At 40.5% G+C, this 57,671-nt stretch carries 41 protein-coding genes (1 of these 41 running past the window's edge); 20 read left to right on the top strand and 21 right to left on the bottom strand.

The annotated features are described in order from the left end of the window. From ilvD to AC07UV_RS21770, 12 genes are all read left to right on the top strand, one after another. Positions 1-166, top strand: the final stretch of a protein-coding gene (ilvD, locus tag AC07UV_RS21825) for a dihydroxy-acid dehydratase (RefSeq protein WP_495185278.1). Its footprint begins 1,535 nt before the window's first position; only the last 166 of its 1,701 coding nucleotides appear in the window; its start codon lies beyond the left edge, outside the window; its stop codon occupies positions 164-166. 129 nt (positions 167-295) lie between these two features. Beyond that, positions 296-2,038 (top strand): biosynthetic-type acetolactate synthase large subunit, encoded by a 1,743-nt coding sequence (gene ilvB / locus AC07UV_RS21820; protein ID WP_282252065.1) that lies wholly within the window; start codon positions 296-298, stop codon positions 2,036-2,038. Positions 2,039-2,046: 8 nt separating this feature from the next. Further along, positions 2,047-2,637 (top strand): acetolactate synthase small subunit, encoded by a 591-nt coding sequence (ilvN, locus tag AC07UV_RS21815; RefSeq protein ID WP_282252063.1) that lies wholly within the window; start codon positions 2,047-2,049, stop codon positions 2,635-2,637. 4 nt (positions 2,638-2,641) lie between these two features. Then, positions 2,642-3,103 carry a DinB family protein gene (locus AC07UV_RS21810; RefSeq protein ID WP_282252062.1) on the top strand — a complete coding sequence of 154 codons (462 nt, stop codon included), beginning with the start codon at positions 2,642-2,644 and terminating at the stop codon, positions 3,101-3,103. Positions 3,104-3,219: 116 nt separating this feature from the next. Next, on the top strand, positions 3,220-4,701 hold the full coding sequence (gene ilvC / locus AC07UV_RS21805) for a ketol-acid reductoisomerase (RefSeq protein ID WP_257087125.1): 1,482 nt from the start codon (positions 3,220-3,222) through the stop codon (positions 4,699-4,701). Between the two features lie 179 nt (positions 4,702-4,880). After that, positions 4,881-6,278 (top strand): 3-isopropylmalate dehydratase large subunit, encoded by a 1,398-nt coding sequence (gene leuC / locus AC07UV_RS21800; protein ID WP_282252061.1) that lies wholly within the window; start codon positions 4,881-4,883, stop codon positions 6,276-6,278. A 54-nt stretch (positions 6,279-6,332) separates the two neighbouring features. After that, positions 6,333-6,923 (top strand): 3-isopropylmalate dehydratase small subunit, encoded by a 591-nt coding sequence (leuD, locus tag AC07UV_RS21795; protein WP_223581826.1) that lies wholly within the window; start codon positions 6,333-6,335, stop codon positions 6,921-6,923. Beyond that, positions 6,917-8,395: an ATP-binding cassette domain-containing protein gene (locus AC07UV_RS21790; protein WP_495185277.1), complete on the top strand. Its 1,479-nt coding sequence runs from the start codon at positions 6,917-6,919 to the stop codon at positions 8,393-8,395. Before leuD ends, AC07UV_RS21790 begins: the two co-directional genes overlap by 7 nt. Before the next feature lie 144 nt (positions 8,396-8,539). Next, positions 8,540-9,613, top strand: a complete 1,074-nt coding sequence (gene leuB, locus AC07UV_RS21785; RefSeq protein WP_120260213.1) for a 3-isopropylmalate dehydrogenase — start codon at positions 8,540-8,542, stop codon at positions 9,611-9,613. 66 nt (positions 9,614-9,679) lie between these two features. Next, a complete protein-coding gene (locus tag AC07UV_RS21780) occupies positions 9,680-10,843 on the top strand; it encodes a 2-isopropylmalate synthase (protein ID WP_223581820.1) in 1,164 nt (387 codons plus the stop codon). Between the two features lie 225 nt (positions 10,844-11,068). After that, the gene (ilvA, locus tag AC07UV_RS21775; RefSeq protein WP_495185276.1) at positions 11,069-12,316 is read left to right on the top strand and encodes a threonine ammonia-lyase IlvA; all 1,248 of its coding nucleotides are present in this window, start codon (positions 11,069-11,071) and stop codon (positions 12,314-12,316) included. 316 nt (positions 12,317-12,632) lie between these two features. Beyond that, on the top strand, positions 12,633-13,148 hold the full coding sequence (locus tag AC07UV_RS21770; RefSeq protein ID WP_495185275.1) for a DUF2911 domain-containing protein: 516 nt from the start codon (positions 12,633-12,635) through the stop codon (positions 13,146-13,148). A 110-nt stretch (positions 13,149-13,258) separates the two neighbouring features. Here AC07UV_RS21770 and AC07UV_RS21765 read toward each other — a convergent pair whose 3' ends face one another. The 8 genes from AC07UV_RS21765 to AC07UV_RS21730 all read right to left on the bottom strand — a co-directional run bounded on the left by AC07UV_RS21765 (position 13,259) and on the right by AC07UV_RS21730 (position 27,890). Next, positions 13,259-15,172 (bottom strand): sodium:solute symporter family protein, encoded by a 1,914-nt coding sequence (locus AC07UV_RS21765; protein ID WP_495185274.1) that lies wholly within the window; start codon positions 15,170-15,172, stop codon positions 13,259-13,261. A 42-nt stretch (positions 15,173-15,214) separates the two neighbouring features. Then, a complete protein-coding gene (locus tag AC07UV_RS21760) occupies positions 15,215-16,144 on the bottom strand; it encodes an endonuclease/exonuclease/phosphatase family protein (protein WP_495185273.1) in 930 nt (309 codons plus the stop codon). A gap of 123 nt (positions 16,145-16,267) precedes the next feature. Beyond that, on the bottom strand, positions 16,268-17,479 hold the full coding sequence (locus AC07UV_RS21755) for a glycoside hydrolase family 130 protein (RefSeq protein ID WP_495185286.1): 1,212 nt from the start codon (positions 17,477-17,479) through the stop codon (positions 16,268-16,270). A gap of 28 nt (positions 17,480-17,507) precedes the next feature. Continuing rightward, a complete protein-coding gene (locus tag AC07UV_RS21750) occupies positions 17,508-19,271 on the bottom strand; it encodes an aryl-sulfate sulfotransferase (RefSeq protein ID WP_495185272.1) in 1,764 nt (587 codons plus the stop codon). Positions 19,272-19,416: 145 nt separating this feature from the next. Further along, a complete protein-coding gene (locus AC07UV_RS21745; protein WP_495185271.1) occupies positions 19,417-21,060 on the bottom strand; it encodes a RagB/SusD family nutrient uptake outer membrane protein in 1,644 nt (547 codons plus the stop codon). A gap of 50 nt (positions 21,061-21,110) precedes the next feature. Continuing rightward, positions 21,111-24,134, bottom strand: coding sequence for a SusC/RagA family TonB-linked outer membrane protein (locus AC07UV_RS21740; RefSeq protein WP_495185270.1), 3,024 nt, complete (start codon positions 24,132-24,134; stop codon positions 21,111-21,113). A 481-nt stretch (positions 24,135-24,615) separates the two neighbouring features. After that, positions 24,616-25,485 carry an AraC family transcriptional regulator gene (locus AC07UV_RS21735; RefSeq protein WP_120260223.1) on the bottom strand — a complete coding sequence of 290 codons (870 nt, stop codon included), beginning with the start codon at positions 25,483-25,485 and terminating at the stop codon, positions 24,616-24,618. 2 nt (positions 25,486-25,487) lie between these two features. Beyond that, positions 25,488-27,890 carry a S9 family peptidase gene (locus AC07UV_RS21730; protein ID WP_495185269.1) on the bottom strand — a complete coding sequence of 801 codons (2,403 nt, stop codon included), beginning with the start codon at positions 27,888-27,890 and terminating at the stop codon, positions 25,488-25,490. A gap of 357 nt (positions 27,891-28,247) precedes the next feature. On the opposite strand from AC07UV_RS21730, the gene AC07UV_RS21725 reads away from it, so the two are divergent. From AC07UV_RS21725 to nrdF, 4 genes are all read left to right on the top strand, one after another. Further along, positions 28,248-28,481, top strand: a complete 234-nt coding sequence (locus tag AC07UV_RS21725) for a thioredoxin family protein (RefSeq protein ID WP_077437059.1) — start codon at positions 28,248-28,250, stop codon at positions 28,479-28,481. Between the two features lie 35 nt (positions 28,482-28,516). Next, the gene (gene nrdI, locus AC07UV_RS21720) at positions 28,517-28,924 is read left to right on the top strand and encodes a class Ib ribonucleoside-diphosphate reductase assembly flavoprotein NrdI (RefSeq protein ID WP_282252034.1); all 408 of its coding nucleotides are present in this window, start codon (positions 28,517-28,519) and stop codon (positions 28,922-28,924) included. Further along, entirely contained in the window at positions 28,884-30,989 is a 2,106-nt protein-coding gene (nrdE, locus tag AC07UV_RS21715; protein ID WP_223581799.1) for a class 1b ribonucleoside-diphosphate reductase subunit alpha, read from the top strand. The genes nrdI and nrdE overlap by 41 nt, the downstream gene beginning before the upstream one ends. A 133-nt stretch (positions 30,990-31,122) precedes the next feature. Next, positions 31,123-32,109, top strand: coding sequence for a class 1b ribonucleoside-diphosphate reductase subunit beta (gene nrdF, locus AC07UV_RS21710; protein WP_257087099.1), 987 nt, complete (start codon positions 31,123-31,125; stop codon positions 32,107-32,109). Between the two features lie 213 nt (positions 32,110-32,322). Here nrdF and AC07UV_RS21705 read toward each other — a convergent pair whose 3' ends face one another. The 7 genes from AC07UV_RS21705 to AC07UV_RS21675 form a co-directional block, all read right to left on the bottom strand. Then, entirely contained in the window at positions 32,323-33,216 is an 894-nt protein-coding gene (locus tag AC07UV_RS21705) for an alkaline phosphatase family protein (protein WP_495185268.1), read from the bottom strand. Between the two features lie 371 nt (positions 33,217-33,587). Beyond that, entirely contained in the window at positions 33,588-35,150 is a 1,563-nt protein-coding gene (locus AC07UV_RS21700; RefSeq protein WP_495185267.1) for a RagB/SusD family nutrient uptake outer membrane protein, read from the bottom strand. Between the two features lie 17 nt (positions 35,151-35,167). Then, positions 35,168-38,344, bottom strand: a complete 3,177-nt coding sequence (locus tag AC07UV_RS21695; RefSeq protein WP_495185266.1) for a SusC/RagA family TonB-linked outer membrane protein — start codon at positions 38,342-38,344, stop codon at positions 35,168-35,170. A gap of 395 nt (positions 38,345-38,739) precedes the next feature. Further along, positions 38,740-40,461 (bottom strand): GMC oxidoreductase, encoded by a 1,722-nt coding sequence (locus tag AC07UV_RS21690; protein WP_495185265.1) that lies wholly within the window; start codon positions 40,459-40,461, stop codon positions 38,740-38,742. 7 nt (positions 40,462-40,468) lie between these two features. Beyond that, positions 40,469-40,957 carry a gluconate 2-dehydrogenase subunit 3 family protein gene (locus AC07UV_RS21685; protein WP_495185264.1) on the bottom strand — a complete coding sequence of 163 codons (489 nt, stop codon included), beginning with the start codon at positions 40,955-40,957 and terminating at the stop codon, positions 40,469-40,471. A gap of 87 nt (positions 40,958-41,044) precedes the next feature. After that, on the bottom strand, positions 41,045-41,704 hold the full coding sequence (locus AC07UV_RS21680) for an HAD family hydrolase (RefSeq protein ID WP_495185263.1): 660 nt from the start codon (positions 41,702-41,704) through the stop codon (positions 41,045-41,047). A 33-nt stretch (positions 41,705-41,737) separates the two neighbouring features. Continuing rightward, positions 41,738-42,376 (bottom strand): DUF6266 family protein, encoded by a 639-nt coding sequence (locus tag AC07UV_RS21675; RefSeq protein ID WP_495185262.1) that lies wholly within the window; start codon positions 42,374-42,376, stop codon positions 41,738-41,740. Positions 42,377-42,860: 484 nt separating this feature from the next. Between AC07UV_RS21675 and AC07UV_RS21670 the strand changes: the two genes are divergently transcribed. The 4 genes from AC07UV_RS21670 (at position 42,861) to AC07UV_RS21655 (ending at position 47,401) form a co-directional block, all read left to right on the top strand. Next, positions 42,861-43,472, top strand: coding sequence for a fumarylacetoacetate hydrolase family protein (locus AC07UV_RS21670; RefSeq protein WP_495185261.1), 612 nt, complete (start codon positions 42,861-42,863; stop codon positions 43,470-43,472). Between the two features lie 9 nt (positions 43,473-43,481). Beyond that, a complete protein-coding gene (locus tag AC07UV_RS21665) occupies positions 43,482-45,206 on the top strand; it encodes a M23 family metallopeptidase (protein WP_495185260.1) in 1,725 nt (574 codons plus the stop codon). Positions 45,207-45,335: 129 nt separating this feature from the next. Then, positions 45,336-45,797: a thioredoxin-dependent thiol peroxidase gene (gene bcp / locus AC07UV_RS21660; protein ID WP_495185259.1), complete on the top strand. Its 462-nt coding sequence runs from the start codon at positions 45,336-45,338 to the stop codon at positions 45,795-45,797. 134 nt (positions 45,798-45,931) lie between these two features. Next, a complete protein-coding gene (locus AC07UV_RS21655) occupies positions 45,932-47,401 on the top strand; it encodes a glycine--tRNA ligase (RefSeq protein WP_495185258.1) in 1,470 nt (489 codons plus the stop codon). 145 nt (positions 47,402-47,546) lie between these two features. Here the strand turns inward: AC07UV_RS21655 and AC07UV_RS21650 are convergent, their stop codons facing one another. The 6 genes from AC07UV_RS21650 to AC07UV_RS21625 all read right to left on the bottom strand — a co-directional run bounded on the left by AC07UV_RS21650 (position 47,547) and on the right by AC07UV_RS21625 (position 57,267). Further along, a complete protein-coding gene (locus AC07UV_RS21650; RefSeq protein WP_495185257.1) occupies positions 47,547-48,989 on the bottom strand; it encodes a hypothetical protein in 1,443 nt (480 codons plus the stop codon). Between the two features lie 76 nt (positions 48,990-49,065). Then, positions 49,066-50,784 carry a M64 family metallopeptidase gene (locus tag AC07UV_RS21645; RefSeq protein ID WP_495185256.1) on the bottom strand — a complete coding sequence of 573 codons (1,719 nt, stop codon included), beginning with the start codon at positions 50,782-50,784 and terminating at the stop codon, positions 49,066-49,068. Between the two features lie 158 nt (positions 50,785-50,942). Beyond that, positions 50,943-51,803 (bottom strand): helix-turn-helix domain-containing protein, encoded by an 861-nt coding sequence (locus tag AC07UV_RS21640; RefSeq protein WP_120260239.1) that lies wholly within the window; start codon positions 51,801-51,803, stop codon positions 50,943-50,945. A 65-nt stretch (positions 51,804-51,868) separates the two neighbouring features. Next, on the bottom strand, positions 51,869-52,975 hold the full coding sequence (locus tag AC07UV_RS21635) for a hypothetical protein (RefSeq protein ID WP_495185255.1): 1,107 nt from the start codon (positions 52,973-52,975) through the stop codon (positions 51,869-51,871). Positions 52,976-53,054: 79 nt separating this feature from the next. Beyond that, complete coding sequence (locus AC07UV_RS21630) at positions 53,055-55,394, bottom strand: glycoside hydrolase family 95 protein (RefSeq protein ID WP_495185254.1); 2,340 nt, start codon at positions 55,392-55,394, stop codon at positions 53,055-53,057. Continuing rightward, positions 55,384-57,267 carry an alpha-L-fucosidase gene (locus AC07UV_RS21625; RefSeq protein ID WP_495185253.1) on the bottom strand — a complete coding sequence of 628 codons (1,884 nt, stop codon included), beginning with the start codon at positions 57,265-57,267 and terminating at the stop codon, positions 55,384-55,386. Before AC07UV_RS21625 ends, AC07UV_RS21630 begins: the two co-directional genes overlap by 11 nt. Between the last annotated feature and the right edge of the window lie 404 nt (positions 57,268-57,671).

Here is a 57,671-nt window from a genome sequence, read left to right as displayed (position 1 = left end):
GATTGACGCTGTTAATAATACAATCAATGTGAAACTTTCTGATGAGGAGATTGCAAAACGTCGTGCAGCTTGGGTACAACCTGCACTAAAAGTGAGCAAAGGTGTGTTATACAAATACGCTAAAACCGTTGCTGATGCATCAGAAGGCTGTGTAACAGATTTATAGGAAATCAAAAAATGGAGACTCTTAGCATCTAGAGATTTAAACAAACGAAATCTCAAATCTAATGTCTCCAAATTTAATATCTAAATACTAAAAAGACTGAATAATCAACAAAACTAAAAAATCAACGTAATGAGTACACTGGAAATAACAGAAAATAAGGCTGCTACCAAGCAGGAAACTCCGACACAAATTTCGGGATCGAAAGCTGTTATGGAGGCCTTATTGAGCGAAGGAGTTGATACCGTATTTGGCTATCCAGGTGGTGCAATTATGCCCATTTATGATGCCCTTTATGATTATACGGATCGTTTGAAACATATCTTGGTGCGTCATGAGCAGGGAGGAATCCATGCAGCGCAAGGTTATGCAAGAACTTCTGGTCGTACAGGTGTCGTCTTCGCGACGAGTGGTCCTGGAGCAACAAACCTAGTTACTGGATTGGCAGATGCCATGATTGACAGTAACCCGATCGTCTGTATTACAGGCCAAGTCTTTGCTTCACTATTGGGAACAGATGCATTTCAGGAAACGGATGTCATGAATATTACCGCACCGGTCACCAAGTGGAACTACCAAGTCACTGACGCAACTGAAATTCCAGCCGCACTCGCAAAAGCATTTTATATTGCCAGCACCGGTCGTCCAGGCCCGGTACTGATCGATATCACCAAGAATGCGCAAATACAATTGTTCGATTACTTCGGTTACGAAAAATGTAATCACGTACGCAGTTATAGACCTGCACCACAGGTCCGCAAAGAGTATGTGGAACAAGCTGCTGAATTAATCAACAACGCAAAAAAACCATTTATACTTTTCGGTCAGGGAATTATTTTAGGTAAAGCCGAGGAGGAATTCAAAGCTTTTATCGAAAAGACGGGCATTCCATCGGCAGCAACTGTCATGGGATTGAGTGCCCTCCCAACAGACCACAAACTTCATGTTGGTATGCTAGGGATGCATGGCAATTATGCACCAAATGTCATGACCAATGAGTGTGATGTTTTAATCGCGATCGGCATGCGCTTCGATGACCGTGTTACAGGCCGATTGGACAAATATGCCAAACAGGCGAAAGTGATCCATTTGGATATTGACCCTGCTGAGATCGACAAAAACGTACAAACTACAGTACCGGTATGGGGTGACTGTAAAGAATCACTTCCAATGCTTACCGAATTGGTAAATGCTGTGGATCATTCTGCATGGTTAGCACAATTCCGTCAGCTTGAACAGGAAGAAATCAAAGAAGTCATCCAAAATGAACTTCACCCGCAAACGGATATCATGACCATGGGCGAGGTAATCAATGTGTTGAATGAATTGACTGGTGGTGATGCCATTATCACAACAGACGTAGGTCAGCATCAGATGGTGTCCTGTCGTTATGCTAAATTTAACAACAGTAAATCAAATGTAACATCAGGTGGACTGGGAACCATGGGCTTTGGTCTTCCAGCAGCGATCGGCGCCTGGTACGGCGCGCCAGAGAAAACTGTCGTCGCGATCATCGGTGACGGTGGTATTCAAATGACCATTCAGGAATTGGGAACCATCATGCAGTTTGGCGCTAAGGTGAAAATTATGATCTTAAACAATGAGTTCTTAGGTATGGTACGTCAATGGCAACAACTGTTTCATGATAAACGCTATTCATTCGTGAATATCACTAGTCCTGACTTTGTTGCAGTTGCCAAAGGATATTATATCGATGGACAGAAAATTTCAGAACGCAAAGATCTTCGTAATGCCCTTCAGACCATGCTTGAACACGATGGTGCTTACCTATTGGAAGTTATGGTAGGAAAGGAAAACAATGTATTCCCGATGGTTGCACAAGGAACATCCGTATCAGAGATCCGCTTAAAGTAAAGTTTAAAATGGAAAAACAAGAATATACCATTACCCTATATACAGAGAATTCTATCGGTCTTATCGGCAGGATCTCAACGATTTTTTCAAGAAGAAAAATCAATATCGAAAGCTTGAATACCTCCCCTTCCGAAGTAGAAGGCATACATCGATTTACCATTGTCATTACTGAGGCAGAAGATGTTCTACGTAAGCTTTGTCGTCAGTTGGAAAAACAGATTGACATTCTTAAAGCTTACTATAACACCAATGACGAAGTGATCTGGCAAGAACAGGCTTTATATAAAGTCCCTGCTGACGTTGTCAATGAGAAGGTATATGTTGAACGTTTACTACGTCAATATGGTGCCAATGTGGTTGTGATCCGTAATGATTATATCGTTTTTGAAACTGCAGGTCACCGCGAAGAAATTGATAAGTTGACCGACGAATTGACAAAATACGGATTGATCGAATTTGTCCGTGGTGCCCGTATCGCTATCATTAAAGATAGCGCTGGTTTCCACTCCAAATTGGTGCAGTTTGAAGCAAAGGAACCGTCAATAGAAATCGTTGAAAATGAATATCTCGACAAACGGGATGATGTATTTACTATGTAATCAGATGCAAGAAACATTTAAATTTATCTTACAGGCACGCCAAAAATTCATTGAATTGGTGGATAGTCTTTCCATAGAACAACTCAACAAAATCCCTACTGGATTTAATAATAATATTATCTGGAATTTCGGACATATCGTGGTGAGTACACAGACTTTAGTCTATGTTCGTACAGGTGTCAAAGCAGACAGCTCCTGGGTGAAATACAACGAGGATTACAGAAAAGATACCAAACCCACACGTTTTGTGGAGCAGGCTGAAATTGACGAACTAAAAGAAATTGCCATCAAAAGCATCGAACAGATCGCCAAAGACTACGAAAATGGTGTTTTCGGAGAGATTACTTCTTTTTCTACCGCGACCTATGGTTATCCAATGGATACAGTTGAAGATGTTATCGCTTTGACCTCTGGACATGATAATGTTCATTATGGCTATGCTTTGGCACAACGCAGATGTTTGTAAATTAAAAAAATAGAAATTAAAAAATAAAAAGAGAAGAAAGAAAGCTGGTAAGCCATAAGCTTGAAAAACCAAAATCTCAATTCTCATATCTCATTACTCAATACTAAATCAAAACAATGGCAAATTATTTCAACACCTTACCGCTTAGAGAGCAGTTAGAACAATTAAGTCACGCTGAATTCATGGACAACACCGAATTCACGGATGGAGTAAATGCTTTAAAAGGTAAAAAAATCGTAATTGTAGGATGTGGTGCTCAAGGCTTGAACCAAGGTTTAAACTTAAGAGATAGCGGATTGGATGTATCCTATGCTCTACGTAAAGAAGCTATTGAACAAAAAAGAGATTCTTGGAAAAACGCTACGGACAATAACTTCAATGTAGGAACTTATGAAGAGTTGATTCCAACAGCAGATTTGGTCATTAACTTGACTCCAGATAAACAACATACTTCGGTTATCACTGCAGTTATGCCGTTAATGAAAGAAGGCGCAACCCTATCTTATTCACACGGTTTCAACATTGTTGAAGAAGGCATGCAAATCCGTAAAGACATCACGGTAATCATGGTTGCTCCAAAATGTCCAGGATCTGAAGTACGTGCTGAATACCTTCGTGGATTTGGTGTACCTACTTTGATCGCTGTTCACCCAGAGAATGATCCTCAAGGAAAAGGATGGGCTGAAGCTAAAGCATACTGTGTAGGAACAGGTGGTCACAAAGCTGGTGTATTGAAATCTTCATTCGTAGCGGAAGTAAAATCAGATCTAATGGGTGAGCAAACTATTCTTTGTGGTTTGTTGCAAACAGGTTCTATTTTATCTTTCGACAAAATGATCGAAAAAGGAATTGAAGCTGGGTACGCATCCAAATTGGTACAATATGGTGTTGAGGTAATTACTGAAGCCTTGAAACATGGTGGTGTAAGCGGTATGATGGACCGTTTGAGCAACCCTGCAAAAGTAAAAGCTTTTGAGATCTCCGAAGAACTGAAAGATATCATGCGTCCATTGTTCCAAAAACACCAAGACGATATCATGTCAGGTCACTTTAGCAAGACGATGATGGAAGATTGGGCAAATGGCGATGCTAACTTATTGAAATGGAGAGCTGAAACAGGTGAAACTGCATTTGAAAAAACGCCTGCTGGTGATGTTAAAATTAACGAGCAAGAATACTTCGACAATTATACCTTGATGGTCGCCTTCATTCGTGCTGGGGTAGAATTAGCATTTGAAACAATGGTTGAAGCTGGTATCAAACCAGAGTCTGCTTATTACGAATCATTGCACGAAACACCATTGATCGCAAATACGATCGCACGTAAGAAATTGTTTGAAATGAACCGTGTTATTTCTGATACTGCAGAATACGGTTGTTACCTATTTGATCAAGCTTGTAAACCTTTATTGGCTGATTTCATGAAAACTGTTGACACAGATTTAGTAGGTAAAAACTTTAACGAAAACAAAGATGCAGCAGTTGATAATGCCCAATTAGTTGTTATCAACGAAATTTTACGTGATCATCCAGTAGAAATCGTTGGCCGTAAATTGCGTAAAGCAATGACAGCAATGAAAGCAATCAAAACTGTTTAAAAATTTATACGAATTATTTGTTTTTTAAAGCCGGATAGCATATTGAGGTGAATTCAATCCATAGATATGCTCCAAAATCATGAATATTTCGTAATTTAGTATATTGAAATCAGGGTGATATTGAGACATTTACAATATCACCCTGATTAAAATAAAAATAACATAAGAGAGATTAAAAAATGTCAAAAACATTAGTAGAAAAGATTTGGGATGCTCACGTCGTCAAGCGTGAAGAAGGGTTTCCGGATATTATATATATCGATACTCACTTGATTCATGAGGTTACTTCACCTCAAGCTTTTGATGGCCTACGCAAAAGAGGAATTCCAGTCTTTCGTCCAAAGCAAACGGTAGCTACTGCCGACCATAACGTACCGACCCTCAACCAACATTTACCGATCAAAGAAGAGTTATCGCGATACCAAGTCGATATGCTGACCAAAAATTGTGCTGAATTTGGTATTGAATTATATGGTTTGGGTCATCCTTATCAAGGGATTGTACACGTAATTGGTCCAGAGTTAGGTATCACACTACCCGGTAAAACGATGGTCTGTGGGGATAGCCATACCTCAACACATGGTGCCTTTGGAGCTATTGCTTTTGGTATTGGAACTTCTCAGGTTGAACAGGTCTTTGCGACGCAATGTTTATTGCAGTCCAAGCCCAAAACAATGAAAATTGAAGTTAATGGTACCTTGCAAAAAGGGGTTGGCGCAAAAGATATTATCCTCTATATTATCGCCAAGATTTCTGCTGCAGGTGGTACAGGCTATTTTATCGAATATGCCGGTTCAGCAATCCGCTCTTTGAGCATGGAAGCACGTATGACCATCTGTAACATGAGTATCGAAATGGGTGCACGCGGTGGACTTATCGCACCGGATCAAATTACATTTGATTATGTGGAAGGTCGTGAATTCGCACCAAAAGGAGAAGAATGGGATAATGCCTTAGCCTACTGGAAAACATTGTATTCAGACGAAGACGCCATCTTTGATAAAGTATTGACCTTTGATGCAGCGGACATCGCCCCGATGATTACCTACGGTACAAATCCAGGCATGGGTATGGGTATTGCAGAACATATCCCAGCAACAAATGCACAACCTGAATCAGAAAGACCATCGTATCAAAAAGCCTTAGACTATATGGGCTTTAAGGATGATTCAACAGTCTTAGGTAACCGTGTTGATTATGTTTTCATCGGAAGCTGTACCAACTCCCGTATCGAAGATTTACGTGAAGTAGCTTCATTCGTTAAGGGAAAACAAAAAGCACAGGATGTCGAAGTATGGATTGTACCGGGCTCCAAGCAGGTAGAAAAACAAGCCAAAGAAGAAGGCTTGGATAAAATATTTGAAGCGGCTGGATTCCAATTGCGTGAGCCTGGATGTTCGGCATGTTTAGGGATGAACGAAGACAAAATTCCTGCGGGTAAATATTGTGTTTCGACCTCAAACAGAAACTTCGAAGGACGCCAAGGCCCAAATGCGCGCACCATGTTGGTATCACCACTGACAGCAGCGGCGGCAGCAGTAACTGGTAAAGTAACAGATGTTAGAGAGTTGATCTAGTATTGAATAGTGAGACATGAGAATTGATTTAATTTTGACTTTTTAATTTTTGACATGAAAAAATTTGAAACTTTAACATCACAGGTAGTTCCATTACCTATTGAAAATATTGATACTGACCAAATTATTCCAGCACGCTTTCTAAAAGCGACCACACGAGAAGGTTTTGGAGACAACCTGTTCCGTGACTGGCGTTTTGATAGTGAAAATCAGCCCAAAGCAGATTTCGTATTGAATAGCCCAACCTACTCAGGAAAGATATTGGTTGCCGGTAAAAACTTTGGTTGCGGCTCTAGCCGTGAGCACGCTGCATGGGCAATTCAAGACTATGGCTTTGATGTTGTCATCAGTTCGTTTTTTGCAGATATCTTTAAAGGTAACGCCCTTAATAATGGTGTATTGCCGATACAGGTTTCGGAAGAGTTCTTAGCGAAAATCTTCGAACTGGTACACCAAAATCCAAACACAGAGATTATCGTTGATCTCGAAAAACAAACGGTTATGTTAACAGAGACAGGTGACCAATTTGAATTTGAAATCAATCCATACAAAAAATCATGCTTGATTAATGGATACGATGATATCGATTTCATCCTTAATCAAAAAGATTTAATTGAATCATTTGAAACAACAAGAAAATGGTAGACCCAGTCGTCCATATTGCCAATTTAACTATTCAGCATGGTAAAGATACCGTGCTGCAAGGTTTAAATTGGCAAATTTTCCCTGGTGAACAATGGATCTTAGGTGGTCCGAGTGGCACTGGAAAAACAACGCTTGCGAAAGCAATTGCGGGACAACTAAAATATGAGGGTACCCTATCCTTCCATCTAGATATGGATAGCCCCTTGCCAGCTATTGTGCATTACGTCTCTAATTGGTTTCAATTTACCAATTTGGAAGGTGATCGCAATTTTTACTACCAACAACGCTACAATAAATTTGCAAAAAACGATACACTAACGGTTTTTGCGGAATTAAAACATTTTGCAAAGGAACAACAGCTATCCTTTGAAGATGTAGCACCTTACCTCTCCATCTTTGGATTTGAAAACTTCAAAGATCAACAGTTGATCGAACTTTCCAGTGGCGAACATAAAAGGCTACAGTTGGTCAAAGCGCTATGGCTTCAACCTCAGCTATTGATTATTGACCAGCCTTATACTGGACTGGATGTACAATCCAGAAAAGATCTGAATCAGGTCTTTGATCAGCTTGCAGAAAAGGGTGTATCACTCCTGCTTATCAGTAATGATGACGAGCAGCCTGATTGCATCAATCGTTTTGCTGAAATCCAGGATGGAAAAATAGTCATTCGTCAAAACAATAGCGAAATTTCAAAAGGAATACCACGAAAGCGAAAGGAATTACCTTATTTCTTGCAACAATCGCCCAAAGTCTCCGCTCCAACCATGGTAAAGATGAAACAGATTCATATTTCTTATGGAGAGAAGCAAGTCTTAAAAAACATCGATTGGGAAGTTAAAGCAGGTGAAAAATGGTTGTTGCAAGGACATAATGGTTCTGGGAAATCGACTTTATTAAGTCTGATCAATGGAGACCATCCGCAGGCCTATGCAAATGATATCCACCTTTTTGGTAAAAAAAGAGGATCAGGAGAAAGTATCTGGGAAATTAAAGAACATCTTGGTATAATTTCTCCCGAATTACATTGGTACTACGATATGAATGCCAATGTAGGACAAACAATCGCTTCGGGGTTCTTCGACTCGATGAGCCTCTATCAGAAATTGGGGTACGAGCAACAGCAGAAGCTGGATCAGGTACTTCATTTTTTCGATCTCAAAGAAGTGAAGCATAAAACATTAGGATCTTTACCCTTAGGCCAACAACGGTTAGCCTTGCTGGCCCGCACCATTGTAAAACATCCCGAATTGCTTATATTAGATGAACCATGTCAGGGATTAGACAAGGAACAATCGCAATATTTCAACGATGTGATCGATGACCTGAGCAAGAATGGCCAGACCCTTATTTATGTCGGTCATTTCCAAAGCCAATTACCAACCTGTATAGACAACAAGATGGTGCTGGAAAAAGGTGAAATTAAATCCGTAGAACGAGTTATCCACAAAAAAGAGCCTTTATCAACATAGAAATTGTGGAAAACGATAATTAACAATAGATATTTAGACGATAGATAATAGATATTAGACAATGGACATGAGCGGATGGATATTCAAATTTTATAACAATAGCATCTCCATACTCATATCTCTGTACGCAATACTAATAAAACAATGAAAAAAAATATATTAATCATCCCTGGAGATGGCATTGGCCAAGAAGTAACAACATGGGGTAAAAAAGTTTTAGAAAAGATCGGTGAAAATTATGGTCATGAATTCAGTTTTGATGAAGCGATCATGGGACACACAGCGATTGAGGCTACGGGCAATCCGCTTCCAGATGAAACGCTAGCGAAAGCCAAAGCATCAGATGCAATCCTTTTCGGCGCGATCGGACATATCAAATACGACAATGATCCATCTGCTAAAGTACGACCTGAGCAAGGCTTATTAAAGATCCGTAAAGAATTAGGTTTGTATGCTAATCTTCGTCCTATCCTTTTATTTGATGAACTATTAGATGCATCAAGTTTAAAGCCTGAAATCCTACAAGGAACAGATATTCTTTTCTTCCGCGAGTTGACAGGTGACGTTTATTTCGGAGAGAAAAACCGCAATGAGGACAATACCTTCGCTTCGGATTTGATGAACTACCACCGTTATGAAGTAGAGCGTATCGCGCGTAAAGCTTATGATGCTGCCCGTACCCGTAACAAGAGATTATGCTCAGTTGATAAAGCCAATGTATTGGAAACTTCCCGCTTATGGAGAGAAGTTGTTCAAGAAATTGCGAAAGAATACCCAGATGTTGAAACAGAACACATGTTTATCGACAATGCAGCAATGCAATTGGTTAAGAATCCGAAGAAATTTGATGTCGTATTAACAGCGAATCTTTTTGGTGATATCTTGACAGATGAAGCATCTCAGATCGCGGGATCAATGGGTATGTTGGCCTCAGCTTCAGTCGGTGATGGTACAGGTTTCTTTGAGCCTATCCACGGTTCGGCACATGATATCGCAGGCCAAAATAAAGCGAATCCACTTGCCTCAATTTTATCAGCGGCATTAATGCTTGACATTAGCTTTGGTCTTCAAGAAGAAGCAAAAGCAGTTACCAATGCTGTTGCTGAAACACTAAAAGCAGGTTGGAGAACGGGAGATATCGCCAATGCCCACACCGAAGCTTCTAAAGTCCTAGGTACGCAAGAAATGGGTGAAAAAGTATTAGCGTTTATTAAATAGTAATGAGATATGGGTAGGGAGTTTTACTTCTTACGTTTTTTTATAAATCTTTTGAATTAAGAAATTATGTTACACGATCCTAATCATCTTTACATCTTCGACACCACATTACGTGATGGCGAACAGGTACCAGGATGCCAATTAACTACTCCAGAGAAAATTGAGATCGCGAAGGATTTAGAAAAACTAGGTGTCGATATTATCGAAGCTGGTTTTCCTGTTTCCAGCCCCGGAGATTTTCAATCTGTAGTAGCGTTATCCCAGGCGGTGAATGATGTTATTATATGTGCATTAACCCGTGCTAATCAAAACGATATTGACGTAGCTGCCGAAGCATTGAAATATGCCAAGCGCCCACGTATCCATACCGGTATTGGTTCTTCAGATATGCATATCAAATATAAATTCAATAGTACACGTGAAGAAATTTTAGAGCGTGCGGTAGCGGCGGTAAAACATGCTAAATCCTATGTGGAAGATGTTGAGTTTTATGCAGAGGATGCGGGCCGTGCAGATCTGGAATTTTTAGCTAAAATGATTGAATCAGTTATTGCTGCTGGCGCGACAGTGGTGAATATTCCAGACACTAACGGATATTGCTTACCAGACCAATATGGTGCTAAAATCAAGTATCTTAAGGAGAATGTACGTAATATTGATCAAGCAATCATCTCTGCTCACTGTCACAATGATTTGGGCCTTGCTACAGCCAACTCCATTGCCGCGATACAAAACGGCGCCCGTCAGGTAGAATGTACCATCAATGGTATCGGTGAACGTGCGGGTAATACCTCATTGGAAGAAGTTGCGATGATCCTTAAAGTACACAACCAATCTTTCGGTAGCTTAACTTCAAATATTGATAGCCGTATGTTTACCTATCTATCACGTAAAGTGAGTGAAATGATGAACATGCCTGTGCAACCCAATAAAGCGATTGTTGGCCGGAATGCCTTTGCCCATAGTTCAGGTATCCACCAAGATGGCTTCTTAAAACACCGCGAAAATTATGAAATTATCAGACCCGAAGATGTAGGGCTTGACGAAGCAGATATCATCTTAACTGCCCGTTCAGGAAGACATGCACTTAAACACCATTTAGAGCGCTTGGGTTTCCATCTTGAAAAAGATGATCTTGCGGATTGCTATCAACGCTTTTTGGTTTTGGCCGACGAAAAGAAAAATATTTGTGATGATGACCTAAAAAGCCTCATCCAAGAAAAGATATAAAAAAAGGAAAGGCTGCTGATGCAGCCTTTTTTCATCAAGAACATATTTTTTAAGAGGATTCCACAATCACATGTATAAACTTTTTTGTTCTATACACTCGAGGTCTTTTTCATAAAAATCAACTAAATTTAAATCAACTTTTAAACACAGTATAGGTAGAATCTCTAACATAGCGGTGGATATCTCCGCTTTCTTTACTACCTTCATTAGACATATCATCTAACTATGGATCTATCAACCCTAAACATCGATTCCGAAGCTACACTTGAGCGCATCAAATCTGTGGTCAATCGTACACCGCTACAGTATAATCGGCATTTATCCGAAAAATATGACGCCGAAGTCTATCTCAAAAGAGAAGATTTGCAAGTTGTACGTTCTTATAAATTGCGTGGTGCCTACAATAAGATTATTTCGTTGACCGATGAAGAAAGACAACGTGGTGTGGTCTGTGCAAGTGCAGGCAATCATGCCCAGGGTGTAGCCTTTTCATGCAATAAATTAGACATTAAGGGTGTTATATTTATGCCTGGACCGACACCTCGTCAAAAAATCTCGCAGACCGAAATGTGGGGTAATGGCAATATTGAAATTGTATTGACCGGAGATACATTTGATGACTGTCAAAAAGCCGCTCTGGCGTACACGGAAGAACATGGTATGACTTTCATTCCACCATTTGATGATCTCAAAGTTGTGGAAGGACAAGGTACTGTAGCCGTTGAAGCATTGCAGGATCTTCCTGATATGGATGCCATATTTATTCCGATCGGTGGTGGTGGACTTGCTGCCGGAGCAAGCTATTACCTGAAAAGCAAAAACAAAGCGATTAAGTGCTACGGTGTAGAACCAGAAGGCGCACCATCAATGCAGGCTGCACTTGAACACGACGCACCCTTTGAATTAGAGCACATCAACAAATTTGTGGACGGAGCTGCTGTAAAAAAAATAGGAGCCACAACCTTCGCTATTGCTAAGCAACTCCTCGATGATACACGCTCTATTCCTGAAGGTAAAATCTGTACCTGCATTTTGGAGTTATACAATAAAGATGCAATCGTCGTTGAACCCGCAGGCGCACTTTCTGTTGCCGCATTGGAGTTCCACAAAGATGAAATTAAAGGAAAAAAAGTAGTCTGTATTATTTCAGGTGGCAACAATGATATTGACCGCATGAGTGAGATCAAAGAACTGTCTCTACTTTATGAAGGATACAAGCACTATTTTATCGTACGTTTCCCACAGCGCCCCGGTGCATTGAAACTTTTCGTTTCCGAAGTTCTTGGCCCTAAAGACGATATCACGCGGTTTGAGTTTATCAAAAAAACAGAACGGGAAAGGGGCCCAGCCCTAGTCGGCATTGAGCTCAACAAGCCTGAAGACTACGAAACATTGATCGCACGGATGAAAGAATACAAATTCGATGTCATTGAAATCAATAAAGATCAAACATTATTTGAGTATCTGGTCTAAAAAATAAAAAGCTGCGATTTAAATGCAGTAAACAAAGAAGCACATTCAAAATTAGAGAATGGACCACAGCCCAAAAGTTTTCTGTCTAACTTTTGGGCTGTATTATTATGAGCGAACTTAGATCTGAAGATAAACTCGCCATTTTTTTTATGGACTAGTTTGAGTAATACCAGGAAAATGGAACTATATTTATATTTTCCACAGGATCAAAAACTGGTTTGAACAATTTGCCCAGTCGTTTATATCTGTTAAAATTAATGCTATTTTCATCACATAAAAATCTTATATTTAAGTGTTTAATCAAAAATAAGAACAGATGAGAGTACTAATTTTAACGATTTTGACCCTAATCGGTCAACTTAGCTTCGCCCAGACAGACAAAAGCAAACGTCCAAGTCCTCCAGACAACACCAAGGTAACAACAACCGATGGTGTTACCATCGACATCAATTACAGCCGTCCTTCACTCAAAGGTCGCAAGCTCGGTGTTGATATTGTTCCTGTAGGTGTAGTTTGGCGTACAGGCGCCAATGAAGCCACTACGATCGAATTCAATAAAGATGTATTGGTTGAAGGAAAAAAACTAGCCGCTGGGAAATACGGTCTTTATAGTATCCCTGGAGAACACGAAACAACCCTTATGTTCAGCAAAGTGTGGAATCAATGGGGAACAAAATATGACGCCAAAGACGATGCGCTACGCGTTTCGGTCAGTAATGGTAAATTGGATAACAGTCAGGAGCAGTTCAAAATCAATGCGACTCCCGAAGGTAATATTTCACTGGAATGGGGAGAATATGTCATTCCTTTTAAGGTCAAAGCAAGTAACTAGCTGATACAATAAGTCCGTTTTATAAAAATAGGCTACCGGTCAAAGTACAACTGGTAGCCTATTTTTATATGATCGAAAAGCTTTTATATGGTCAAAAACAGTTCGTATGGTTAGTCAATAATCGTCTTTTCAGTGACGGTCTTGTCTGTTTTATTCAACCCGTACTTTACCATAAAGGTATTATATTCCTCCTCATCACGATTCATTTTATCATACCAGTTCTTTTTCAGGATAAGTGTAGTAATACCCAGTATCAAGATTGTTGTGAGCAAGCCCTGTCCTTGTTTGATCACAATATACATTGGCACCAAGGTCAGACAACATTGCCATACTATACCAACAGCCACGTTGACCATATCCCGTTTAAAATGATCATTCTTCCTGAGATCAGGGTATTTCTCTAGTGCTTTTTGATGAATCGGCCCCCAAAAACCCCAAGGGCGTACACGCACATAAAAGTCTACTAGCACTTCCTCTTCGGTAGGCCGGGATAACCATGTCCCTGCAAAACAGCCAAACAAAGATAGGACAAACAAAAAAGGGAAGAAATATAATGGCAGTGTATCCGGAAAAACCTGCGGTAATATGATCGCTCCAAATATACCCGCTAGCATTCCCCAGAAAAAACCGGCACCATTAAAACGCCACCAATGCCATTTCAATACATTTGCTGCAATATAACCGCCATATAACGCGGAGACTATCCATTGTAAAACGGAGTTTATATTCTGCACATATAAGCCGATAATAGTACTACAGACAACCACAGCGATTGAAACAGCATAACTCAGACGGATCTGCTTTTTGGGAGAAGCAGACCGGTACATAAACTTCAACAACACATCATTTACAAGATAAGCCTGAGCAGCATTTATCGTTGAAGCAAATGAAGACATGAATGCCGCCAATAGCCCTGCCAACAATAGCCCGGTCAACCCAACCTTTCCGAAGCGGCTGATAGCTTTGGGCAGGATAATTTCAAAATCCATCTGATTGCCCATATGTGCAAATTCATCCCGAAAAAATACTAGCGCTAATACCGTGAACCCCATAATCATCAGATAACGTGGGATAAGTAGGATGACCGACACCGAACCGCTCATTAAAGCCGCCTCCTTAGGGGATCTACAGGCCAATATCTTCTGCATGTCATAGTTGGCCGCCGGTCCTGCCATGCTCATAAATATCCCTTTAAATAGCATCATCATGACAAATACCGTAAAAAGATTATATTGATCATCGGCGATCCGGTCCATTATGGAGGGAAGTAAAGTACTCCAATCCAAATCCAGGTGCCAACCGAAGAAGGGGGAGTCCCAACCTTCTGGCGTGTTTGCTGCCAATAGTTCGGGGCTAACTTGCTGCATGGCAATAACAGCGATGGCAATCCCCGAAATAATCATAATACCAAACTTGACCATATCCGCCCACACAATACTATGCATCCCACCAAGCATGACGTAAAAAGTCGTAATCGCTGTAAAGAAAATGCCATACAATTGAGGGGCCATCGCCGGATCAATCGCCAATGGAATAAAGTGGGATACCTGTTCCCATGGAAAAAAAACTTCCATGAATTTCCCTATACCGATAAAGCCGTAACACAAAAACCCCATTACCGCAACTATGGCATATAGAATGACGATCGTATAGGCTCCGTCAGCTCCCCGACCATGACCAAAACGTGTACGGATCCATTCTGCTCCAGTCAGGACATTGGATCGTCGCAACCAGACCGATAAATAGACCATCAAAAAAATTTGATTGAAAACAGGCCATAACCAAGGGATCCACATGCTTTTTAATCCATATACAAAAGCAAGGTAAACCATCCACATGGTTCCCGAGATGTCGAACATACCCGATGCATCAGAAATACCGAGCATATAATAGGGAAGCGTTTTTCCGCCTAAAAAATAGGAATCAAGATTCTTGGCTGCTCGCTTTTTAAGGATCAAACCGATGACAATCATCGCAAGCAAATAACTGACAATGATAACTATATCTATTACGGAAATTTCCATGAATATTCTTTTCGTGGTCATCCGCAATCTACAATTATATTTCTATTTCTCCAATTGATCAATCACGACCGAAACAGGGTAATGATCAGATATCCCTTCAAGTGCAGGACCATTATGCACTTCCACCTGTTTCACATGAGATGCTAAAGGTTCAGACAACAAAATATAATCAAGACGTTCAGAAACGGCCCCCAACCGGGAGTCTCCCCATTTCCAATTGTAAAGCGTCGCTGCAGGGTAGCTGGCACGTTTGATTTTAGGAAATACGTACCGTCCGATACAATCGTCAAAACCAGCAGCCAGAAAAGTTGATAATACACGATAGTCAAATCTACTGCCGTTCATATTGCCATATTGCGGATGCTCCTGATCCCATTTTGTCAAATTCGCTTTCAATACAGACTGCGTTTCCAACCAAATGGCATCCAATGGGGAGTAGGCATTCAGATCTCCCATAATAATACAGCTGTCCAAGCTATTATTCTTTACATATTCCACAATTTGTCTTGCCTCTCCAAGTCTATATTTCCAGGAAAAAGGGCTTAGATGTGTTACGATAAGATCTAAGTTTTTGATCTTCACATGTAGCATCCCATGCCAAAACTGATCTACTTGTGCTTTTACAAGCCTGATCGGATAACGTGAGGAAATACCGACAGGGTAACCTTGCTCTTTTAATAAAACCGTGTAAGTATGTCCATATGCTTTAGCCAATTTTGAGAGATCTGTTTGCTTAAAATCGACCAGTTCCTGCAATGCCACAATATCAGGCTGCTCTTTTCGAATCCAATCACTAAATTTATCCTTTCGATCCTGCTGTTTCTCAAAACCATTCCAGATATTATAAGAGATAATTTTTAAGCTCTCCGATTCTTGAGCCCACACAGAAAATGCTAAACTACAAAGACTGATCAAAGCGAGAATTTTAACACAAACATTCTTTAACATAGCATTGGTTTGTTGATTGCCCATTTTTTTTATTCATACATTTTATTGCCCTGTTGCTAAAGTGTACTAAGCACGCTATTTTCGGCATGCTATTTACGATCATCTATTGTGGTTCGGGTACACTTTGTATTTCTTCCTGATCCCACACTATTGTGAGAGATGACCAACCTCTCCCCGACTTTTATTATTTATATAGTGCATATTATGATCAATCAGATTAATCACCTTGCGCAATGATTCTGCTGAGCGGAGTCCGTCTGCCGGTGTATTCAGGCAATAATCCAGCAATTTGGTTACGGAAGAAACTGCAACATGAGTCCGCGTATCGCTGGAGGCGTAATAAATATACACGGTACCATCTGCATCCATAATCCAACCGTTAGAAAAAAGCACATTGGAAACATCCCCCACCCTTTCCTCGCCTTCGGGAGCCATGAGATAGCCCGCGGGTTCCTCAATTAATTCACTTGGATCCTCTAGGCTCGTGAGATAAAGGTATAATACATAACGTAAGCCCGCTGCAGTCCCCCTGACTCCGTGTGCGAGGTGCAACCAGCCTTTCTCCGTCTTTAGTGGCGCCGGTCCCTCCCCATTTTTAAGTTCCTTGATCGTATGGTAAAAACGTTTATTAATAATCTTTTCCTCTTGGATAACAGCTTTGGTGATATCCTCCACCAAGGCCCATCCAATGCCACCACCGCTTTTTGCTAGAATAAAATCGTCCTGGGGGCGTGTATAAAACGCGTATTTTCCTTCCACAAACTCAGGATGCAGTACCACATTGCGTTGTTGACTGCCAGCCTTTAAATTAGGTAGGCGTTCCCAATGTATCAGATCTTTTGACCGGATGATACCTGTAGAAGCAACGGCGCTAGAAAGATCGCCTGGAGCAGCATCAGACGCACGGCGTTCACTGCAGAAAATTCCATAGACCCAGCCGTCGTCATGTGCCGTAAGCCGAAGATCATAGACATTGGTTTCATCAGATTCCGAATCTGGGAGTACGACAGGATGATCCCAGAAGCGAAATTGATCTATTCCATTGTGACTTTCGGCAATTGCAAAGAAAGACTTTCGGTCGACACCTTCCACGCGAACGAATAGCAGGTACTTTCCTTTCCAATAGATTGCTCCAGCATTCATGGTTGAATTGAAGGCAATTCGTTCCAAAAAATGAGGATTTGTCAATGGATTGAAATCGTAACGCCAGGTAAGCGGAATATGTTCTTTGGTGACAACAGGATTAAAATAACGCGTGACAATTTTTCCCGGACTGAATAATCCAACGTTTGCTTTTTCTAATAATAAACGTTGTGTTTCGATAATATAAGCTTGCTGGCGCTCAAAGGATTCGGACATAAAATTACGTAAGTTCAAAAAAAGTTATTTATAAATTCGAAGGATAGAGTGGCATACGTGTTACCCGGTGAAATGCTGAGCCGCTGCCGGTGGCAATTTCAAGTTCAAACAAAACTTCCTTCGTCTTCGGATCGATTTCCATCACGCGACCTCCATTCCCTATACTTGTTTTCACCCCCATACCGGGAAAGAATAGAATATTACCAGTCTGTGGCAGGTATTGTATCCCCGATAAAGCTTGAGAAAATGCATTTGCCCCTCTTTCTTTTCCATAAGACCAAAGTTGTTGCACTGTTTTCTTAGCCGCATCAATTTTATATTCGACTACTCGGCTATAATTGTTCACACCTGATCCAAAATTGGGGATCCAGCTTCGGTTGTAGCCATTATCAAAAACTAAAATACGATCTTCGGAAAGTGCCACTGGTGTATGAGGCCCCCAGGGCCAGTCAAATCCCGCGATGCTTGCATCACCATTGATGACAGCAGGATCGGTAATAACTGTACCATCCTCAGTAATAGGTTTCAGCAACAACGATTGATAATTGGCACCCCAGAATTTATGTGGAGAAATCATCCATTGAGTCTGTCCTGCGTGGTTAAAACGCACAATACCCTGATAACGTAAGGTCGCCAATAAGTCATTTCCTATTTCTGCGATGGAGTTGTTGTGTGCCCAGTTATTTGCCGTCTGCGAAAACGCAGGAGGAGTAATACCGTCAGGTTTTACGTAACGGGTAGTATCCAGCTGCTTGGCCAGATCCCATTCATTGACCAAGCTCTCTGTTTGGGGATTCAGTTCAATGATGTGGTCATTCATTCGGGGTTGTCCATTAACTAAACGCGCGGCTGTTTTTGTCACTGTTATTAAAAAATTGCTGTTGGCAGCCTCTGTAATTTCATGGTGAAAAGTATAGCCTAATTTCCTTAAATCCCATTGACGCTTCAAGTTACCGAACATGTCAACTTCTACAATGCGCGGTTCAGATTGGTCACCCGCAATGAATGTTCCTTTTTTTGTCCGTTTCAATCCGATGGATAAAGATAGCTTTTTCAACTCCGGCGATTTTTTAAAATCCAATAACCAGCGTAGTTCGCCTTCGTTATCGATCATATAAGGCAGAGATGCGTCTATCTCGCTCATGCCGGGATAGTTCACTAGGTTAACTCCAGGTTCCATCTTAGCGGGCTCCGCTTTGATACTTTTCCACCGCGGAAAGTCCTGTATTTCGATAGCATTTGTCTGGATATGTATCGTGGTACTGCCTCGTTCTATCCCCTTCATACTGGTAAAGGTTAGTTCTACCACATTGTCGTAATCGGGATATAGCCCAAAGATAGGTACTCCTTGCTTCGGCGTATCATCTTGGCATAAATGGGTAATATTGCCCTGATCACCGTGTTTCCCCCGTACGGTAACTTTCACCCGACCATAGGTAGGCAGCCATACATTAACCAAAGCCGCCAATGGATTTAAACCCGAAGGGTTAAGTTTTATACCTTCAACTATAAAGCCAAGGTCTGTACCCTTGCTGGGCACAACCAGTTCCGAACCATCACTAAAAGTAATCTTAGTTTGCCAGCGTTCCAGCTGCGGTTCCACTTTTGCAATTTCCTGCAAAGAGACAGACACCTTTCCACCTTCAAAGTTGAACACATAGTTTTCTTTACCTTTCGTAATGTCAAGCAGCAGCTCTCCCTTATCAACCCATTCATTCAAAGACTGTTTTGAAGGAATCTCTAACACAGCATCCCTATTCCTGGCGCAGGAATAAAATAGGATAACCATCATTCCTAAATATAGATAAGGTATGATGTTCCTTTTTTTTAAATAATTAAAAACACAAGTAGCTGACATAGTTTATATTGCTGATAGATCCTAGGTGTTAAGATTAATTTTTCGGAGGAGCTTTTCAGCTCCTCCGAAAAATTGATAATTACTTCCACAACGGATGTTGTTCTATTTTGGTATTGGTATTCAATTCGTCCTGTGGTATAGGAAGATAGTAATGCTTAGGCCCGAAATTATTGGCCCCTTGCTTTTTGTTATCCACAAAAATCTTCTTCATGTCAGCATACGCAAACCAACGTTTTAAGTCAAAGAAACGATGTCCTTCAAAGAAAAACTCCAATTCATTTTGCTTCATGATTTCCTTCATCAAATCATCTTTACCACCCCAAGTCTTATTAGCCAATCCTGCACGATTACGTATACGTTTAAGGCTGGACGAGGCATCTGCAATATTTCCATTCTGTGCACAAGCTTCAGCATGTAACAATAGTACTTCAGAAAAACGAAACACCCGTAGATTGTTGTTGTTATTCTTAGCGGGATCATAATGAGAGTTGGAACCCGCAGCATTCATATAAGCATTGGTGTACTTATTCATCAAGAAACGCCCCTGTTTTCCATCAATAGTTGGAAAAGCTTTTTCAAGCTCTTCAGGAGAATGTCGCTTAAATTTCTCTTTACATTTCTCCCAAACATCATCAAAAGTCTGATTACCATACCATTTACCATCAACAGCCCCAGTCTGGTAATCCGAATATTTCCATAGGAAACTGGCATTCATACGTTTGTCGAAACGGGTATCGGATCCTGTTGGTCTCTCCTCAGCGATAAAATCACGTATAATAGCCGGTGATGGCATAATCTTGAACCATGCTCCAGTACCATCAGGACCTACAAAGTTAGGCAACACCATACCCAAGTGCGAGTTTGGTTGATCATTCCCCCATACACCACCACTACTCAAGGTACCATCGTATGCCAACTCCCATACCGACTCTTTGTTAAACTTGGTCGTATGTTTGAAATTATCCTGATAATCAGCTACTAAATCATAATTATAAGGTGAAGAAAGTAGTACTTTCAGTTCTTTTTCGGCTTCGCTATATTGCTTGGTATACACTAATGCCTTACCTAGATGTGCAATCGCAGCTCCTTTGGTAACACGTCCCAATTCGGATGCTGGTCTATCCACAGGTAAATTTTCTTTAGCTACTTTGAAATCGGCAATCACCTGCTTCCAGATTTCAGCCTCCGGTGCAGATGCCGCTTCTCCTGGTTCCGCATCATCTGTAGCGACCGTCAAGCGCAACGGTACGTCACCCCAGTTGGCGGCCAATAAGAAATAGTACATCCCTCTTAGGAAACTCACTTCACCGATCAGTTGCTTTTTCTTGGCTTCATCCATAGGCACTTTATTTATATTTTTGAAAAATACATTCGCCCGGTTAATACCTTTGTATAAGCTCCCAAACTCACTATTACCCGTGGAGGCGCTATTCAGAAAATTAACAAATTCCCAGGTAAAGGCTTCTTCCCCGACCAGAAAAAACGTATCATCCGCCCGATTCATCGTCTGATACCCACTCCATGCGCCATAATAACCCGACATCTGGTTACGAATAGGTGAATAAACAGTTGCTACAGCTGATACCGCATCGTTTTCATCCCTCCAAAAAACAACATCCACCGGCTTATTGGGATTCGTTTTGTCCAGAAAATCCTTAGAACAGCCTGTTAGCGACAGTCCCACTACTACCGCAATTGTATATTTATTGATTAAAAATTTCATAGTTGTATTTTAAAAATGCTAAAATTAATGACTAAACATAATTATGTCGTTTAGAAGCTGGCTTGCACACCAAACATAAAGGTGCGTGCCAAAGGGAAACGACCATAATCTGTCCCTGCGGTCATCGTACTGGACCCACCGCCATTCTCATCGGAATTGATTCCCAGATCTGGCGTGTATCCCTTATACTTTGTCGAAGTAAACAAGTTGTCACCAGCGAAAAAGATGCGGGCACTTTTCAATGCCGCTTTGCTCAACACATTCTGTGGCAATGTATAACCTATCTCCAGGGTTTTTAAACGGAAGAAAGATCCATTCTCCAACCAACGGTCAGATGTACGACGTCTATTGTTATTCGGATCTTCACGCGTGTAGCGTGGAATATCCGTATTGGTATTTGAAGTTTTCCAGGAGTTCAACAAACTTGTCGCATGGTTATTGACCTCATTGGTTGATTCTATACGCGCCCGAGTATAGTTATATATTTTATTGCCAGACACTCCGTCAAAGAAAACGCCCAAATCAACGCCCTTATATTCCACATTACCTCGGATACCATAAGCTAGCTTAGGAAAAGGGCTTCCTAAATACTGGGCATCTTGATAATCTGTGATTTTTCCATCATCATTGAAATCTACAAAACGAATATCTCCAGCCTTAGCATTAGGCTGTATAACCGTACCATTCGAACTTTTATACGCCTGTACTTCAGCATCAGACTGGAAAATACCATCAGTCTTAACCAACCAGAAACCTCCTATAGGATAGCCAACTCTCGCCCAGGTAATATCTCCTTCAGCATGCGGATTAAAACCGGCAAACTCTTGTATAGAACCTAGGGTCACAGCCTTCATATTGTTCTTGACAGTAGATGCATTAACAGAAATATTGTATTTAACCGCGCCTATAGCATCCCGAAAACTGGTCAAAAATTCAAATCCCTTGTTACTGATTACCCCAGCATTCATTACCGGAGTACCACCTAAACCCGATGAAGGCGCGCGGTTGATTCCCAAAAGGATGTTCTTAGTCTCGCGCACATAATAGTCAGCACTAACGCTCAATCGATTATTCAAAAAAGCCAGATCTAAACCAATGTCACTGGTTTCGGTTTCTTCCCAGGTCAAGGCATTGGGGGATACCCATTCGTAGCCCGGAATAGCACCTAGCCACAATTTGCCTCCCTGAATGTAATTGATACCATATTGGGTAGTGAACTGTGTGGTGTAGTTACCGATATTCTGGTTACCCAAACGACCATAGCTGGCGCGAATCTTAAATTCATTGACCGTTTTCTTAGCGGACTCAAAGAAGGCTTCGTTCATCACGTTCCAACCCAAAGCAACAGAAGGAAATACACCATAGCGATGACCTTCTGCAAATTTCGAAGAACCATCGCGTCTTATGGTAGCAGTCAGAAGATAACGGTTGTCATAGGTGTACATCAAACGACCAAACTGAGAAATCAACGCATCCTCTTGAAGGTTACCATTGGTAGACTGCTGATCCATTGCTGCGGCATCGATAGCATCTGTACCTAATGGAATATCATAACGTCCCAAACCAAATCCACGGTTATTGTTTTCCTGCGCTGAATATCCAGCCAAAACAGATAGCGTATGCTTTTCAAATGTACGATCATAGTGTAAAGTGTTTTCAATCAACCACTGATTGTTGAAAAATGCACTTTCCCTCAAATAAGATTGTATTAATTTATCACCATACACATGTGGTTCTGCCTTTTTATTATAATTACGTCCTGTAGTACGATTGGCCCCAACATTCAACCTATACTTCAGTCCTTTAACAAAAAGGTCAACCTCCGCATAACCGCTAAGCATAATATCGGTCTGATGACGTTGGTTGTTGTACAAATTGAGGACGCCAACAGGATTTTCGATATTTTTCATCCAGGAAGAATGAGTGCCGTACCCTCCCAATACCGCCGAATCATATACAGGAACCAAAGGGTTCTGGCGCAAAATATCGGTAATCGTCAATTCTGATCCCCGCTGTTGATCCCCATTCTTAATCAAGAATGTATTCCCCAAGCGTAGATGGTTATTAAACAGGCTAAAGGTATTTTTAGTCCGTAGATTAAAGGTTTTGTAATCTGTATTCAAAAGTATCCCTTCCTGAGCCATGTAACCAGCAGAAACACTATAAGTTGAACGTTCACCTCCGCCTGCAACATCCACATTAACTTTATGCATAGGCGCCGCACGGAATACTTCTTTCTGCCAATCCGTATTAGCTGTCATCGCTTCGGCACTCTGAGGCAGTAACTTATTCTCTTTCTGAAAATTTTTCCATTGTGTGGCGTCCATAAGATCCAACATTTTGGAAACCTTTTGCACACCTGTGAATGCGTTTACGCTGAGTGTAGTGGCTGTGTTTTGCCGACCGCTTTTGGTGGTCACAATAACTACACCATTAGCGGCACGTGAACCATAAATCGCTGCTGCTGATGCATCTTTCAAGACTTCCAGAGAAGAAATATCATTCGGATCCACCAAATTGATGTCCCCAAATACACCATCTACAACATAAAGCGGTGTATTGCTACCAAAAGAGCTTAAACCACGAATAGTCACGTTCAGTCCCGCTCCGGGAGCTCCCCCCGCATTGGTCACGGATACCCCCGCAACACGGCCTTGCAACGCTCCCGCTGTACTTTTAGCTATATTAGACTGTAGATCCTCCCCCGATACAGATGCCACAGCACCTGTCAAATCGCGTTTTTTTACTGTACCATATCCAATAACAACAACTTCATCCAAGTCGGTTCCTGATTGAAGCACAATACTATAAGTTGATGCATCATTGACAAGAATCTCCTGTTCCTTCATCCCCACATAGGTAATTTTTAAGGTTTTCCCTTTCTCAACATCAAGTGCGAAGGAACCATCAGCATCAGTTTTTGTCCCCCCGGTGCTACCTTTGATGTTTACAGTGGCCCCCGCCACTGGCTTATTATCTGCATCGAGGACTTTCCCTCGTACTTTTTGGGATTGTTGCGCCCAAGCAAATGTGCCATAAGCCGAAAGTAAAAGCAGTAGAGCTGTTTTTCTCATATTTTGTGTATTTAAGGTTTACAATAAATAGATAGATTGTATATAATATGTCTATACTTAATTTGGTATGCTATTATTGGTCTATAGGACGAAATTAGAGAAAAGGAAAAACCAAGGATAGCAAGATCAGGTCATTTGTATTGTACTTTTAATTCATATTTCCAACAAAGGAATCGCAAAAAAACAAACGCAAACGATTGCGCACTCCAAAAAAGAAAAGAGATTAATGAAAAAATGCATTGGTTCAGCACGAAATACAATGCACTGAAAAACAATGTATTAAAAACAAGTCAACAGTGATTCATTGAACTCTGAACTCATTTTTATTGAATTATTTCACAGCGTTGAGCAACGCGATGCAATCGTTTGTCAGACAGCATGGTCATTGTCAGACAAATTGCCTTTGCTTACCCATTGGTATCATTATGTATGAAAAAATGTACTCAGAATCTGAGTATAGGGGTAGGTTGCAACTAGATCGCTAGATAATCATCTGCTGTTTCCGCAGGCTATTTCTGTATTCAATCGGGGTTATCCCTTTTTTCTTCTTGAATACACGGTAGAAATAAGAAACACTATTAAAACCACATTGCTCGACGATGTCAGCAATTGGAGTCTCCTCTTTTAACAATCGAACGGCCATATTGATCCGGAAGTCAAGTAAGTAGTCGGTAAAATTTAATGTTGTAGCCGATTTTAAAAAACGAGAGAAGGTCGATTTGCTCATGTTCATAATCGCAGCTACCATAGGCAGGCTCAATTCTTTGTTGATATTCGCAACGACATACTCTTGTAGCCGCCCCATAAGCAGCTCACTATTGCTCAAGACCGAATTTGTCGCCGTAGATAATACACGGATATCTTCACCTTTTGACAGTTCATACAGCAGGACAAGCAGCTTCATGACCGAATAAAATCCATCGCGCTCCAAGGTCAATATGCGAAGCAAAGGAAGCACCCGATCTACTGTATCTTTTCCGAAGACAACCCCTCGCGACGCTTTTGACAAAAGCTGCTGTATACTTGCAAATTGCTTTTTGTCCAGATATTGGTCAATAAGCGATGGATGAAACTGTATGGTGATTTCATGGATATCATTGGACTGACATTCACCATCTTTCCAGGCATGTTCAAGCTCTGGACTCGCAATCAGTACCAGATCTTGCTCACCGATCGTTTCTACAGAATTACCAATGATACGCTGTGCACCGGAGGCACCCTCCACATAATTGAGCTCGTATTCGGGATGGATATGCACCGGAAAAGTGAAAGAAGATTTTCGCCTGTCAAAGACCACAAAGCAATCATCGGAGGATAATGGCGATTTTTCTCGAAATATATCAGGTCTCATAATTAGTTCTTTAAGTATTTTTCAAGGAATTGATCTTGCTCCCATAGGAGGTGAAAGATATTCTCCTTCGCTACATAACCATGGGCCTCACGCGGCAAAATCACCATGCGCACGGGTGCTCCCAAATTCTTTAAGGCCTGAAAATAACGTTCTGTTTGTAGGGTAAATGTTCCCGGATTATTGTCCGCTCCACCATGGATGAGCAGCAATGGCGTCTTCATCCGATCAGCACTGACAAATGGAGACATTGTCATGTACAGCGCTGGATCATCCCAAAAGTTACGTTGCTCACTTTGGAAACCAAATGGTGTTAATGTCCTGTTATAAGCTCCCGAACGCGCTATCCCAGCTGCAAATAATTTTGAATTAGACAATAAGTGTGCAGTCATAAAGGCTCCATACGAATGCCCACCCACAGCAACCTTTTTTCGGTCAATATAACCCAATTTATCCACGGCATTGATTGCCGCTTCCGCATTAGCGACCAATTGCTCAATAAAGGTATCATTTGGTTCTTTCTTTCCCTCTCCTACAATTGGAAATGCGGCATTATCCAAGACCGCATAGCCTTTTGATACCCAATAAATAAATGATCCATAACTTGGAAAAGTAAATTCCTTTGGGTTCGCCGTGCTTTGGCCAGCCGTATTTTTGTCTTTATATTCTCTTGGATAAGCCCACATCAATAAGGGCAATTTCTCCTTGTTATTTAGGTCATAGCCAGCCGGCAGATATAATGTACCCGAAAGCGCTACCCCATCCTTACGTTTATAGTTTAAGATTTCTTTGTGAACTTTTTCAAGCGATTTAAATGGATTTTCCAATGTTGTCAATGCAACCTGTTTGCCTGATTTCATGTTTTTCAGGTAATAATTTGGATAGACTGATGCCGATTGGAGCGAGATCAACAATTCACCGGTTTTTGGATTTACAATCTCTCCAATCCGTTCCTGCAATTCAGATGCTGCCGCCGTATATAAGCGTTTTTTCTTTAACGTTTGCAAATCCAGCTCTTCCACAAAAGGAAACTCACCTTCTTTGGTAAAGCCCTTGCCTACAAATAGGACTTTGTCCTTGTCCATATACATACTGTATGTTCCAAGGGCATTTTTTTGCTGATATACTGTACCCGGATCATTATAGACATCTTGGCTGTTGCGATCATACAACAACTTGGATTCCCCAGTGGAAGGATTAACGACAAAGGTTTTCGCATTACGTGTATCATACCATTGCGAATGAACCAAGGCATATTTATCGTTTCCCCAAACAACCCCTGCATAGCGATCTTTAGTTTTGAAAATCAGCTTCCCCGCACCAGTATATGGGAAGTCCAATGTATAAAGCGCATCGCGAAATTCTGCCGGTTTGTTGGCATCACCACCATCCAAGGCTTCAACATAAGCTAAGGTTGCCGGCTGGTCGTCACGCCACTGCAAAGAACGCCTACCCGGACGTGTAGAGGAGAATCCTTTTGGCATGACCTCCGTTAAAGGCACTTCATTAACCAGTGCAATCTCTTTTCCCGATAGATCGTAGATCCGCGTCTGTTGTGGAAAACGCGAAGCTGGCACCACATAGGAATAGGGTTTAGCGATTGTTGTTACCATCACATAGGTACCATTGGGCGAAAAGACGACCCCAGTATAGATATCTTTATCTTTGAATTTGGAAATCGTCCCATCTAGATCCACAAACTGTAGATTGGATTGTACCAATGTTTCAAAATTCCGTTCGTCCTGTGGATTCTTCAATAAATCTTGGTATGTCCTGAGTTGAGATACTTTACCATCGCTTGTGGATACGACCGGTCCCGTGGGCAGATCCTTGGCAGGATCCAACAAAGCATTTTTTTCCTTTGGTAAGGCCGTGATAATTAATCGTGTTGAATTGCCCAACCACTGAAAAGGCGCATCCAATGTTGCATTCAGATTATAAGCTGTCAATTGTTTCACTCTCCGTGTTGCTAAATCCAGTACAAACAGTGCGGTTCCAGATTCATTTGTATTGGTAAATGCCAAACGGTTATTGTCTGGGGAGAATGCAAAATTTGACAAAGAGGGATTTTCTGGCATTCCAACAAAATCTGTTTCTTCCAACTGTTGTCCAATTTTCTTCAGGCCAATCTTATTAAAAAAGACTGTCGAACTTTCCATATTTGTACGCGGATTGATACGCAATCCGGCCAATTTCATTTCTTCCTGTCCCAGATCCTCCAAGCTCTTATAGGTCGACCGGTAGGTGAATAACATCCATTTGTTATCACTGGACATTTTTATCTGAGGTGGTCGAATAAAATCGGCCAAAGCCAAAATTTCGGAAGTTGGTTTTTGGAAAGTGATATTCTCCTGTGCATGCGTCTTCAAACACAATAACAACAAGAGAGCATAGCATAGCTTCTTCATAAATTTATTTTGCATATTAGGGCAATAAAATGTAATAAATTTATGAAAAAAAACCAAGTATTGTAGCCGTTTTATGACACTAAAATTAAACTTAGATTGTTTCGTAAAAAACAGGTAAAATTTCTTGATTTAAAGTTATCCACATTCATATCACGCACTATAACAGACACTTAACACAACCAACTAGCAGTAAACGCATCCTATGACAAACTTTTACCCAAAATGTGGAAAAGTCAAACTACCGCTTCGCAAGAAAATATATGATATTTGTTAAGCTAATGAAAGAATTGGCAATTCAACGAAGTAACGACCTTTCTTTTTCTATGAAGATTGGATAAAAAAAATAAACATACAAACATGGCAAGAATTATCAAATTTGAGAAAAACGATTGTGCTCCTTGTGCACAAGTATCGGCTTATTTGGATCAAAAAGGTATCCAATATGAAACGGTTAATCCTTTTGATGAACCTGACTTGGCCGCAAAATTCAAAATCCGTACGGTACCAACAGTAATCGTATTGGAAGATGAAGAAATTCAACACCGTATCATTGGCTTTAAACCAGAAGAATTGGCTGCCATTGCACTTTAATAAATCGAAGGTATCATTAAATTAAAGACAGCAGTATGATACACATTTATTACGATTCCAGAACGGGTAACGTACAGCGTTTTATGGATAAAGTCGCACAGATCACTGGCTGGCAGATCCATAAAATCAGCGCTGACCTTCAGGTAAATCACCCTGGCCATTTGGTCACATTTACCACAAATTTTGGACAGGTGCCCGAAAACACAAAACAATTCATGAAACGAGAAGCTAAAAATATCTATTCCGTAACCTCCAGTGGCAACCGCAACTGGGGTCCAAATTTCGGTTTGGCAGCTGATCGTATTTCACAGGATTTCGACATTCCACTGGCATTCAAGTTTGAACTGTCCGGAACAATGGAAGATATAAACCAATTTATTGACATCTTAAAGAACTTTTGCGATGGTAGCAAACGAAGTAGCAAAAAACTGGATATTGCTTAATAATGAAATCATGATTAAGCATGATGACGAGTTCAGCTTACATAAAGATAAGGAAGCTGTTCGCGCATATTTCCTGGAATATGTAAATAAGAACACTGTGTTCTTTTATACATTGAAAGAAAAAATAGACTATTTGATAGAAAACAACTACTATATTGATTTTTACCAATGGTTTACATTTGAAGAAATGGAAGAGGTATTCAATTATGTGTATGCTAAAAAATTCCGTTTCGAATCCTTTATGGCCGCCTTTAAATTTTTCCAGAGCTATGCACTTCGCGACGACTCTGGTGAAAAATTCCTAGAGCGCTATGAAGATCGCGTTGTTGCTGTATCCCTATTCTTAGCACGAGAAGAAGGTGTAAAAAAAGCAATAGAATACGCCGAAATCATGATCAACCAAGAGTATCAACCTGCTACACCAACATTCTTGAATGCAGGTAAAAAACGCTCTGGGGAATTGGTATCCTGTTTCTTGGATGAAATTGGTGACAACCTGAACGGTATCGGTTATGCGGTTGATTCAGCAATGAAATTATCCTCTATCGGTGGCGGGGTTTCATTCAATATCTCCAAAATCCGCGCACGTGGTGAGGCGATCAAAGGTGTTGAAGGTCGTGCAGGGGGTGTACTTCCGATCATGAAAATCATGGAAGATACCTTCTCTTATGCAAACCAATTGGGACAACGTCCTGGTGCTGGAGCAGTATACTTAAATATCTTCCACTCTGATATTGAAGAGTTCCTTGATTGTAAAAAAATCAATGTGGACGAAAAAGTACGTATCAAATCACTTTCAATCGGCATTATCGTTCCGGACAAATTCATGGAGCTAGCCGAGAAAGATGAGCCTTGTTATTTGATCTACCCACATACAGTAGTACAAGAGTATGGACAATTCTTGGATGAAATGGATATGGACAAGATGTACGATGAGTTGATCACCAATCCAAATGTCAAAAAGAAAAAAATCAACGCACGTCATCTGTTGGTTAAGATTGCACAGACACAAAAAGAATCCGGTTACCCTTATATCTTCTTCAAAGAAAACACCAACCGTGTACATGCTTTGAATGAAATTGGTCAGGTGAAATTCTCAAATCTATGTACCGAGATCATGCAGGTATCACAAGTATCCGATATCGAGATCTATGGCAAGCAAGATACAATCCGTTATGGTATCTCCTGTAACCTTGGTTCATTGAATATCGCTACGGTGATGGACAACAAACGCATCAAAGAAACGGTGAAAACAGCGATGCGTGCGCTAACAGTGGTCACTGATGTAACCAACATAGATATGGTACCTTCGATTGCAAAAGCAAACCGCGAATTGCACTCCGTAGGACTTGGTGCGATGAACCTACACGGTTACCTTGCGAAAAGCTTTATAATGTACGAATCTAATGAAGCCTTGGATTTTGCCAATACGTTCTTCATGATGATGAACTACTATTCATTGGAAGCATCCATGGAAATTGCAAAAGAACGTGGAAAAACATTTGTTGGATTTGAGAAATCAGCCTATGCAGATGGCACTTATTTCAATAATTACATAAACCGTGATTACATTCCAAAAACAGCTAAGGTAACTGAGTTGTTTGAAGGTATACACATTCCAACTGTTGAAGATTGGTTAGAATTAAAAGCAAAAATCAAAGAACATGGTATCTACCATGCGTACCGTTTGGCGATTGCTCCAAATCAATCAACTTCCTATATCATGAATGCGACAGCGTCTGTCATGCCAATTGTGGATATTATTGAAGTGCGTGAATATGGTGATAGTACCACTTACTACCCAATGCCATATCTGACCAACGATAACTATTTCTATTTCAAATCGGCATATGATATGGATCAGTTCAAAGTATTGAAATTGATTTCGGTTATCCAACGTCATATTGATCAAGGGGTATCTACAATTTTGCATACCAATTCGAAAGACTCCACAAGAGATTTGTCTAGATATTACATCTATGCACATAAATTGGGATTGAAATCCCTTTATTACACACGAACAAGAAAATCGACCATCGACGAATGTGTCTCTTGTTCAGCCTAATCTTGAGATTTTAGTATTTGGATATATAATGTGAATAGGTCAAAAGTTGCCAAGTTATCGGCAACTTTTGGCTTAATCAACGGATCAGAAGTTCAAATACATGATAATAAATGCCTAATACTTTAAAATAAAAATGAGTAAAACATATAAAGCTGTCAATTGGAATACTCCCGAGAACGATTATGTATTGATGTTCTGGGAACAAAACATTCGTCAATTCTGGATTGACACCGAATACATTCCATCAAAAGATATCGATAGTTGGAAACGTATCAGCCCAGAAATGAAAGATGCCTATAAAAAAGCATTAGGTGGTTTGACCTTGTTAGATACCTTGCAGAGTCATACAGGTATGCCAAAAATCATCGACCACATAGATACTTTACAGAATAAAGCTGTATTATCCTATATGTGTATGATGGAAGCTATTCACGCGAAGTCATATTCAACTATTTTCACAACGGTTTCAACGACAGCTGAAATCAATGATATCTTCGAGTGGGTTCAACAAAATAAATACCTACAGTACAAAGCACAGATGATCGACGGCTATTACCGTGCTATCGATAAAGAAGATGCTTCTGATGAGGAAATTTATATGGCTATGGCCGCTTCCGTATTGTTGGAATCTTTCTTGTTCTATTCTGGATTCTTCCTACCATTGTGGTTATGTGGTCAAGGTGAAATGGTTGCTTCGGCTGATATCATCAAGAAAATCGTTGCTGACGAATCCATTCATGGTGTATTCGTAGGATTGATGGCACAGGATCAATTCAAAAAATTAAAGAATCAAGATCAGGTAAAAGCACGTTTCTTGGCTTTACTTTATAACTTGTATGAAAACGAGTTGAAATATACCGAAGAGATCTACACTGAAGTAGGTTTGACTGCAGAGGTGAAAGAATATGTTCGTTACAATGCAAACAAGGCATTGATGAACTTAGGTTTTGATCCGATCTTTGAAGTAAAACAAGTCAACCCAATTGTATTGAATGGCTTGAATACAGAAACGACACAACACGACTTCTTCTCTAAGAAATCGACAAACTACGAAAAAGCGACAGAAATCGTCCATTTAAAAGATGATGACTTCAAAATGGATGTAGTTGTTGATATATAACGATTATCAATAGAGCCAATAAAAAATCCCCAGAAGCGAAAACTTCTGGGGATTTTTATTTCTACATTGTCTGTTTTCTATTGATACGTATTTTTTCGTCAGGGTATTAATGAGCTCACTACGCTCAGTTTATTGGCCAGAAAGAATATTCAGTCAATTTTCATAGCTGTTGGTGCTCGTGAAAGCATGAAGGTTTTATTGGGCAAATGTATGCTATTGCTGAAAAGCTTTTATTGCCTGACCACGCCAAGCAGCATCAAGCGGTGCGCCAAGCAACCAGGTTAATGTAGGTGCGATATCATAAATCATGACCGTCCCTTTGATCTCTTTACCTTTTGGTACCCCGGGTCCAGTCATAACCCAAGGAATCTCAACTTCTGCCAACGATTTGCCACCATGTCCTTTACCCGTCCCGCCATGGTCCGCAGCGACAACAAAGATCGTTTCATCAGCGATACCAGCGTCCTTGACCGCTTGTTGTAAGGTCCCTATCCGTCGGTCAACATTTTTTAGTTCAGCGTAGTATTCTGGCGTATCGTGCCCTATATTATGACCAACGCCATCAGGTTGGTCGAAATGCACAAAAGTAATAGTCGGTTTCTCTTTTTTGATGATATCGATGCTAGTATTCAATGCTGCTTCGTCATCATCCTTCGTATTAATTATTTTTTGGACCACCTTATTATCAATTAAATACCCTATCCCAGGCCAGCTATGTACAACAGCAAATTGAGCTTTAGGATTTTTCTGAGCTACAGCATTAAACAAAGAGGGAAACATCCCATTTTCAGTTTTAGCCGTTGACGGAATTTCAGGAGTCTTACTATCCCATTCTGTATAACCATGTGTTGTAGGTCCAGCCCCCATCAGCATAGAAGCCCAGTTCACTGCACTAGACGAAGGGAGAACGGTGCGCACATGGGTACTATAAGTTCCCTCCTGCATCATCATTTTGAGATTTGGCATTTCAGCTTTAGGTAAGGCATAAGCACCGAATCCATCGAATCCCACTAAAACGACATGTTTGATTTTTTTACTTTGTGCCATCGAGCCACTAGTAGATAGACCTATCAAAAGGAATGGCAATAATAAATTTCTAATTTTCATAATTATTGAGCTTTCAAAGACTTAATAATTCAAAAATAAAAACTTTATTCTATCTATTATGTTAAGTAAACATTATTTAATATACCTAACCAACATGTTACAGAAGAATCTAGCGCATAAAAAAACCGCTAGAAAAAATCCTAGCGGCTTTCTTAAAGACATTGTAGCCAATAATAGACTGATTTCCGTGATTTATTATTTTATTTGAATACTAATAACCCGGATTTCGCTTTAAGTTGGGATTAATAGACAATTGATTTAATGGAACCGGAAACAGCTCCTATTGATATATTGCTAATTTTTTAAACCAGTAACTTTTTCAATAAGGAATGGCCATCATAAGGACGGCCATTTCTTATGGTATGTATTGTCTATTGATACCCTGGATTCTGGGTCAATTTATTGTTACGTTGGATCTCATCAGGAGAAATTGGCCATAACAAATCAGTTTCTTTAAACGTTGCTCCGGATCCGTTCTTTGCACCGACTAAAGGAACAAAATCTATTTTTCCGGCTTCTGTTGTAGAGATTACAGGGAACATTTTCGTCCGTAAGATATCATCCCACATTTTGAATTCCAATGGGAATTCACGTAAACGTTCTTTCCAGCATTCCTTGACAAAATCGTCAGCGGATAATGTTTGCAGTTCTGTTGTCAAGTCGGCAACAGTTTTTCCTTCTGTATTTGCGCGAGCTTTTACCTGAGCTAGATAACCAGCTGCTTCTGCATTAACGCCAGTTGATTTCGCAATCCCCTCTGCAGCGATCAACAAGGCCTCAGGAAAACGGTAAAAATTCCAGTCCTTTGTTCCACGTCCTGTAACCGTTGCCGCTTGCTCATCAAAATAATACCATATGCCCGGTACATCCGAAGTCCAGGTTTTACCATTTACTGGATTGGTATATTTCCAATGGAAAAATTGATTTGGCTGAATACGTAGGTCTTTCGCATTATAAACATTCAAAAATTGATCTGTCGGACCATAGATCCGTTCAAAAATTGAGTATTTGTCAAAAACAGAAGTCGCCGAAGAACTAAAAGCATAGGTTGTCCACCAGCCACTATTGTTGATGGTCGCATCATACTCTTGTGCATAAATCACCTCTTCTAAATCATCTGTTGTCCGCAACTTATTATAAGCACTATTCAGTTTCAAATCTGTGTTATCGGTCATCTTATGAGCTGAGCTAATAACAATCTTTGCTGCTGATGCAGCATCAGCATACTTACCCTGTTGCAAATACACATTGGCTAATGTCATTGCCGCAGCATATTTGGTAACACGGTGTTGATTTTTTGCAAATGTAAGCGCTGGCAAATCTGCTACTGCATCTTTCAGATCTGCTTCAATCAGCTCATAAACCTTAGCAACATCTGTTCTATCTAAATAAAGCTCGTCTGCCAGTGTCTCATTCGGTTTTACTGATAGCGGAATTGCGCCAAATGTCTTGACCAGATAAAAATAATTATATGCTCTAAAGAACTTTGTCTCAGCCAATAAAGATTTCTTCTTAGCCTCATCCATTGTGATTCCAGGAATGTATTTGATACCTGCATTAGCAATATTAATCGCTTTATAGCTCTCATCCCAAATGGTATTCATGGTGCTCGATACAACACTGGTATTTTGCTGTCTTGTCAGCTGTCTCGCAAACAGACAGATTTGCTCCTGTCCTTCATAGGTATTGATAAAATAACCTGTAAGCATGGTATTTATCGAAGCTGTTGGTCCCACATAGGCGCTCGCAGCAACCGAATAACGTTGTGGGGCCCCACGACGATAAAGCGAATTCACCGTAGCTGTTGCTTGTCCGTCATTGGCATAATACTGTTCCAAAGATAAATTGGATCTCGGTTCCTCCTCCAAAAATTTATTGCAAGATGTTGTCAAAGCCATGCCGGCTAGCAACAACAGAAATAATTTATTTTTCATTTTTGATAAGTTCTAGATTAAAATGTAACATTTACACCCAAGGAGAAAGTTTTTGCTCTTGGATATGCGAAAAAGGTCATATTTTGTCCAAATTTACCTTCCCCTTGCGAAGTACTCTCTGGATCATAACCTTTGAAATCGTTCGAAGTAAATAAGAACGGATTATTCGCATTTGCATAGATTCTTAATCTCTGCATACCAATACGTTTCAGCGCATCAGGTTTAAAGGTGTACCCAAGCTGAATTAAATTGACGCGCAGGTAGGATCCATCCGCGATCCAGGCATCATCCACATTGGAGTCCTGTCCACGGTGTCCACCATTCGTCAGATAGATAGCTTGTTCTTTGGTATTTGGATTGGAACCATTATACGCATCTGTCAAAATTTCCTTCAACCCATTGGTAATACCAAAACGGTCATAGGTAGAGTGGAAGAATTGTTGCATAATCTCTACCCCTTTCACAAATTGAAGATCGAGGGTAAAATCAAAATTCTTGTAGCGCAAGTTATTGACAAAACTTCCTGTCCAATCAGGCAGACCTTTACCGATGATTTCTTTTGTAGTGGTACGTTTCGCACGGCCAATATCTTCCAGTTTCGCATTTCCAGCATCCACATCAGCCTGTGTATAAACACCCAACCTTCTGTAGCCGTAGAAACTATTTAAGTTCTCACCAACACGAATAATGCTATTGGCACCACCTACCCAGCCATTCATCAGGATATCTGCATTATTTTCTCCCAACGTTAATACCTTATTCTTATTATAGTTGGCATTGATGGATGCTTTCCAATTAAAGTCCTCATTATTTACAATCGTTCCATTGATCATCAAATCAATACCTTGGTTTTGGACAGATCCGATATTTTTCATCACGGTACCAAATCCAGAGGCCGTTGGTAAAGGCGCATCTAACAACAGGTCTGTGGTTTTCTTGCGGTAATAGGATACATCAAAATTCAAGCGGTTTTGAAATAGTCCCAATTCTACACCAACATCAAACTGCGCAGTTTTTTCCCATTTTAGATCGGGATTAGCAATGGTATTCACAAAGGAATAAGGTGCTCTGACATTGTTCAGTAATATTGTCCCGGCATCCACGATCGCCAATGACTTGTATGGATCGATCTCGGAGTTACCTGTCATACCAAAGCTCGTATGGAATTTCAGATTGCTGATAGATTCGTTTCCTTTCAAGAAATCCTCATTAGACGCATTCCATGCAAAACCGACGGATGGGAAAAAGGCATATTTGTTGTTTTTTCCAAACTTTGACGAGCCATCATAACGTCCCGTAACCGTTGCTGAATATCGGTCATTATACGAGTAAGCTGCCCGCACGAAATAGGAGTTCATTGCCCATCTATTCCAAGCTGATGTTGGTGGGTCAGGTGTGACACCAATACCTAGGTTGTTATACTCGTAAAAATCATCAAAGAAACCTGTCGTCCGCGAACGGTCATTATCATAGGTTCTCGCTTGCCATGAAAGACCACCCATCACATTGATCCGATGTTTATCGAATTGTTTATTATAGGTCAAATAAGTCTCCTCTTGCCAATAAAACGTATTGGTATTATTGATTTCAGCCCATCCGTTGGGTTGAGAAATATTGTTCAAGGATATAGAAGAGTAGCCTTTATAGATTTTTCGATGACTATCAATACCCAATTGCGTTTTCAGATCCAGGCCATCAGCGAGGTGAAATGTCAATGCCGCATTTCCAAAGATCTGTGTATTATAACGCATCCGTTTTTGCTGATCCAAGATTGATACCGGATTAGCCATTCCTTCAAATCCTAATTTTTCAGATACTGTGGACGATGACGAACTGGTATACTTACCATTCTGATCATAAATAGGATACCATGGGATCATTTCTATCATGGTACGACGCGCCTCCTGGCCACCGCCATCTTCTGGTGTATATCTACCCCAAGTGTGGTTGACACTCAAATTGATAGCCGTGGACAACCAAGAGGTAGGTTTCGCATCATAAGCCATCTTAGCATTTACACGCTTATTCCAGGTATTGTTTACCACACCCTGCTGATCCGTGTAATTTAAGAAGGCACCTACAGATGATTTCTCATCGCCTTGTTGTACGTTCAATTGATGATTATGGGAAATAGCTGTTCTGGTCGCCTCCTTCTGCCAATCGGTATCATATAAAGGGTTCCCGTTCGCATCAAAATAATTCGGATCATTGAACCAGTCTTTTTTATTTAGCGACCAAGGCGTCCAGTTCTTATCACGATCTTTTAGAAACTTAGCAGCATATTTATTTTCATTTTCCAGACCAATCATAAAGGCATCGACCCATTCCTTAGCGTTCAGTACATCCATATAACGTTGTACAGAACTTACGCCTGCTGATCCTTGGTAACTGATTGTTCTAGACCCATCTTTGTTTCCGCGTTTTGTTGTTACTAAGATAACACCGTTCGCACCACGAGCACCGTAGATCGCTGCTGAAGACGCATCTTTTAATACTTCGATGTTTTCAATATCATTCGGATTCAGCAAATGGAAATCTTCCATCACAACACCATCCACTACATATAGTGGGTTTGAAGAGGAGTTGATTGTCGCAACACCACGAATCACCACCCTATTCGCATAAGCGCCAGGCTGGCTCGAATTGGAGAAAATGTTTACCCCTGATGCTTTACCTCTCAAGGCGTCTAAAGGGCTAAAACTTTGATCTTTAATCATGTCAGCTCCTTTGACCATGGCAATGGAACCGGTTACATCCGATTTGCGCATCGTACCGTAACCGACAACAACGACTTCATCCAATTGGCCCTGATCCTCTTCCAATTGTACAGTGATGGTAGCACCGGCAACTGTCACCTCTTTCGATTTATAACCGACCGAAGTAACAACCAGCACATCACCAGACTTTGCTTCCACAGAAAAATTCCCCTGTGCGTCTGATTGGGTACCATTTGAGGTTCCCTTAACTGCTACAGAGGCTCCTACAAGAGGTTTTCCGGTAGCATCCAGTACTTTTCCTTTCAATTGCTGCTGCAGATTACGAACTTCTTTTACAAAGGATTTACCTTCGTAATTTGCTGAAGTTGCTACAGCGGCATTGACTTGTTGAAATGTACCAGCAATGACAGCCAATGAGAAAAATAACTTTGATTTTTTCCCAAGCTGCACAAATGATTTTACGTCAACTGTGCTCATATTAATAGTGATTTGGTTTATAAAAACGTTTTAGCAAAAAGATACTAGAAACGTTTAGTTTAATTTAGTTTTCCCTTATAATCGATTATAACAAAAAGTTTTAGCTCATAATCCCTTCCATTATAATTTTTCAATTTAACATCTATTTCTCCTTTAAAGCATCAATTTTATCTCAGTTTGGTTGATCGCTATAAGTATCGAAAAAATGCTAAATCGCTTTTGCTTTTTTTGTAAAATTTTTTGGTTTGTTCGTTTGGTTTATACTGTTTAATTTCTGTTTTTTCTTTTCCTCTTTGGTTATGTTTTTCTGGTTTTAATATCTTAATTAAGGTTGTAATTTAGTATTTTAAATTCAACTGGGAAAGATTTATTTCCAAAATCTTTCCCAGCTAAAACTATATATTTCCCTTCTTCATTTCGCTGATGGCATAATCAACGGAACGTGCTGAGAAGGCCATGTAGGTCAATGAAGGATTTTGTGTTGATGTTGAAGTCATGCAGGCACCATCTGTAACGAAAACATTTTTTACCGCATGCATCTGATTCCATTTGTTCAATACAGATGTTTTCGGATCGTGTCCCATACGTGCGCCGCCCATCTCGTGGATGTCCAGCCCCGGAGCCTGCCAATGTGTGTCTGGCCGAATATTCGTGAAGCCAGCATCGGTAAACATTTCGGTCATGACCGCAATATAATCTTTTTTCATTTTTTCGTCATTGTCGTCATAATCGACGGCAATCTTCAACAATGGAATTCCCCAATCATCTGTTTTATTAGCATCTAGAGACACCATACCTGATTCTTTTGGTATTGTCTCACCCATCATATGTGAGCCAACCTGCCAAATACCCAATTTCGGGTTTAATAGGTTCTCTTTAAGTCCTAATCCTAATCCTAGACCAGAGCGATCTGATTCTTTGCTACGTGATGCACCAAAACCCGCCGCATAGCCACGTAAGAAATCTGTTTCCTGTTTATGTAGGTTGCGAAAGCGAGGAATGTATCCACCGCCGGCAGGATTTCTTCCCTCCGCAGTATAATCCAACAGTCCTTCGTATTCGGCATAAATACGTGCACTATAGTTGTGGAAAGCGACATATTTTCCCAATACACCACTGTCATTTCCCAAACCATTCGGAAAGCGGTTAGATTTGGAATTCAACAAGATCAGATTGGTATTGATGGCAGCTGCATTGACAAAAATCAATTTTGCATAGAAATCAATCTCCTCTTTGGTATCTGTATCAATGACTCGAACGCCTACAGCTTTTCCTTTTTGTTCATCGTATAGGATAGAGTGAACCACCGAATGTGGACGCAGGGTCATATTTCCGGTTTTAGCGGCCCAAGGAATTGTAGTTGCATTGGAACTGAAATACCCACCAAAAGGACATCCTCTCTGACAGAGCACACGATTTTGGCATTGGACACGGCCTTGATCGATGTGAATCTGGTTGGGTTTGGAAAGGTGTGCACAACGTGCCGAGATCACCTTACGTTCCGGGAATTTTTTCTGAACTTTCTCTTTAAAATACTTCTCTACAATATTTAACGGGTAACCGGGCAAAAATTCACCATCTGGCAGCTCTGGAAGTCCATCATGATCCCCAGCAATGCCGGCAAACTTCTCTGCATATGCATACCAAGGAGCTAGATCAGCATAGCGTATAGGCCAATCTACGGCAAAACCATCACGTGCGGGACCTTCAAAGTCAAAGTCGGACCAACGCTGCGTCTGTCTCGCCCATAACAAAGATTTCCCGCCAACCTGATATCCTCGGATCCAATCAAAAGGTTTTTCCTGTATATAAGGGTGCTCATTGTCCTTTACAAAGAAATGTGCGGCATCTTCATGAAAAGCATAACATTTGCTGACAATCGGATTCTCCTCTTTCACTTTATAAGGCATCTCATTCCGATGTTCAAACTCCCAAGGCATCATATTCGTGGTTGGATAATCCTTAATATGCTGTACATCACGGCCACGTTCCAATACTAGGGTCTTTAGTCCTTTCTCACATAATTCCTTTGCAGACCAGCCACCACTAATTCCTGAACCTATCACGATAGCATCATAGGTCCTATTTTTTTCACTGTCAATATTTAGATTTGCCATATTGGATTTATCCATTAATTTTCACCGCACCATTGTACGGTCCCGGAATAAGCTTATAGATCACCTTATTCTTCATCACATATTCTGAATTCATATAGCCTTGGATCGCACGTGATTTAAAGATTTCAAAAAAAATCTTTTCATCCGTTTTATCGGTCAGGTTAGCTAACTTATTTTCTGTCTCTTTGCCATTGGCCAGATTCAGCTGTTTTCTTAGTTTGTTAAAACCAGAAACAAATTTCTCCTGGTTTTCTGGCGACTCACAATCATCCACCATCTTGATCACAAACAGGTGCAGGTTCAGATCCTTCCCACCCGGAGTATCCGTTTTCGGGATAAGGACATCCACCAGGTCAGCCAAAAACTGCTCATCTTCTGCTGACAATTTCAGCTTATTTAATACAATAGATGCACCACCATCATTCAGACAGGATGACAAAATAGTCAGTCCGCCTGCGATAATGAAAAATTGCTTTATTGCGGTTCTACGGTTCATAATCAGAGTTCCCTTTACAATTCGGTAATATTACATATATCCGAATAAAATTACAAATGCTAAAACGATTAAATTATACGATTACCCTTAAATCCAGTCGGATAATAGCTGTTTCGCCTGCTGTAAGTTTTCCACAATGTTATCCACAGCTGTTAGTCTAGCGCGTTCCACCTCCTGTTTTGTGACAGCAATCAACTGCAAACCAGCATCCAACGCAGACCTACTGCCTGTTATCGTATCTTCAATCGCGACGCAGGACGATCCTGGCAAATCCAGTTTTGATAGTGCCAAACGATAAGGCTCCGGATTAGGCTTCGGAAACTCCACACATTCCCTTGTCACAAAAAATTCAAAGTAATCCAACAGTCCATGTTTTCCCAAAACTGTATCCACTGTACTGCGGTAACTTGAGGTCACTAGGCCAATCCGGATGTTATTTTCTTTGAGGTATTCCAAAATATCCTTGGCAAAAGGCATCAATTCGATATCACTCATATTAGAATCAGCATAGGCGGCACGCGTCCTTTTCCACATGTACTCTTCGGTTGTATCGTACCCATAGTCTTCAACCAAACGTTTTACATTATGTGCTAAGGTATGGCCGGCAAAATCCCTAATCCAATCTTCATAATTTATCTGCAGATCAAATTCTTGTTTTAAGATAGGTGCCCAATTTTTAAAATAGAAATATTCCGAATCAATTAATGTACCATCCAAATCAAACAATACGGCTTGTAGTTTATTCATAGTGTTAAAGATACACAAGTCTCCTGAAAAATCCTATCGAAGCAACCCGCAATAAGAGGAATCAGATATTTCATTATAAAATGTATTCCAAAAACCGATGTACACATGATACTCCGCTTTCTTATTCAATTCAGCTGGTATCTCCATTGAGCATTGCCCATCTGCTGCATTTGCAATTGCCAACTTTAGTGAGCAAAGATCTTTTAAGCTAACGAACGCCAGATTCAACTTATAGATTTCATCATTATAAGCTGGGTTTGGTATCCATTCCAAATCTATACGACTGTCTTTGAAACTTACCTTTGCACTCTTGGGAGATAGTAGTTCCCCAGTAAATACTTTTAGGTTTTCAAAATTCACAAGTGGATTATTATCAGCATCAAATGTCACTACCTCGTTGAAAACATGTTTTTGAGCAAGTTGAAATGCACCATATTTAGATTCTTTGTCTTTTTTAAACCGATAACCAAAATCGAAAACAGGCTTATTTTCCCCACAAAACTTTCCTACCAATTTTAGTTTTTGGCGATGTAACCATTGTGCCGCAGTCGGAGGTTTATTACTTTTCCTCCTGGCACCTCGAATAATCCATTGTCCTTTAAGATTATATCCATATACTGATCCTACTTTGCCCCGAAAACCACCATTGGGGCCATCCTCTAATATTGCCATTTGTAAAGTTCTTGGTTCACTTGTAATTTCTCTGTTTCCAACTCAACAAATAATTCTAATTAAAGTTTTCATTAGTTTAGATTTAAGTTAATATTAATTTAGGTTTTAGTTAGATTTTAGTTAGCTATTACCTAAACTAAACCTAACTAAAACCTAAATAAACCCTAACTAAAACCTATATAAATAAATAAGTTTATAGGTATGATATTCCTGGTTGGTGTTGATCATTTTTGGATAAGCCTAGGACATTTGCTAAGTTTGTTTTTTCAAGCAAGCGAGCGGGCATATCATGCCCATAAACTCGTCTTTCTCTTGAGAAATGTTCCGATATCATTCAGAAAAATAGACACGCATGAAATCTTCATGATTTATTCAGCATGAGTATGATAAATTCATTAATAACTAAAAAGTAAACGGTGAATAGTTGCCATCATAATAAAGCGCAAAAAATCTGAAAGCTTCATCGCATTAAAAGACTTATACAATGAAAATAATTGCCATCGGCCGAAATTACATCGACCACGCGAAAGAGCTCAATAATCCAGTACCCGAAAATCCCATTATTTTTTTAAAACCCGATACCGCGGTTTTAAAGGACAATAAAGATTTCTATTACCCAGAATTTTCCAAAAACATTCAGTTTGAGACCGAAGTTGTTCTCCGGGTTTGTAAGGAAGGAAAACATGTTACGCCGAAATTTGCGTCAACGTATTACGATGCTATTGGCTTGGGAATCGACTTCACCGCAAGAGATCTGCAACAGGAGCTCAAAGCAAAAAGTCTTCCTTGGGAACTGGCAAAAGCCTTTGACCATTCCGCTGTGATCAGCAATTTAATCCCGAAAGAAGAAATCAGCGCTGTCGATGCTATTGATTTCTCTCTGCAACAAAATGGACAAACTGTCCAACAGGGCAATACTAAGGATATGATTTTCTCCTTTGAAGACCTAATTGTCTATACATCTAAATTTATCACCTTACGCAAAGGTGACCTAATCTATACCGGTACCCCGGTTGGTGTTGGATCCGTCGCAATTGGCGATCTATTGGAAGGATTTATTGGGGAACAAAAGATGTTTAGCTGTAAAATCAAATAAGGAGGGGAAATGATAAAAAAAACAGCAATTTTACTTGGTGTATTGACCTTGGCCTTTAGCCTCGTCCAAGCACAGGATATTATCAAAAGTCGCAATTATCCGCAGAATTATTTCGTACGACCAATGGATATCGCTCCCCAGGCATCGGGCTCATTTGGTGAGTTGCGTGCAACGCATTTCCATGGTGGCGACGATTATCGCACCCAGCAGCGCATCAATATCCCTGTACACGCGGCAGCGGAAGGTTTTGTGTCCCGTGTACGTGTACAGATCGGTGGCGGCGGAAATTACGTGTATATTGACCATCCAAATGGATATACCTCCGTGTATATGCACTTGGAGAGCTTCAATGCTGATCTGGCAAAAATTATAAAAGACGAGCAGTACAAACAAAAACGTTTTGATGTTGATGTATTTCTCAAACCAAATCAGGTACCCGTCAAAAAAGGTGAATTTATTGCCAACTCAGGAAATACAGGTGGTTCAGCAGGACCGCACCTGCATTTTGAGATTCGCGACACCAAAGCACAGCTGCCATTAAATCCCCAATTATTTGGGCTGTTATTTCCAGATGGTGTAAAACCATTGATCAGAGGTATAACGGTTTATGACCTTGGCCGTGAAATTTTTGATGAGAACACCCCACGCAGACATCAGACAATCAGATCCATCGGTGATGGAAATTATAGTTTGGCATCAGGTATCCCTATTCCGGTCAATGGCAACTTTGGTCTTGGTATCAATACCGTAGACAGACGTGGTGGTATTTCCTTTACCTATGGTGTATATTCGATCGAACTATTCCTTGACAACAAAAATATCAGCACCATACTCTTCGAATCCATCCCCTTTGACCAGACCCGTGCGATTCAATCGTATATAGACTACCCTTATCTGAAGAAATCTGGCGTCCGTGTTCAGAAGAGTTTTAAAGACCCTAATAATCCGATCAATATCTACAAACAACTGGACAATCAGGGTATAATCGAATTAAAGGATAATGAGGTGCATGATGTAAAATATGTCGTCAAAGATGTACAGGGCAATAAAAGCGAACTCAATTTTAAGGTACAGAACAATCCTTCTTTAGCGATCAGCCGTAAGTCAGCCGAAGGGCTCAAAATGTTTCATTATGCTGATGAAAACAAATATGAGGCTGAAAACGCTCGCGTTTATATGGGTAAAAACATCCTCTATAACGACCTTTATTTCAATTATTCCCAAGGCGCTAAACCAGCGAAAGGCTACTCAGCGGTGCATTATATCCACAACGCCTATACACCTGTATTCGGCTATTACAAACTGATGATCAAACCAGACTATAGTTTACCAGAGAGCTTGTATAGCAAGGCGCTGATCGTCTCCACGGATGGTGGAGCGCAGGGTGGGAAATACGAAAATGGCTGGGTTGTTGCCAATGTGCGCGAATTTGGCGGCTTTTATGTGGCTGTTGATACCATTGCCCCAACCATCAGTGCACGTAACCTGACCAATGGCAAGAATGTATCCAATCAACGCTCCATAGATTTTACCATCAGTGATAATCTTTCAGGAATAGATACCTTCGATGCCTATATAGATGGCAAATGGGCCCTGATGAAATATGATCCCAAAACAAGACACCTGTGGCACGACTTTGAATCCAATCTGAGCAGCGGCACCCACAGTTTCAAATTAGAGGTCAAAGACAATAAAGGAAATTTAAAAACATACGAAGCCTCTTTCAGCAGATAGTTTATCTGCTGTGCGTGGTACATCCTTCATGTGCTTTTATTCTTGGATCATTTTTAGAAACAAGTCTAATGCACATGCTGGATTTTCATCGAATAATATTGTATCTTAATAGGCTAAATAGAACTACATATGGCAACACTAGAAATAGGACAACAGGCACCGGATTTCAGTGCAAAAAATCAAAATGGTGAAACGGTCCATCTTTCAGATTTCAAAGGGAAAAAAGTGATTCTCTACTTTTATCCGAAAGACAATACTCCGGGCTGCACGACCGAAGCCTGCAATTTTAGAGACAACTATCAATCACTGAAAAAAGAAGGCTTTGAAATTATTGGTGTTAGCGTGGACAATGAGGCTTCACATCAAAAGTTTATCACCAAACACGAGCTACCATTTCAACTTCTTGTGGATGAAGACAAACGCCTTGTAGAGGCCTATGGTGTATGGGTAGAAAAAAACATGTACGGAAAAAAATATATGGGTACGGCACGGACGACCTTTGTGATCGATGAGCAGGGTATCATTCAGCACATCATCAAAAAAGTAGACAATAAGAATGCATCCCAACAGATACGCGATTTGAGCATTTAATAGCCTATATTGATGTCGGGGTTCGAATGCTATTTTATTATGTCAACTTCATTTGGATGGCAATGTGGATCTAATATCTCATATCTAGAATCTTATATCTAAAATCTAAATACTAATATCTATATTTGCCACTTATGAGCAAACAGACAGACGATTTTTTCAAAAGTGTAGTATCACACGCGAAGGAATACGGTTTTGTATTCCAATCGAGCGAAATATATGACGGATTAAGTGCCGTTTACGATTACGGTCAATTAGGTTCTGAACTTAAAAACAACCTAAAGACTTATTGGTGGAAATCCATGGTGCAATTGCACGAAAATATTGTCGGTATTGACGCCGCAATTTTCATGCATCCAACCACATGGAAAGCATCTGGTCACGTGGATGGGTTCAATGACCCAATGATCGATAATAAAGATTCAAAAAAGCGCTACCGTGCCGACCAATTGATCGAAGACAAAATTGCACGTTATGAAGCAGACGGAAAGACTAAAGAAGCAGCAGCGCTTTTAGAAGCATTAAACACTGCATTAAATGCGGACGATCTTGCTGGTTTAAAATCAATCATTGAAGAGCATAATATCGTTTGTCCGGTTTCAGGCACCAAAAATTGGACTGAAGTACGTCAATTCAATTTGATGTTTGCTACGCAGATGGGTGCCATGGCAGATGGGGCAGATCAGGTTTATCTTCGTCCGGAAACTGCTCAAGGTATTTTTGTTAACTTCCTGAACGTTCAGAAGACAGGTCGTATGAAAATTCCTTTTGGTATTGCTCAGATCGGAAAAGCTTTCCGTAACGAAGTCATTGCACGCCAGTTTATCATGCGTATGCGTGAGTTTGAACAAATGGAAATGCAATTCTTCTGCCGTCCGGGCACTGAACTGGAATGGTACAACAAATGGAAAGAAACACGTCTAAAATGGCATTTAGCGCTAGGATTTGATCCGGCTAACTACCGTTACCATGACCACGATAAATTAGCGCATTATGCCAATGCAGCTGTGGATATCGAGTTTAACTTCCCATTCGGATTTAAAGAAGTGGAAGGTATCCACTCCCGTACGGATTTTGACTTGAAACAGCATCAGGAATTTTCGAAAAAGAAAATGCAATATTTTGATCCGGAGATCAATCAAAATTACATTCCTTATGTCATCGAGACTTCCATTGGATTGGATCGTTTGTTCTTAACTGTTCTATGTAATTCATTGGTAACAGAAGATCTTTCTACAGCAGAGAAACAAGATTCTCGTGTTGTATTGAAATTTCCTGCAGCATTGGCACCAGTGAAAGCTGCTATTTTGCCTTTGACGAAGAAAGACGGTTTACCAGAAAAAGCGCGTGAGATCCTGAATACATTAAAATTGGATTACAATGTCCAATATGATGAAAAAGATGCGATCGGAAAACGTTACCGTCGCCAGGATGCAATCGGTACGCCAATCTGTATTACTGTTGACTACGATTCTTTGGAAGATAATACCGTAACAATCCGTCACCGTGATACCATGGAACAAGAGCGCGTAGCGATCGCTGATCTTGAACGAATCTTAAATGATTTAGCAGGTTGGAATACTTTGCTAAAAAAATTGCTATAACAAATAAGCAAAAGCCCCTTACAGAGAATAGTCTATCAAAAAGACGCTAAGGGGATACGAATAAAATTAAATAAAATAGGGTTGCCCGAACTGGATAACCCTATTTTATTTAATTCAAATTGGCGCGTTGGATTGACTTTTTTAATCAGTATTCTATGACCACATTATCACGCCATTTTTCATTTTTCATCACCTGAAAACCTTGACTTCCATTTGCTCCATCGAGCAGTTTTCCCTTAAATAGAAGCTGTACATTATTTCGAATTTCACTGTCCAGGTCAAATGTGCGCATAAGTTCCCCCTTTCTGAAAATGTGCAACTCGTATTTGACTATCTTATTTTCTGGGAGATCACCCATAAACTGATTAAAAACAAAACTTTTCGAGCTGCTACTGAAATTGGGAATAATACGTAAGATAGTCTTATCCACTTGTTCATCTGCCCCAGTTGCAAAAGGATAATATTGGAAGAGTTTATGCAGCTGTTTGATCTGAATGCTGTCGACAAGATCCAGCCCTTCGACATCCGTGCATTCAAATTTAACCTCGCTATAGATACGGTTCATCGTCAATACTCTTTCCATAGATTCTTTCACATCAAAAGTATCGCGTACCGCAAATATTTCAGCAGACTGCTCACTGAAAGCATTAGACACCGAAAGACTCCTAAGATCCGTCACGGATGCCGGAAGCAATAAGGGCAGACCTGAATTTTTGGATAGTAGGCTCAGGTAGTACGTTCCCATCGGTAAAGCGATATTAAACTTTTCTTTTGCATTGAGTGTACCCGCTTTCACCAGCAGCTTGCTATTGGCATCGAAGATATGGTAATACAATTTATCGGGCAGAACCGATTGATCTGTCGTCCCCATAATCTTGACATTGTCCATTTTAAAAGTCCCTGTACTCTCGTTGTAGTTACTTGCTCCTTCCCTATTGCCCGAAAATAAGGCGATTTTTAACCAACATCCCTGAGCTGCGACCAGGTTAATCGCCCGAAGCGACTGTTCCACTGCAAACTTGGCCGAAGTCGTGATATTTGCCGGATAATGTAGGGTATCCGAGAGATTTTTGAATGTTGCACCTTTATCTGTTGAATAACTCAACAGTAGAGCACGAGGTCCAGTTCCGGAGCTATTGGCGTCAAAAGACAGATTTGTCAACGTCGCGATACCCGAACCAGGTATCTTGATCAGAACCTCTTTGGCCCCTTTGAAACTAATACCTTTTCCGGATGTCGGCCAGCCGGCGACATAGCTATAGTCGGTCTTACCATTGTTGTAGTCAATGACAGCCGCATCCTCAAGCGCCATGATCGGGTCAGCATTACCATTATCAAAATTCCAATGGTAGAGGAGTTGATTTTCTGTTGTGCTTTCGGTAGTCGAAGCACTTTTAAACCTGGACGATTGTGCTTTCAGGGAGGTGACAATCGTTTCAAAATCCTTGATCTTGAAGGTTACTGCATGCGTTTTCTCATTGCTTTCATCAGGAAGTTTTGCATTTTTCTTACAGGATGGTGCTACGGCTAAAATCACGATGAATAGGCACGAAAAAACTCCCCAAGTAGACTGGGTTTTCTTTTTCATAATTATGAATGATTTATAAGTTAACTAACCGGCAGATTAAAATTAACTTATAAATCACTAGCTATCAATAGTGTAACTAAAAAATTACTTCCACCCGATCACTCTTACAGGTTGTTTCTTTGTCTACCTTTTGGACGTAAACTTTCCGCTTGGTAGTAGTTCGTTCTAACACAAGCATCGTATTTGCACCCGTTGGGCGTACATATTCTCCATTGAATTCGTCCCATTCGTAGATTGGTTTACCATCTGCATCTGACCAGATATAATTGTAACGTGCATCCACTTTATCTTGTATGACCAACTGTACCTTATTTTTCTTTTTGTTGATCTTGATACGGATATCTTTGGGTTTCTCTAGTTTTGGCAGTGTTTTCAATAAGACCTCCGATTGCACTGAATGCTTGTCTTTCCAATATGCGACGACATGATATTTTTTGGACGCGGAGACCTTTTGGATCACCATATTGTTTCCCGTCCCGACAGGTGCAGCAGTTTGGGTTTCAAACCAACGGTAGACAAGTCCAGCGATAGGCTTTTTAACCGTAAGCACCTGATCTCCACCAAAGCAAGTTTCGAGTGTATCACCCCAAGTATTGATGGGTTTCGCAAGTTCATTGGATTTAAGCTGATTAAATTTCCATACAATGGAATCCCTATGGTTTACATACTTCGGATCGCGGAGCAGATCTGTTGTATCTTGAATAATCACTTTCAATTCGTTCGCACCAATGCGCAACATTCCCGGATCCAAATAGATTGAATCGATGTCATGGGCGATGGTTTCATTATTTAAGGACCATACCAGCTTAAATGTATTTGGGGATGGTTTTGCTAGCTGTAATGTAAATTTCTGAATGCTATCTATGGTCAATACATTATTCAATACTGGTTTTACAGCAATAAAAGGGTTAGATTTTTGTTTGATTGAAGCCACAAATTGCTCCTGGCAGACGGGGCAAAATGGAGCCACAAGATATTGCATTTTACAATACTCATGTGGCCTGAACCAATTGGAAGGAGAGCCCTTCCCGCCATAAGAATAGATACCTACGCCATCTTTTCCAATCCAATGTTTCCAGGGGACAGTATTTACATCGGCCGTTTGCGAGCGGTTGACAGATTCAATGGCATATTGATTTCCTGCCCAATATTCATCAGCCAGCTGAGCAAACGAATGCCCGATCTCGTGGACAGCGATATCATTGCTTTTAAAGTTGACCGTTGAGGTGGCCCACTTCCCTCCCGATCCGCCATAAAATGGTGAATTGACCAATACTACAACTTGTGTATAATTGGGGATATGTGTTTTTAACACTTCTTCAATACGCTCATTTTTTTGAGGCACCACAAGGCGGTGCAGTCCACCATTGTCAAAACTGCTTCCAAAAATAGTATTGGGATGCGTGACTGGTACAGCATGATCTCTAGTGAATTTATTGTAACGGCTTGGGTATTTGCTAAGATCGGTGTCACCGTGTACACAGTCACTTGCTTTGCAATCATGCGTAGCACCGGATTCTTCAGATATCGTCCGAATCGCAAATACATTAAAGAAACTGCTGTATTGTTTGAAAGGTTCTATTGAGAAAAAATAGTTTATGAACTGCTTGGAATCTTCTGCATAATCGTCTAGTTGATCTTTTGTATAACCATCGCCCAAAATGACCAGGTTTACTATATTTTGGGCTGTCCCTTGGTATTGCAAAGTGTCAATCTTGAAATTTTGAGATTGCGCTGTTGCAGGCATCAGATAGCCCAATAACGCAAACAGGACAAAAATTAAATTTTTATTCATCGGAGTAACAATCGTTAGACTCCAAATTTAAGGTTTTCGTATCCCTAATCGTTACATTTTATTGCCGAGTGCTTCTCCGATATTGTCCACTGACGGGATCTGTAAGGTCATACTACGCACGTCTTTTCGAACAATATTTTCAGTGTACCAACGATGGCTTAATCCCGCATCCGATGTTCCTGCACATATTCACTTGGGGAATGCTTTGTGATTTTCTTAAATACCCTATTAAAATTGACCACGTTGTTAAACCCTGTTTTAAATGCAATATTGGAAACACTTTCAGAGGACTCGTCAATCAACATCTTGCAGGCGCGTTCAATTCGGATTTCATTCAGGAAGGTCACATAAGTCTTGCGGGTGTGTTTTTTAAAATACTTACAAAATGCGTGGGGAGTCATGTGAGCTACTGCTGCGATATCTTCAAGCGAGATTTTATCACCAAAATGCTGAAAGGTATATTGAAATATTTCGTTGATACGTAAGCCTTCCGCGTCCGAAAATTTCTTCTGGGGAATTCCCGTATATAGGGAGGTCCATTGATCGACCTTTTTACTCAAAAAATTGATCAGTTTTACAAAGGATAATAAGCGATCTATTCCGGCGCTTGTATTGATCTGTACAAATTTATCTTTGAGGGCAATAGCATGTTCGGCATCCAGTTTCTTACTGACATTGATGTGTTCCAAAAAATATTTGACATCGTCAAATTCAGGGAAATCCAAAAAAGATTTGAAATGCTCATAGTCGAAGAAAATATGAATGGCATGAATGCCGTCCTTGATGTCCTCTCCTGTTTTAAACATATGTGGTTCATCTGCATCAACGATATAGATTTCATCCTCTTCAAAACTATGGGTAAAGTTGCCGATCATAAAGGTCCCCCGTCCTTTTAAGATATAGGTCAATTGGATCTCTTTATGCCGATGGTAATTACTATAGAAGGAGGGCAAGATATCCTCTTGCACGCAAATAGATCCTTGATAAACCACCGGAACTGTAAATTGAACAACTTTCATCGTCTATTGAAATAACAAATATTAAACCGTTAATTCAAATATACCATTTTTCAAGACAATAATCGTTAATTTTTCGCCAAAAACTGGTTGACCTTACGGATAAACTGTGGTAAGGTCGGATCTTCACCAGTGAGCGACAAGATTTTGAACGTCTGTGGATTGATCCATAAATAACTTGGTGAACGGTCTATACCAAAGTCATTTTCCATTGTTGCCCGATCATTAGTATTCAAATAATAGCTATGAGGCCCCAAAGCGAGCGCGTTGCTGGTTTTGATCCAAGCATCTTGATCAGCATCCAAGGAAAAATAAATAACCCGCACTCCCATTGCCTTTAACTGTGACTCTTTTTTGCGTAGTTCAGTAACATCTGAAACACTGTATTTACTGGCTGCTTTCCAGAACGCGGCGATCAACATTTTGGCATTTGAAAATTCATTGATTTTTAACGAATCCCGTTGGACATTCATTGGCGTGATAGGTGGAAAGACAGGCATATTCTCATAAAAATCTTTCACCCGGTCTACTTTCTCACGCGCAAATTTATAATAAGGATGTTTTTGCAGTGTCGCATCGAAGCGTTGCAAGGCGGCATCAAATTTTTTAAAATTATCCGCATCGATGGAGACATATTTGAAAAAGTAAGGGAGAACCAAAGACGATTGATGTGTACTATCAAGAATAAAGTCAGCATATAAATTGCGGATGTTATAAGGTTTGCCAGTCGACAACCGTTGTATTTCATCAATAGTTTTCTCGTACGATCCATCGTTGCGCAAGGCCATCGCTGAGAGCTGACCATTTAATCCACTAATTCGGGCCGTCTTATTTTCCTCCTTCAATTTCTCTTCTTTTTCACGCTGTTGATATTGTTCTGTAAACTGAACAAAATCCGTTGCATTACTGGAGGTTGTAGTCAAGTTAAAGCGTCCTTTATTTTCCTTCAGTTCATAGTCACTTCCACCTTCCAAAAACAGGATGTAAGGCTCTCCGCCACTGATCTGAATCCCATAAAAACCAGTCATTGCCAATTCACCTTCCAAGACAAATTGCCCGTTCGTTACACTTGTTTTTGTAAACTGCTGCATTTTGTTTTCTGGATCGATGAGGGTCACCGAGCTTCCCTCCGCAGCACTTGTCTGCCCAATAATTTTATAAGCGAACGTTTTCAAAAGCTCTTCTTTTTTAGCTTTGTCTGTTTTCTGGGAACAAGCAGTTGTTCCCAGAAAAATAAATAGAAAGCAAAAATAGCTAACGGACCTTATAGTCCTTATAGATTCCGTTTTCAAATATGCGAACATTTCCTTTTTTTCCTTTTATGTTAAGCTTGACAATTTTCCCATTTTCCCAACTCATATCCACGGTGTAATTCCCTCGGGCTTTTAGCCCTTTGATCTGTCCCTTAGACCAAGCTTTAGGTAGAGCTGGTAGCAGATGAATATAGCCATTGTGGCTTTGAATCAACATCTCTGCGATACCTGCGGCGCCGCCAAAGTTGCCATCAATCTGAAACGGTGGATGGGCACAGAATAAGTTGGGATAGGTACCGGCACCCACACCCTGATAGGTTGTTTCACTGACAAAGGCTGGTTTCAGCAACTGACGAAGGATTTCTAGGGCATGATCACCATCCTGCAATCTTGCCCAAAACAATATTTTCCAGGCTCTTGACCAGCCTGTACCTTCATCTCCCCTGATAGCAAGCGTTTTTCGTGCAGCTTCAGCCCAAGCCGGAGTCGTTTGGGGAGAAATAAATGCTGCAGGATACAGACCATAAAGATGGGATACATGACGGTGTTTGGGTTCAACCTCCTGATAATCCTCGAGCCATTCCATTACACGTCCAGATCTACTAATCACTACTGCTGGTGGGATCTCTTTTAATTTCCCTTTCAGGCTAGCTACAAAACTATCCTTGACAGCCAAAATAGAGTCTGCTTGAATAACGGCTTGATACAGCTCGCGTACAATCTGATTGTCGATTGTGGGACCCATCACCACCGCTGCGACCTTTCCATTGGGCATCCGAAACGCATTTTCTGGTGATACTGATGGTGAAGTAACCCACCATCCTGTTTTGGGATCTTGCACCAATGTATGGTTGTAGAATTCTGCAGCACCCTTGAGTATCGGATAGATTTCTTTCAGATACCCCTGGTCTCCTGTGAAAAGATAATGTTCCCACAGGTGATTGCACAACCAACCGGAGGCTGTACTTGCCCCCCAGGAAGCCTGTTCACCCGGAGCTGAATATCCCCAGATATTGGTCATCATATAAACAACCCATCCAGGTGCGTTATAATAGGCTTTTGCAGTTTGCTCTCCTGTTTTTGCGATCCGTTTTATCAGTTCGATAAAAGGTTGATGATATTCACTTAAATTGTTTACCTCCACCCCCCAGTGATTCATCTGCGCATTGATATTTAGATGATAATCACCATTCCAAGGCGTTTGGATCTGATTGGCCCATAATCCTTGTAAGTTTGGCGGAAGCGCATTTGTATTTTTCGGCGCTGAACTTGAAATATTCAAATAACGACCATACTGATAATAAATCGTTGCCAAATCTGGATCCTGTGTTGGGTCTTTATAAAAATTAGCAATCCGTTCATTGGTTGGAACATTTGCATTTGAGCGATTTCCAAAAAGGTTAAGCTCCACCCGGTTAAAAATCCGTTGATAGGAATCCACATGATTGCTATACATTTTGGCTGCATTGGACGACTGTACGGCTGCAATAGTCGTTTTGGTAGTTGCCAGTGGATCCTCTCCATAATAAGATGTGCTCGCCGTGAGATAGATCGACAGGTTTCCTGCCGCCGAAACTTCCAGTACCTGATCTTTTCTGTTGACCTGAAGATTTTTACCATGTACTTTCAATAACCCGACAAATTTCAGGTTCTTGCCCCCTTTACCATCCGGCAGCGACCCTTCGATCAAAATACCATCATCCAACAGGCTGTAGCGGTCTATATTCTCCTTCCGCTCAAAAGAAATACCGACCGTCTGTCTGGCATCGCTATTCTGATTTAATTGAATAACACCGACATTCTTGTCAAAGGAGGTGTAGTAGGTACGTTGAATTTTTGTGTTTCCGGCACGAAAAGAAGTCTGTGCTGTCGCCGTGGCCAGATCCAAGGATCTTGTATAGTCTTCAATAGAAGAAGATGGCAGTTCATATTGCAAAAGTAGATCTCCGAGTAACTGATAACAGCCAAAAGGAACATTAGCGCCATTCCCAAAGCCTGAACCTTTGCCATTGGTGACAAAAGTTTCATTGACCAATTTTTCGGCTTCATCATTTTTACCCGCTTTCAATAAATCCTGAATGGCATTGACATTTTTGTGCGCGTCATAGTTATTAGGATCCTCTGGACTTCCAGACCACATACTAATCTCATTCAGTACAATTTTTTCCTTCGTTGGATTTCCATCAGGCATCATACCAATTAGTCCATTGCCCAGCGGTAAAGTTTCTTCCCAGATTTTGGCAGGCTTATTATACCAAAGACGGAGTGGATTTTGTTGCGCAAACAAAAGCGTGGTCTGACAGATGCAGACCACGAAAAGTATTAAAATTCTATTTACCATAAAGTTCAAGCTCAGCAATTGTCAGCTCATTCCCTTCAATAAATTGCGTTGGTTCAAATTTGATAAACTTGGTATTATTGCTTGTTTCAAAAAATACCTGCTGCAAGATTGGATTTGCTTTGATATTGGAGAATTCGCCTTCTTTGACGCTTATCCATTTTTTACCATCTACACTGGTTGAGATTTTGTATTTCGTCGGGATACCGCCGGTCTTTTTATCCTGACGCGGCAGGAAACCAATACCCGAGGTTTGGCCATTTGTTTCAATAACCAAGACTCCTTGGTCACTTACAGTTGCAAAGGTATTTGGATTACCATCGCTCATGTACACCGTATTGTTCGATGCTCCGGTTTTTAATTTAAAGCCCGTTTGTTTTTTAAGCTCTTTTGTATCAAAGGCAAAAGATTCATTATATTCCTTGAACAGGCCAAAATCACTTAAGGTAATTGCTACCGGAGCATAAATATGTAACCGTAAGCGTGCCGTTGTCGTTGGTTGTTCAAGTTTTATCAAGCGATTCGCACCAATACTAGTTGCTTTAGCCAAGGGTTTCCAGGTGTTGTCACGCCATTGTTCCACAACAACGCTGTCAATCCGTTGTCCCAATTTAATGTTTTCACGCAATTGAATAAGATCAAATGTCGCCGCTGACTTTAGCTTAATTTCAAGTGTAGCCGAAGTTTTTGTATCATCGGTAGCCCAATAGCTATAGCGGTCATTATCCGTAATCAACGATGTCGCATATGTTTTGGTATCAGCATTACGTGTATTTGAGGCTGTGATGGTTGCACCTTTTGCTAGATTGGTATGGAAAGTTTCTTTGATCTTTTTACCAAAAGCCTTTAGGGATTTCACATCATTTTCATGAAGTGTACCTGAAGGCATTGGTGCTAGACCAAGATTCATACTGGCACCTCGACCAACCGATTTCAGATAGATTTCAAACAGTTGATTGGGTGTTTTCACCCGGCTATTCTGTTCCTCATGATAAAACCATCCCGGACGTTGGGGAACATCACATTCTGCGGGAATCCAATATTTTCCATTACGGTCACCCGATTCGGCATTATGCGATTCGGTCGCTCCGGGTACCGCTACTTTTCCATTGAGCCCTATTGGTGTAAATGTCGCCCAAGAGGTTTCGGCAGCAAAACCATGTTCATTACCTACCCAGCGCATATCGGGACCAATATCCGAGAAAATCACCGCATTAGGTTGAAGTTTACGCACAATTGGCCAAGTTTTCTCATGCCACTCATAATAGGTTGTCCGGTCAATGATCCGTTTCCCTTCATGTCCACCGTAGTAACCATCACCACCGTTTGCACCGTCATGCCAAGAAGTAAACAAGGGCCCATAATTGCTCATCAATTCGGTCAGTTGCTGTCTGTAGGCATCGGCATAAGCTGGTGTACCATAATGTTCATCGTGACGGTCCCATGCTGATAGATATACACCGAACTTCATTCCATTACGGTTTGTTGCTTCCATAAATTCCTTTACCATATCGCCTTTTCCATTTTTCCATGGAGAGGAGGCAATACTGTAGGAGGTTGTTTTGGTTGGCCATAAACAAAATCCATCATGATGTTTGGCAACACTGATCAGGCCTCTGAAACCTCCATCTGCCGCTGCTTTGGCAATCTGATTTGCATTAAATGCCGAAGGATTAAACAAAGCAGGCTGCGCATCACCATAACCCCATTCTTTATTTTGGAAAGTCGTTGGCGTATAATGGATCAAGCAGTAGGTCTCCATCTCCTGCCATTTTAATTGGCGTTCGGTTGGCAAAGCTCCATAAGGTTTTAACGTATCTGGTTTAGCTACCGTACCGCTGGAAAGTAAGATGGAGGATAACAAGATTGTGAACATATTCTTTATTATAAGTACTAGAAAATTAGGTTGTAAAGCCCTAATATAAGAAGTTTTATAAAATTATCTATGTAACATTTGCGTACGGAAATAGGGTGGGAAAATCCAAAAATGTATTCTAGTCGTCGATAATTAGCCTTATTTAATCAAATCAATCGATTGATCTAAAACATTTCGGTGAAATAGCAAAATAGTTTCTTGGGGTTTTGTTGCTGTTCTTTTTTTAGTATGATTAAACCAAAACGAACTTATTTACCTGTTGGAGTGCAAACAAAAAACACAAATTTGTTATTAATAGAGGATAAAGAAGTTAGCTGTACTATAATCGGTGATTAGATGCCATTGGGACGAGATTGGCATGATAATTATAAGTTGTAGTGCAGAAAAAGGAATGTTTATATATT

The organism is Sphingobacterium sp. GW821-FHT03E03, assembly GCF_059420745.1.
This window is presented reverse-complemented; position numbering and strand designations above follow the sequence as displayed.

Excerpts from the sequence above, each read along its gene's own strand:
- ilvB (WP_282252065.1), top strand. The coding sequence starts at position 296 with ATGAGTACACTGGAAATAACAGAAAATAAGGCTGCTACCAAGCAGGAA.
- ilvN (WP_282252063.1), top strand. The coding sequence starts at position 2,047 with ATGGAAAAACAAGAATATACCATTACCCTATATACAGAGAATTCTATC.
- AC07UV_RS21810 (WP_282252062.1), top strand. The coding sequence starts at position 2,642 with ATGCAAGAAACATTTAAATTTATCTTACAGGCACGCCAAAAATTCATT.
- ilvC (WP_257087125.1), top strand. The coding sequence starts at position 3,220 with ATGGCAAATTATTTCAACACCTTACCGCTTAGAGAGCAGTTAGAACAA.
- leuC (WP_282252061.1), top strand. The coding sequence starts at position 4,881 with ATGTCAAAAACATTAGTAGAAAAGATTTGGGATGCTCACGTCGTCAAG.
- leuD (WP_223581826.1), top strand. The coding sequence starts at position 6,333 with ATGAAAAAATTTGAAACTTTAACATCACAGGTAGTTCCATTACCTATT.
- AC07UV_RS21790 (WP_495185277.1), top strand. The coding sequence starts at position 6,917 with ATGGTAGACCCAGTCGTCCATATTGCCAATTTAACTATTCAGCATGGT.
- leuB (WP_120260213.1), top strand. The coding sequence starts at position 8,540 with ATGAAAAAAAATATATTAATCATCCCTGGAGATGGCATTGGCCAAGAA.
- AC07UV_RS21780 (WP_223581820.1), top strand. The coding sequence starts at position 9,680 with ATGTTACACGATCCTAATCATCTTTACATCTTCGACACCACATTACGT.
- ilvA (WP_495185276.1), top strand. The coding sequence starts at position 11,069 with ATGGATCTATCAACCCTAAACATCGATTCCGAAGCTACACTTGAGCGC.
- AC07UV_RS21770 (WP_495185275.1), top strand. The coding sequence starts at position 12,633 with ATGAGAGTACTAATTTTAACGATTTTGACCCTAATCGGTCAACTTAGC.
- AC07UV_RS21765 (WP_495185274.1), bottom strand. The coding sequence starts at position 15,172 with ATGGAAATTTCCGTAATAGATATAGTTATCATTGTCAGTTATTTGCTT.
- AC07UV_RS21760 (WP_495185273.1), bottom strand. The coding sequence starts at position 16,144 with ATGGGCAATCAACAAACCAATGCTATGTTAAAGAATGTTTGTGTTAAA.
- AC07UV_RS21755 (WP_495185286.1), bottom strand. The coding sequence starts at position 17,479 with ATGTCCGAATCCTTTGAGCGCCAGCAAGCTTATATTATCGAAACACAA.
- AC07UV_RS21750 (WP_495185272.1), bottom strand. The coding sequence starts at position 19,271 with ATGATGGTTATCCTATTTTATTCCTGCGCCAGGAATAGGGATGCTGTG.
- AC07UV_RS21745 (WP_495185271.1), bottom strand. The coding sequence starts at position 21,060 with ATGAAATTTTTAATCAATAAATATACAATTGCGGTAGTAGTGGGACTG.
- AC07UV_RS21740 (WP_495185270.1), bottom strand. The coding sequence starts at position 24,134 with ATGAGAAAAACAGCTCTACTGCTTTTACTTTCGGCTTATGGCACATTT.
- AC07UV_RS21735 (WP_120260223.1), bottom strand. The coding sequence starts at position 25,485 with ATGAGACCTGATATATTTCGAGAAAAATCGCCATTATCCTCCGATGAT.
- AC07UV_RS21730 (WP_495185269.1), bottom strand. The coding sequence starts at position 27,890 with ATGAAGAAGCTATGCTATGCTCTCTTGTTGTTATTGTGTTTGAAGACG.
- AC07UV_RS21725 (WP_077437059.1), top strand. The coding sequence starts at position 28,248 with ATGGCAAGAATTATCAAATTTGAGAAAAACGATTGTGCTCCTTGTGCA.
- nrdI (WP_282252034.1), top strand. The coding sequence starts at position 28,517 with ATGATACACATTTATTACGATTCCAGAACGGGTAACGTACAGCGTTTT.
- nrdE (WP_223581799.1), top strand. The coding sequence starts at position 28,884 with ATGGTAGCAAACGAAGTAGCAAAAAACTGGATATTGCTTAATAATGAA.
- nrdF (WP_257087099.1), top strand. The coding sequence starts at position 31,123 with ATGAGTAAAACATATAAAGCTGTCAATTGGAATACTCCCGAGAACGAT.
- AC07UV_RS21705 (WP_495185268.1), bottom strand. The coding sequence starts at position 33,216 with ATGAAAATTAGAAATTTATTATTGCCATTCCTTTTGATAGGTCTATCT.
- AC07UV_RS21700 (WP_495185267.1), bottom strand. The coding sequence starts at position 35,150 with ATGAAAAATAAATTATTTCTGTTGTTGCTAGCCGGCATGGCTTTGACA.
- AC07UV_RS21695 (WP_495185266.1), bottom strand. The coding sequence starts at position 38,344 with ATGAGCACAGTTGACGTAAAATCATTTGTGCAGCTTGGGAAAAAATCA.
- AC07UV_RS21690 (WP_495185265.1), bottom strand. The coding sequence starts at position 40,461 with ATGGCAAATCTAAATATTGACAGTGAAAAAAATAGGACCTATGATGCT.
- AC07UV_RS21685 (WP_495185264.1), bottom strand. The coding sequence starts at position 40,957 with ATGAACCGTAGAACCGCAATAAAGCAATTTTTCATTATCGCAGGCGGA.
- AC07UV_RS21680 (WP_495185263.1), bottom strand. The coding sequence starts at position 41,704 with ATGAATAAACTACAAGCCGTATTGTTTGATTTGGATGGTACATTAATT.
- AC07UV_RS21675 (WP_495185262.1), bottom strand. The coding sequence starts at position 42,376 with ATGGCAATATTAGAGGATGGCCCCAATGGTGGTTTTCGGGGCAAAGTA.
- AC07UV_RS21670 (WP_495185261.1), top strand. The coding sequence starts at position 42,861 with ATGAAAATAATTGCCATCGGCCGAAATTACATCGACCACGCGAAAGAG.
- AC07UV_RS21665 (WP_495185260.1), top strand. The coding sequence starts at position 43,482 with ATGATAAAAAAAACAGCAATTTTACTTGGTGTATTGACCTTGGCCTTT.
- bcp (WP_495185259.1), top strand. The coding sequence starts at position 45,336 with ATGGCAACACTAGAAATAGGACAACAGGCACCGGATTTCAGTGCAAAA.
- AC07UV_RS21655 (WP_495185258.1), top strand. The coding sequence starts at position 45,932 with ATGAGCAAACAGACAGACGATTTTTTCAAAAGTGTAGTATCACACGCG.
- AC07UV_RS21650 (WP_495185257.1), bottom strand. The coding sequence starts at position 48,989 with ATGAAAAAGAAAACCCAGTCTACTTGGGGAGTTTTTTCGTGCCTATTC.
- AC07UV_RS21645 (WP_495185256.1), bottom strand. The coding sequence starts at position 50,784 with ATGAATAAAAATTTAATTTTTGTCCTGTTTGCGTTATTGGGCTATCTG.
- AC07UV_RS21640 (WP_120260239.1), bottom strand. The coding sequence starts at position 51,803 with ATGAAAGTTGTTCAATTTACAGTTCCGGTGGTTTATCAAGGATCTATT.
- AC07UV_RS21630 (WP_495185254.1), bottom strand. The coding sequence starts at position 55,394 with ATGGTAAATAGAATTTTAATACTTTTCGTGGTCTGCATCTGTCAGACC.
- AC07UV_RS21625 (WP_495185253.1), bottom strand. The coding sequence starts at position 57,267 with ATGTTCACAATCTTGTTATCCTCCATCTTACTTTCCAGCGGTACGGTA.